At 64.2% G+C, this 56,775-nt stretch carries 53 protein-coding genes and 1 pseudogene (1 of these 54 only partly in view); 20 read left to right on the top strand and 34 right to left on the bottom strand.

Features of this window, described 5'->3' with window-relative positions:
- The 18 genes from urtE to RB623_RS25960 form a co-directional block, all read right to left on the bottom strand.
- Nucleotides 1-367, bottom strand: partial view of an urea ABC transporter ATP-binding subunit UrtE gene (gene urtE, locus RB623_RS26045; RefSeq protein WP_308060034.1) — the 5' portion only. The gene continues 329 nt to the left of window position 1, outside the view; the window shows 367 of its 696 coding nt (coding positions 1-367); it begins with the start codon at nt 365-367; its stop codon lies beyond the left edge, outside the window.
- Nucleotides 360-1,124, bottom strand: a complete 765-nt coding sequence (gene urtD / locus RB623_RS26040) for an urea ABC transporter ATP-binding protein UrtD (RefSeq protein ID WP_308060033.1) — start codon at nt 1,122-1,124, stop codon at nt 360-362. Before urtD ends, urtE begins: the two co-directional genes overlap by 8 nt.
- Nucleotides 1,121-2,260 (bottom strand): urea ABC transporter permease subunit UrtC, encoded by a 1,140-nt coding sequence (gene urtC, locus RB623_RS26035; RefSeq protein WP_308060032.1) that lies wholly within the window; start codon nt 2,258-2,260, stop codon nt 1,121-1,123. The genes urtD and urtC overlap by 4 nt, the downstream gene beginning before the upstream one ends.
- A 28-nt stretch (nt 2,261-2,288) precedes the next feature.
- Nucleotides 2,289-3,158 carry an urea ABC transporter permease subunit UrtB gene (gene urtB, locus RB623_RS26030; RefSeq protein WP_308060031.1) on the bottom strand — a complete coding sequence of 290 codons (870 nt, stop codon included), beginning with the start codon at nt 3,156-3,158 and terminating at the stop codon, nt 2,289-2,291.
- A 75-nt stretch (nt 3,159-3,233) separates the two neighbouring features.
- Nucleotides 3,234-4,481 carry a transporter substrate-binding domain-containing protein gene (locus tag RB623_RS26025; protein WP_308060030.1) on the bottom strand — a complete coding sequence of 416 codons (1,248 nt, stop codon included), beginning with the start codon at nt 4,479-4,481 and terminating at the stop codon, nt 3,234-3,236.
- Nucleotides 4,482-4,714: 233 nt separating this feature from the next.
- The gene (locus tag RB623_RS26020) at nt 4,715-5,263 is read right to left on the bottom strand and encodes an ANTAR domain-containing protein (protein WP_308060029.1); all 549 of its coding nucleotides are present in this window, start codon (nt 5,261-5,263) and stop codon (nt 4,715-4,717) included.
- A 140-nt stretch (nt 5,264-5,403) separates the two neighbouring features.
- Entirely contained in the window at nt 5,404-6,561 is a 1,158-nt protein-coding gene (locus RB623_RS26015; protein ID WP_308060028.1) for a transporter substrate-binding domain-containing protein, read from the bottom strand.
- Between the two features lie 110 nt (nt 6,562-6,671).
- A complete protein-coding gene (locus tag RB623_RS26010) occupies nt 6,672-7,688 on the bottom strand; it encodes an alpha/beta fold hydrolase (protein ID WP_308060027.1) in 1,017 nt (338 codons plus the stop codon).
- A 68-nt stretch (nt 7,689-7,756) separates the two neighbouring features.
- Nucleotides 7,757-9,073 (bottom strand): cytosine permease, encoded by a 1,317-nt coding sequence (locus tag RB623_RS26005; protein ID WP_308060026.1) that lies wholly within the window; start codon nt 9,071-9,073, stop codon nt 7,757-7,759.
- Nucleotides 9,074-9,507: 434 nt separating this feature from the next.
- Entirely contained in the window at nt 9,508-10,200 is a 693-nt protein-coding gene (locus tag RB623_RS26000; protein ID WP_308060025.1) for an ABC transporter ATP-binding protein, read from the bottom strand.
- Nucleotides 10,197-11,912 carry an ATP-binding cassette domain-containing protein gene (locus RB623_RS25995; RefSeq protein WP_308060024.1) on the bottom strand — a complete coding sequence of 572 codons (1,716 nt, stop codon included), beginning with the start codon at nt 11,910-11,912 and terminating at the stop codon, nt 10,197-10,199. Before RB623_RS25995 ends, RB623_RS26000 begins: the two co-directional genes overlap by 4 nt.
- A complete protein-coding gene (locus tag RB623_RS25990) occupies nt 11,899-12,768 on the bottom strand; it encodes a branched-chain amino acid ABC transporter permease (protein WP_308060023.1) in 870 nt (289 codons plus the stop codon). The genes RB623_RS25995 and RB623_RS25990 overlap by 14 nt, the downstream gene beginning before the upstream one ends.
- Nucleotides 12,769-12,820: 52 nt before the next feature.
- Nucleotides 12,821-14,005, bottom strand: a complete 1,185-nt coding sequence (locus RB623_RS25985) for an ABC transporter substrate-binding protein (RefSeq protein WP_308060022.1) — start codon at nt 14,003-14,005, stop codon at nt 12,821-12,823.
- A gap of 30 nt (nt 14,006-14,035) precedes the next feature.
- Nucleotides 14,036-15,151, bottom strand: a complete 1,116-nt coding sequence (locus tag RB623_RS25980) for a GTP-binding protein (protein WP_308060021.1) — start codon at nt 15,149-15,151, stop codon at nt 14,036-14,038.
- Nucleotides 15,138-16,802 carry an amidohydrolase gene (locus RB623_RS25975; RefSeq protein WP_308060020.1) on the bottom strand — a complete coding sequence of 555 codons (1,665 nt, stop codon included), beginning with the start codon at nt 16,800-16,802 and terminating at the stop codon, nt 15,138-15,140. Before RB623_RS25975 ends, RB623_RS25980 begins: the two co-directional genes overlap by 14 nt.
- A 67-nt stretch (nt 16,803-16,869) precedes the next feature.
- Nucleotides 16,870-17,643, bottom strand: coding sequence for an SDR family oxidoreductase (locus RB623_RS25970; RefSeq protein WP_308060019.1), 774 nt, complete (start codon nt 17,641-17,643; stop codon nt 16,870-16,872).
- A complete protein-coding gene (locus tag RB623_RS25965; RefSeq protein WP_308060018.1) occupies nt 17,640-18,440 on the bottom strand; it encodes an SDR family oxidoreductase in 801 nt (266 codons plus the stop codon). The genes RB623_RS25970 and RB623_RS25965 overlap by 4 nt, the downstream gene beginning before the upstream one ends.
- A 2-nt stretch (nt 18,441-18,442) precedes the next feature.
- A complete protein-coding gene (locus RB623_RS25960) occupies nt 18,443-19,831 on the bottom strand; it encodes a transaminase (RefSeq protein WP_308060017.1) in 1,389 nt (462 codons plus the stop codon).
- A 125-nt stretch (nt 19,832-19,956) separates the two neighbouring features.
- Between RB623_RS25960 and RB623_RS25955 the strand changes: the two genes are divergently transcribed.
- Nucleotides 19,957-20,715 carry an IclR family transcriptional regulator gene (locus tag RB623_RS25955; protein WP_308060016.1) on the top strand — a complete coding sequence of 253 codons (759 nt, stop codon included), beginning with the start codon at nt 19,957-19,959 and terminating at the stop codon, nt 20,713-20,715.
- 21 nt (nt 20,716-20,736) lie between these two features.
- Here the strand turns inward: RB623_RS25955 and RB623_RS25950 are convergent, their stop codons facing one another.
- Together RB623_RS25950 and RB623_RS25945 are read right to left on the bottom strand one after the other, a co-directional pair.
- Entirely contained in the window at nt 20,737-21,591 is an 855-nt protein-coding gene (locus RB623_RS25950) for a MurR/RpiR family transcriptional regulator (protein WP_308060015.1), read from the bottom strand.
- A gap of 67 nt (nt 21,592-21,658) precedes the next feature.
- Nucleotides 21,659-22,753, bottom strand: a complete 1,095-nt coding sequence (locus tag RB623_RS25945; RefSeq protein ID WP_308060014.1) for a spermidine/putrescine ABC transporter substrate-binding protein — start codon at nt 22,751-22,753, stop codon at nt 21,659-21,661.
- A 168-nt stretch (nt 22,754-22,921) separates the two neighbouring features.
- Between RB623_RS25945 and RB623_RS25940 the strand changes: the two genes are divergently transcribed.
- The 5 genes from RB623_RS25940 (at nt 22,922) to RB623_RS25920 (ending at nt 28,013) form a co-directional block, all read left to right on the top strand.
- Nucleotides 22,922-24,037 carry an ABC transporter ATP-binding protein gene (locus RB623_RS25940; RefSeq protein WP_308060013.1) on the top strand — a complete coding sequence of 372 codons (1,116 nt, stop codon included), beginning with the start codon at nt 22,922-22,924 and terminating at the stop codon, nt 24,035-24,037.
- Nucleotides 24,034-24,942 carry an ABC transporter permease gene (locus RB623_RS25935; protein WP_308060012.1) on the top strand — a complete coding sequence of 303 codons (909 nt, stop codon included), beginning with the start codon at nt 24,034-24,036 and terminating at the stop codon, nt 24,940-24,942. The genes RB623_RS25940 and RB623_RS25935 overlap by 4 nt, the downstream gene beginning before the upstream one ends.
- Nucleotides 24,943-24,951: 9 nt before the next feature.
- A complete protein-coding gene (locus RB623_RS25930) occupies nt 24,952-25,782 on the top strand; it encodes an ABC transporter permease (RefSeq protein ID WP_308060011.1) in 831 nt (276 codons plus the stop codon).
- A gap of 10 nt (nt 25,783-25,792) precedes the next feature.
- Complete coding sequence (locus tag RB623_RS25925; RefSeq protein ID WP_308060010.1) at nt 25,793-26,917, top strand: P1 family peptidase; 1,125 nt, start codon at nt 25,793-25,795, stop codon at nt 26,915-26,917.
- A 139-nt stretch (nt 26,918-27,056) separates the two neighbouring features.
- Nucleotides 27,057-28,013: a helix-turn-helix domain-containing protein gene (locus tag RB623_RS25920; protein ID WP_308060009.1), complete on the top strand. Its 957-nt coding sequence runs from the start codon at nt 27,057-27,059 to the stop codon at nt 28,011-28,013.
- Between the two features lie 45 nt (nt 28,014-28,058).
- On the opposite strand, the gene RB623_RS25915 is transcribed toward RB623_RS25920, so the two are convergent.
- The 8 genes from RB623_RS25915 to RB623_RS25880 form a co-directional block, all read right to left on the bottom strand.
- Nucleotides 28,059-29,036, bottom strand: coding sequence for a branched-chain amino acid ABC transporter permease (locus RB623_RS25915; protein ID WP_308060008.1), 978 nt, complete (start codon nt 29,034-29,036; stop codon nt 28,059-28,061).
- Between the two features lie 3 nt (nt 29,037-29,039).
- Nucleotides 29,040-29,933: a branched-chain amino acid ABC transporter permease gene (locus RB623_RS25910; RefSeq protein ID WP_308060007.1), complete on the bottom strand. Its 894-nt coding sequence runs from the start codon at nt 29,931-29,933 to the stop codon at nt 29,040-29,042.
- A 3-nt stretch (nt 29,934-29,936) separates the two neighbouring features.
- The gene (locus RB623_RS25905) at nt 29,937-30,698 is read right to left on the bottom strand and encodes an ABC transporter ATP-binding protein (RefSeq protein WP_374121745.1); all 762 of its coding nucleotides are present in this window, start codon (nt 30,696-30,698) and stop codon (nt 29,937-29,939) included.
- The gene (locus RB623_RS25900) at nt 30,640-31,377 is read right to left on the bottom strand and encodes an ABC transporter ATP-binding protein (protein WP_308060005.1); all 738 of its coding nucleotides are present in this window, start codon (nt 31,375-31,377) and stop codon (nt 30,640-30,642) included. The genes RB623_RS25905 and RB623_RS25900 overlap by 59 nt, the downstream gene beginning before the upstream one ends.
- Nucleotides 31,378-31,459: 82 nt before the next feature.
- Complete coding sequence (locus tag RB623_RS25895; RefSeq protein ID WP_308060004.1) at nt 31,460-32,653, bottom strand: amino acid ABC transporter substrate-binding protein; 1,194 nt, start codon at nt 32,651-32,653, stop codon at nt 31,460-31,462.
- A gap of 63 nt (nt 32,654-32,716) precedes the next feature.
- Nucleotides 32,717-33,106 (bottom strand): nuclear transport factor 2 family protein, encoded by a 390-nt coding sequence (locus RB623_RS25890; protein WP_308060003.1) that lies wholly within the window; start codon nt 33,104-33,106, stop codon nt 32,717-32,719.
- Nucleotides 33,107-33,121: 15 nt separating this feature from the next.
- A complete protein-coding gene (locus RB623_RS25885) occupies nt 33,122-33,916 on the bottom strand; it encodes a MoaF C-terminal domain-containing protein (protein WP_308060002.1) in 795 nt (264 codons plus the stop codon).
- A gap of 18 nt (nt 33,917-33,934) precedes the next feature.
- Nucleotides 33,935-34,723 (bottom strand): SDR family oxidoreductase, encoded by a 789-nt coding sequence (locus RB623_RS25880; protein ID WP_308060001.1) that lies wholly within the window; start codon nt 34,721-34,723, stop codon nt 33,935-33,937.
- Between the two features lie 203 nt (nt 34,724-34,926).
- On the opposite strand from RB623_RS25880, the gene RB623_RS25875 reads away from it, so the two are divergent.
- On the top strand, nt 34,927-36,429 hold the full coding sequence (locus RB623_RS25875) for an aldehyde dehydrogenase family protein (protein ID WP_308060000.1): 1,503 nt from the start codon (nt 34,927-34,929) through the stop codon (nt 36,427-36,429).
- Nucleotides 36,430-36,436: 7 nt separating this feature from the next.
- A complete protein-coding gene (locus RB623_RS25870; protein ID WP_308059999.1) occupies nt 36,437-38,020 on the top strand; it encodes a GMC family oxidoreductase N-terminal domain-containing protein in 1,584 nt (527 codons plus the stop codon).
- Nucleotides 38,021-38,037: 17 nt separating this feature from the next.
- On the opposite strand, the gene RB623_RS25865 is transcribed toward RB623_RS25870, so the two are convergent.
- The 4 genes from RB623_RS25865 to RB623_RS25850 form a co-directional block, all read right to left on the bottom strand.
- Nucleotides 38,038-39,525 (bottom strand): aldehyde dehydrogenase, encoded by a 1,488-nt coding sequence (locus RB623_RS25865; protein WP_308059998.1) that lies wholly within the window; start codon nt 39,523-39,525, stop codon nt 38,038-38,040.
- Nucleotides 39,512-41,038 (bottom strand): tripartite tricarboxylate transporter permease, encoded by a 1,527-nt coding sequence (locus RB623_RS25860; protein ID WP_308059997.1) that lies wholly within the window; start codon nt 41,036-41,038, stop codon nt 39,512-39,514. The genes RB623_RS25865 and RB623_RS25860 overlap by 14 nt, the downstream gene beginning before the upstream one ends.
- Nucleotides 41,035-41,619, bottom strand: a complete 585-nt coding sequence (locus RB623_RS25855) for a tripartite tricarboxylate transporter TctB family protein (protein ID WP_308059996.1) — start codon at nt 41,617-41,619, stop codon at nt 41,035-41,037. The genes RB623_RS25860 and RB623_RS25855 overlap by 4 nt, the downstream gene beginning before the upstream one ends.
- Nucleotides 41,620-41,999: 380 nt before the next feature.
- Complete coding sequence (locus RB623_RS25850) at nt 42,000-42,941, bottom strand: tripartite tricarboxylate transporter substrate binding protein (RefSeq protein WP_308059995.1); 942 nt, start codon at nt 42,939-42,941, stop codon at nt 42,000-42,002.
- A 165-nt stretch (nt 42,942-43,106) separates the two neighbouring features.
- Here RB623_RS25850 and RB623_RS25845 point away from each other — a divergent pair, with 165 nt between their 5' ends.
- Genes RB623_RS25845 through RB623_RS25830 form a run of 4 tightly spaced genes read left to right on the top strand, consistent with a single transcriptional unit; the run spans nt 43,107 to nt 47,188 of the window.
- Nucleotides 43,107-43,907, top strand: coding sequence for an IclR family transcriptional regulator (locus RB623_RS25845; protein ID WP_308059994.1), 801 nt, complete (start codon nt 43,107-43,109; stop codon nt 43,905-43,907).
- Nucleotides 43,904-45,151 (top strand): Tm-1-like ATP-binding domain-containing protein, encoded by a 1,248-nt coding sequence (locus RB623_RS25840; RefSeq protein WP_308059993.1) that lies wholly within the window; start codon nt 43,904-43,906, stop codon nt 45,149-45,151. The genes RB623_RS25845 and RB623_RS25840 overlap by 4 nt, the downstream gene beginning before the upstream one ends.
- The gene (locus RB623_RS25835) at nt 45,148-45,810 is read left to right on the top strand and encodes an HAD-IA family hydrolase (RefSeq protein WP_308059992.1); all 663 of its coding nucleotides are present in this window, start codon (nt 45,148-45,150) and stop codon (nt 45,808-45,810) included. The genes RB623_RS25840 and RB623_RS25835 overlap by 4 nt, the downstream gene beginning before the upstream one ends.
- 19 nt (nt 45,811-45,829) lie before the next feature.
- On the top strand, nt 45,830-47,188 hold the full coding sequence (locus RB623_RS25830) for an aminotransferase class III-fold pyridoxal phosphate-dependent enzyme (protein WP_308059991.1): 1,359 nt from the start codon (nt 45,830-45,832) through the stop codon (nt 47,186-47,188).
- Between the two features lie 6 nt (nt 47,189-47,194).
- On the opposite strand, the gene RB623_RS25825 is transcribed toward RB623_RS25830, so the two are convergent.
- Nucleotides 47,195-48,058: a helix-turn-helix domain-containing protein gene (locus tag RB623_RS25825; protein ID WP_308060058.1), complete on the bottom strand. Its 864-nt coding sequence runs from the start codon at nt 48,056-48,058 to the stop codon at nt 47,195-47,197.
- A 91-nt stretch (nt 48,059-48,149) separates the two neighbouring features.
- Between RB623_RS25825 and RB623_RS25820 the strand changes: the two genes are divergently transcribed.
- Together RB623_RS25820 and RB623_RS25815 are read left to right on the top strand one after the other, a co-directional pair.
- Nucleotides 48,150-49,694 (top strand): 4-hydroxyphenylacetate 3-hydroxylase N-terminal domain-containing protein, encoded by a 1,545-nt coding sequence (locus RB623_RS25820; RefSeq protein ID WP_308059990.1) that lies wholly within the window; start codon nt 48,150-48,152, stop codon nt 49,692-49,694.
- A gap of 10 nt (nt 49,695-49,704) precedes the next feature.
- Nucleotides 49,705-50,214, top strand: coding sequence for a flavin reductase (locus RB623_RS25815; protein ID WP_308059989.1), 510 nt, complete (start codon nt 49,705-49,707; stop codon nt 50,212-50,214).
- 35 nt (nt 50,215-50,249) lie between these two features.
- Here the strand turns inward: RB623_RS25815 and hpaR are convergent, their stop codons facing one another.
- Entirely contained in the window at nt 50,250-50,654 is a 405-nt protein-coding gene (hpaR, locus tag RB623_RS25810; RefSeq protein ID WP_308059988.1) for a homoprotocatechuate degradation operon regulator HpaR, read from the bottom strand.
- A gap of 441 nt (nt 50,655-51,095) precedes the next feature.
- On the opposite strand from hpaR, the gene RB623_RS25805 reads away from it, so the two are divergent.
- From RB623_RS25805 to RB623_RS25780, 6 genes and pseudogenes are all read left to right on the top strand, one after another.
- Nucleotides 51,096-51,482: a 5-carboxymethyl-2-hydroxymuconate Delta-isomerase gene (locus tag RB623_RS25805; RefSeq protein ID WP_308059987.1), complete on the top strand. Its 387-nt coding sequence runs from the start codon at nt 51,096-51,098 to the stop codon at nt 51,480-51,482.
- An 11-nt stretch (nt 51,483-51,493) separates the two neighbouring features.
- Nucleotides 51,494-53,011, top strand: a complete 1,518-nt coding sequence (gene hpaE / locus RB623_RS25800) for a 5-carboxymethyl-2-hydroxymuconate semialdehyde dehydrogenase (RefSeq protein ID WP_308059986.1) — start codon at nt 51,494-51,496, stop codon at nt 53,009-53,011.
- A 49-nt stretch (nt 53,012-53,060) separates the two neighbouring features.
- A complete protein-coding gene (hpaD, locus tag RB623_RS25795; protein ID WP_308059985.1) occupies nt 53,061-54,041 on the top strand; it encodes a 3,4-dihydroxyphenylacetate 2,3-dioxygenase in 981 nt (326 codons plus the stop codon).
- Entirely contained in the window at nt 54,038-54,925 is an 888-nt protein-coding gene (locus RB623_RS25790) for a fumarylacetoacetate hydrolase family protein (protein ID WP_308059984.1), read from the top strand. The genes hpaD and RB623_RS25790 overlap by 4 nt, the downstream gene beginning before the upstream one ends.
- A complete protein-coding gene (gene hpaH, locus RB623_RS25785; protein WP_308059983.1) occupies nt 54,922-55,722 on the top strand; it encodes a 2-oxo-hept-4-ene-1,7-dioate hydratase in 801 nt (266 codons plus the stop codon). The genes RB623_RS25790 and hpaH overlap by 4 nt, the downstream gene beginning before the upstream one ends.
- Before the next feature lie 100 nt (nt 55,723-55,822).
- Nucleotides 55,823-56,342: pseudogene (locus tag RB623_RS25780) on the top strand (transposase); the annotation flags it as partial.
- Nucleotides 56,343-56,775 lie beyond the last annotated feature (433 nt).

Here is a 56,775-nt window from a genome sequence, read left to right as displayed (position 1 = left end):
TGAGGATCGGGAATAGATCGAGCACCCATTCGGCGATGCGGCCGCCGCCGCCTCTGGTCGCGAATGTGCCGACCATCAGGTTCTCGCGCACCGTGAAGGCCGGCAGAATGCCTCTGCCCTGGGGCACGTAGCCGATGCCGGCCAGCGCGCGCTCGTGCGTCGGCTTGTCGACCAGTTCCTCGCCGTCGAGCCGTATCGACCCTGTGGTGCGGCTCATCAGGCCGAGGATGGTGCGCAGAAGTGTCGTCTTGCCGACGCCGTTGCGGCCGAGCACGCTGAAGAAATCGCCTCTATCGACCTTCATCGAAACCGACTGCAGCGCCCTGCTGCGGCCGTAAAAGCCGTCTACGCCCGCCAACTCAAGCATGGCCGATCCCTCCCGAGCCCAGATAGGCGTCGCGCACCTGTTGATTGGTCTCGATCTGAGCGATCGTGCCTTCGGCGAGCAGCTTGCCCTGGTGCATCACCGTGATCGTCTCGGCGATGTCGCGCACGAAGCCCATGTCGTGCTCGACCACCACCAGCGTGTGGCGGCCACGCAACCGGTCGAACAACTGCGCGGTCTTCTTGGTCTCCTGCGCGGTCATGCCGGCGGTCGGCTCGTCCATCAGGATAAGCGCCGGGTCTTGAGCCAGGATCAGCGCGATCTCAAGCCATTGCGTCTGGCCGTGCGAGAGGTGCGCTGCCTGTGTCTTGAGATCTGCCTGCAGGCCGACAAGTTCAGCCAGCCGCGAGATGTCCTCTGCGTCGATGTTGCGGCGGAATCTTATCAGGTTGGCCAACACGCCGGGCTGCTGCGAGTGACCGATATGCAGATTGTCCCACACGGAAAGCTCGCGGAACACGCTGGGCACCTGGAACTTGCGGCCGATGCCGGCGCGCGCGATGCGGTGCTCGGAAAGGTGATGGATCGGCCGTCCCTCGAAGCGGATCTCTCCGGCAGTGAGGCGCGTCTTGCCGCAGACGAGGTCAAGCGCGGTGGTCTTGCCGGCGCCGTTGGGGCCGATGAGGCAGCGCAGCTCGCCCTTCCTGACGCGCAGCGTCAACTCCGAGACGGCGAGGAAGCCGCTGAAGGAGACGCTTGCACGATCCATGATGAGCTGGTCTTCGGTAACCGGACTCATGACACGCCCTCGATCTCGCGGCCGCTCTTGATCGGTTCGGACCGCGGGGCTGTACTCTCGGCCACCGCACCAGGCGGCGTCCTTTCGAAGCGCGCGGCGATCTTCTCGAACGCGCCGGCAAGGCCCTTCGGCAGGAACAGCACGACCAGAACGAACAGCAGGCCCATGACGAGGGTCCACGTCTCCAGGAAGGTCTCGGATTCGGAGAGCGCACCCTGCACGCCGGTCACGACCAATGCGCCGAGCATAGCGCCGAGCAAGCTCTGGCGACCGCCGACTGCAACCCAGATGACTACGGAAAGGCTGAGCGGCACGCCGAGGAAGGTCGGCGAGGCGAACTCCATGACGATCGTGTAGAGCATGCCGGCCAGGCCGGCGATGCCGGCCGACACCGAGAAGACGAAGATCTTGTAGAGTGCCACGTCATAGCCGAAGAAGCGGACGCGGTCCTCCTGGTCGCGGATCGCCTGCAGGATCAGCCCGGTCTTGCTCTTGGTGATAAACAGCGCCAGGAACAGGGTGACGGCAAGGCAGCCGGCGACGAGATAGTAGCTCGACGAGCCGTAGGCATCGAAGGCGAAGCCGGCGACCTCGAATTGCGCAAGGTCGGTGATGCCGTTGAAGCCGCCGGTGAAGCGCTGCTGGTCGATGATGAGGAGTTGCACCACGACCATCGCGGCGAGGGTGATGATCGCGGCATAGACGCCGGTGACACGTCCCTTGAATACAAACCAGCCGAGCAGCGCGGCGAGCGCCACCGGAACGAGGATGCCGGCGGCGACGCCGAACGCGAGCGAGTGGAATGGTATCCAGAACCACGGCAGCTCGGTGACGTTGTTCCACACCATGAAGTCCGGCAGGCCGTCGGAGCCGGTATGCACGGGAATGGTCTTCAGCTTCAGCGCCATCGCCATGCAATAGGAGCCCAGCCCAAAGGTCATCGCCTGCCCGAGATTCAGGATGCCGGCGTAGCCCCACGACAGGCTGAGCGATACCGCGAGCATGCCGAACACGAGGTAGCGCGCGTATTTGTTGAGCAGGAACGCGTCGTCCAGAACCAGAGGAACCAAAAGGATCGCGATGCAGACCGCCGCGTAGATCGCGATCTGGGAGGTTGTCTTGCCGGGCACTTTCATTTCCCTTGGCTGTGCATTTGCGGCCGGCTCACGTCCTGACGCGGCCAGCGAACAGGCCCTGCGGCCGGAAGCGGATCAGAACGACGATGGCGAGCAGCACCAGCGCTTTTGCGATGGTATCGTTCGAGTAGAAGGCGATGTAGCCGGTGAGTTCACCGAGGATGCCGGAACTCGCCAGCGTGCCCATCAGGCTCTGCACACCGCCCAGCACCACCACCATGAACGCGTCGACCACGTAGGTCGTGCCCATCTCGGGCGAGACGCTCTTCAGCGGCGAGACAAGCGCGCCCGCAAGCCCGGCAATGCCCGCTCCATAGGCGAAGGTGAAGCGATAGATGCGGCCCGAATTGATGCCGAAACTTGAGGCGATGCTTCTGTTCTGCGCGATGGCGCGCAGCTTCAGCCCAAAATGCGTGTAGCGGTAGATGCACCAGGTGAGCGCGAACAGCGCGAGTGCCAGGAACAGAATGAAGAGGCGGTAGGCGGATTCGCTGGCCCCGAAGATCGTCACGCTGGTCGCCAGCGCGGGCGGCATCTCGACATAGCGCAGCTCGCCGCCGGCGATCAGCCGCACCGCCTGTTGCGCCATCACGCCGATTCCCCAGGTGGCAAGGATGGTGTCGAGCGGCCGTTCATATAGATGGCGGATGACGAGCGCCTCGATCAGCCAGCCGAACAGCGCGACAAGGATGAAGATCGGAACGAGACTGACAAGCAAAGATAGCCCAAACTGGGTCTGCAGGAACCAGGCAGCATAGGCGCCGAGCATCACGAACTCGCCATGGGCGAGGTTGATGACGCCGGTTACGCCGTAGATGATGGCCAGACCGAGAGCCACCAGCATCAGGATCGATGCGATGCTCAAGCCAGTCATGATCTGGGAAACGAAGATTTCCATTCCGGCAAGCTTCCAGTTCGAAGAGGGTGGTGGTGGCTGCAAGACGCCACCACCGTAGTCCGAAGGCGGACTTGGTCAGCTTTCCTGCAGGCCTGTGGCCGTGCAGAGCTGGTTCGGATAGGCCTTGTAGGGCGACGGCTCGAGCCAGTCGGCCGACTGCTTGAGGATCTCGAATTGTCCGTCGGCCTTGCATTGGCCGATCTTCGGCCACAGCCAGGTATGCAGGTTTTCCGGTTCGACCTTGATCTTGCCTTGCGGCGCGACCAGGCCTTCGCCCTTCACCGCCTCGCGGATGGTGTTCGGGTCGATGTCGCTCTCGGCGAGCTTCGCCACCGCCTGCTTGAACAGATAGACCTGGAAGTAGGACGGCTCGGACACGAAGTGGGTGACCTTGTCGGCTCCCCAGCGCTTCTTGTAGGCATCGACGAACTTGTGGTTCTCGGGCGAGTCCCAGACCATGAAGTAGGGCGCCGAGGTGAAATGACCGGCAGCCGCCGCGCCGCCCATGGCCGCGACTTCGTTCTCCGAGGTGGTGAGGCTCGCCATCGGCATGGTTTGCGGATCGAGGCCCGCGGCGTGATACTGCCGATGCAGCGCCACCACGGAATCGCCGACGACCGTCGAGAAGATGACGTTCGGCTTTTCCGACTTCAGCTTGTTGATGACGGAAGAGAATTCCGAATGGCCGAGCGGCACGTATTCTTCGGCCACCACCTCCGCGCCGAGTTCGGCCAGCAGCTTCTTGCAATAGTTGTTCTCTTCCTTCGGATAGATGTAGTTCGAGCCGATCAGGTACCAGCGCTTGCCGAACTTCTCGACCAGCCACGGCACGAAGTCGTCCTGCTGCTGGTTGGGCACCGCACCTGTGTAGATGACGTTTTTCGAACACTCGCGGCCCTCGTAGAGGGTCGGGTACCAGTAGAGGTTGTTCTGCTTCTCGAATACAGGCAGCACCGCCTTGCGGCTGGCCGAGGTGTATGAACCGAATACCGACACGCATTTGTCGGAAAGCACCAGCTTGCGCGCCTTCTCGGCGAAGGTCGCGGGGTCGGAGGCCGGGTCCTCGATCACCGGCACGATCTGCATGCCGTTGATGCCACCGGCTGCGTTGATCTCCTCGATCGCCAGGATTGTTGCCTTGTTGAGCGACTCTTCGATGATCGCGGTGGTGCCTGTCAGAGAGAACAGCACGCCGACCTTGATCTCGCCGTCGGCGGCGCGCGCCAGAGAATAGTTCTTGCTCCATATGTGTGGAAATCCGACCAGGGACATCGTGCCTAGCGCGGCCGTGCCCTTCAGGAAACTGCGACGGTGGTTCTTCATTTTTCTCCCCTGTTCCAAACAAAAAAGGCCTCGAAGCGCGCTGCCGGAAGGCAGTCGTTTCGAGGCCCTGATGCCGTTGTTTTACGCGGCTGCGGCGCCGCGTTGACGTTTCGGACGAAGACGTCCGACCGTTCGAGAAACAAAAAACCCCACGCTTCGCTTCCGCGAAAATCGTGAGGTCCCGTTACCCGTATGTTCGAGGCGGCTTCGTTGCCGCCAATACCCTTCGAGGCTTAGCCGAGAAGATCATATGAGTCAATTATCGCATTCGCCACCGCGCCGATCGTGACGCGCCGCTCCATCGCCTGCCGTCGCAGATAGTTGTACGCTTCTTCCTCGCTGACCTTCTTGACGCGGATCAGCAGCGACTTGGCGCGCTCCACGCTGCGCGTGGTGCGCAGGCTGTCGTCAAGCTTGTCGATGCGACTGCGCAGGCGCCGCTCGTAGAGGAAATGGCTGCGCGCGACCGCCAGGCTCGCCTGCGCGGCGCGGCCCGTCGAAGGATACGTCAGAACAGCGTGCGGCGCGCAATTGTGCAGCAGTGTCAGGTCCAACGCTCCCTTGCCATGATCGACCACGATCAGCGCCGCGGCCGGCTCGCCGGGAAGCCACGGCAGTCGCTGCGGCAGGTCGTCGGTCAATGCACAGAAGATCGCGTCGAACTGAGCCGGCACCTGCTGCGGCATCGGCCATTCGTGATGGACGCCGCAGCGCATCCTCTGCAGCTCGCGGATTAGTCGCTCGCCGTCGTCGTCGCGCTCCACGATGACCGCCACCTTCATGTCCCAGAACGTCCTCGCCGAGGTCTGGGACGATGACGGGGGCGACTTTTCCTGCCGTTCGCCGCGCTGTCCCTTTTCACGGACTCTCGTCATGGTGGTCGTCTCGAACGTCGGGTTGTGCACCCTCTGGCTGCCTGGTGTCACGCGAGTGCAAGGCTCCGTTGGCCAATGCTGCGACTGTAGCCGATCAGATAGGGATCGGCCGCCACGCAGGACGGTGATTCATAGACGAGATCGAACTGGCCCAGACTGTTAGCGCGGCCGACGCGAGTCCACAGGTCCGCGTGCCCCCAGATCGGGTTGATGGCGACGTTGCCCTGCGGTGCCTCGAATTCCGATCCCATGACAGAGGCGCGCAGGATCTCGGTGTCCATCGAGTTGGTTTCCTCCAGCGTCTTGGCGAACACGTTGACCTGGAAGTAGGACGCCTCGAGGCACATATTGGTTGGTTCGTCCTCGCCGTAGCGCTTCTTGTAGCGCCGCACGAAGGACGAATTGCGCTCGTTGCCAATGCCCTGGAAATAGGGCGCGGCGGTGATGTGGCCTTCGCCCACATCGAATCCCATAGCCCTGATCTCCGCCTCGGTGGTGGTCAGGCTGGCGATCGGCATGACCTTCGGGTCGAGGCCGAGATCGGCATAGGCCTGATAGAGGAATACCGTTCCGTCTCCGACAACGGTCGAGAAGATCACGTCCGGTTGCGCCTTCTTGACCTCGCGCATGACCGGCAGGAATTCGGAGCGCGTCGCGCCAAGCCGCACGTAGCTCTCGCCCACCACGCTGCCGCCACTGTTGCGGATCAGCTCGCGCATGATGCGGTTCGATTCACGTGGATAGATGTAGTCGGAGCCGACGAAGAAGACGCGCGGTCCATAGAGCTTCATCAGGACACGGCAGAGCTCCACGCTGTTCTGGTTTGGCGTCGCGCCCGTGTATATGACGTTCGGCGAGAACTCGAAGCCCTCGTAGAGCGTCGGGTACCACAGCAGCCCATTAAGCCGCTCCACCACCGGCAGCACCGCCTTGCGGCTCGACGAAGTGTAGCAGCCGAAAATGGTGCTGACGCCGTCTTCGACCATCAGCCGCTTGGCGAGCCGCCCGAAGGCGCGCGCTTCCGATCCCGGATCGTAGACGGTTGGCTCGATCGGCCGGCCGTTGACACCCCCAGAGTTGTTGATCTCATCGATGGCCGTGAGGGTTCCGCGCAGTTGCGTTTCCTCGATAACCGCCATGAAACCTGTGCGCGAAAAGAGCACACCGACGCGCCACGGCTCGGAGGTATTGCTTGATCTCGTCAAACCACGCTCCCTTTCTTCGTTCCCCCGGGGTCCGACCGCTTCTTGTTGTCGTTGGTCGTTTTTCCCCCGTCCGCGGCCCGCCGCCATCTTGCGGCGGGCCGGCATACCGGTCAACTCGCGAGCAGTTCCTTAAGCTTGCGGTCGAGGAACTTGACGTCCTCAACGCTGGTGCCAGGGCCGCCGGCGAAATGCCCCCAGATCGATTCGAAAGCGATGAACCTGGCATTCGGCATGTTGGCCACCTCGAACTCACTGTCTTCCGGCGGGAAATAGAGGTCGGTGCGGCCGGGCATCACATAGGCCTTGGCCTTGATCGCACGCAGCGCCTTCTTGAAATCGCCCTCGTAGAGATCATTGTCGGAGATGTCGCCGTTCTGCCAGGTCCACAGCATGGTGAGCAGGTTGTTGGCGTCCTTGGGCAGGAAGAAGCCCTCCCAGAAGGAGACGAGGAAGTCCTCGAGCGACGAATAGCCCAGTGTCTTCAGGTCGAGTTCCTGCCGGTAGAAGGCCTGCGAGAAACCCCATCCGGCATAGACCCGCGCCATGGCGCGCAGGCCCTTTTCAGGCTTGTTGTCGTACCAGCCGTTGTTCCATGCCGCGTCGGCGGTGAGCGCCGCCTTGACGCCTTCAAGGAAGACGAAGTTGTGGCGCGAGCATTTCGCCGACCCGCAGAACGGCGCGATGCGTTCCACCATGTCGGGATACATCGCCCCCCAATGGAAGGTCTGCAGCGCGCCCATCGACCAGCCGGTCACCAGCGGCAGCTTCTCGATGCCGAATTTTTCCGTCACCAGCCGATGCTGGGCGCGCACGTTGTCGTAGGCGGTCACCTGCGGGAAGCGCGACTTGTTGTAGGGCTCCGGCGTGTTGCTCGGCGACGACGAGAGGCCGTTGCCGAACATGTTGGGAATGATGACGAAGTATTTGGCCGGATCGAGCGCCATGCCATCGCCGACCAGCCACTCGTTGTCCATGTGCTGGCCGGAGTACCAGGTCGGATAGACGATGGCATTGTCCTTGCGCGCATTCAGCGTACCGAATGTCTTGTAGGCGAGTTTCGCATCACGCAGGGTCGCGCCACGCTGCAGGACGAAATCGCCCAGCGAATAGATTTCATGGTCGCTCATCGATACTTGGTCCTCTTGCTGTTTTTCGAGGAGGAGCGGGGCCGGGATGCCCCGCCCGCCCCAATGTCTCACGCGGTTGCCCGAGCCGGCGCCGGCAACTTGCAGAGCACCGCATAGGCGATGCCGCCGGCCAGCATGGCGCTGATCGCCGTCGAAAGATGCGGCGCATAGAATTCGACGACGAGTGCGACCGCCGAGCCGAACGCCCAGGCGATGAAGGCCGACGGCCTCCAGTCGCGGTCGATCTCCGAAGTCCTTCGGAATAGGTACTGGTCAACCAGGATGATCGCGCCGATCGGTGGCACCAGGATGCCGAGCAGCGACAGCCACTCGATGAAGAAGGCCCACACGTTGCCGGCGGCTACGACGATGCCGATCGCGCCAAGTACGATCGCCATCAGCCTCATGCGCGAGCCGAGGATCCGCGACCAGCCGGTAGCGGCGTTGTAGAGGCAATGCGCGCATACCGAGCCGAGGTTGAGATAGAGGAACAGGAAAGCGATCAGGCTGAGGAATGCGATCTGCTTGCCGTTCATGTAGCCGAACATATTGTCGGCGCCGAACGGGTTGGCGTTCGGCACGGCGAGCGCGGCCGTCATGATACCGCCGACCAGCATGGCGACGAGGTTGGCGAACGGGAACGCGCTGAAGGTAGCAATCAGCGACCCCTTCGTGTCCTTGGCCCATCGGTTGAAGTCGGCGGTCACCGTACCGGCGTCGATGAACAGCGCGATAACCACGGTCAGGCCCACGCCCATCGACATGGTTGCCGCGCCATTATTGCCGGGATAGGCGGCGATCGCGGCCCAGGTGGTGGTCGAGGCAGAGTCGAAGATGACCCATAGACCGAGCACCACGAACAGCGGCACGGAGACGAGGCCTATCAGGTGCAGCCCGCGTACGCCGATGAAGGTGATGCCGATGTAGAGCAGGCCGGCTACGACCGTCATGGCCACATAGTTGAGGTTGTAGGCCGAACTGATGAGCGCGCCGGTGATGCCGGTCTGCACGGCGTACCAGCCGAGAAGAAGCGTGGAGAGCAGTCCGGAGGCGAAGACGTAGCCCTTGCGGCCGAACACGATCGACGCGAGCAGGGCGAAGTTCATGCCGCGATTGGTGCCGAGAACTCCCAGTGCGCCGACATAGGCGAACATGATGAGGTTGCCGATGATCATCGCCCAAAGCGCATTGGTGAAGCCCATGCCGAGCACGAGGATCGAGCCGGTCATGGCCCCGGTGATGATCATTGGAAAGCCGATCCATACCGTTGTCACGGAGAACGTGGATCGCCTTGCCGCCATCGGTACAGGCTCGTGCTCATATTCTTCGCCGAGTGCGTGATCGACGCTTTCCAACGTTTCAATCTCTTTTGAAGACTTCGTCATCTAACCCTCCCCGGGGTTGACTGCGTTGCAAGTGAGGAGGCCCGTCGTAGTGATCGGACGTCCTTGTCCATTCTCGGGTGGGCAAAATCGTCGGATAGTGGGCGTGCAACGCCTCGGCCTGGCCGGTCCACGCTCGTCCTCCGTCCCCTCCCCGCGCCGGTTCCCGTCGGCGTCTCGGTCGGTATAGCTGAAATGACAAAGGCCTCCCGATGGCTCCGTGATTGGAGTCAAAGGGAGGCCCTTTTGCCTTGAACTGATCGGGTGGCCTCGTTGCCACCGCCTGCTTAACAGGAGAAGTAACCGTAGCCGCACCGGATGTCGCAGTCAACAAGCGACCATCCGAAAATGAGGGCCTGGCTCCGACACCCAACAGTGAGAGCGCCAGTGGCATACGCCCGCGTCGAGCCGGAACTTTCGCACCGCGCGCACGAGACCTACCCTCCGAGATAAAGTCGATGCAGTTCATCGGGTGCGCGACGCAGCGTCGAGCAGTCGCCGTCATAGACAACGCGGCCCCGCCGCATGACATAGGCGCGGTTGCCAATAGCGAGCGCCAGCGCGGCGAACTGTTCGACGAGCACGACCGCCAATCCCTTGTCAGCGAGCTTGCGCACCGCAGTCATCAGTCGTGTGACAACGACCGGCGCGAGCCCGGCCGACATCTCATCAATCATCAACACTTTCGGACGGCCAAGCAGCGCCCTGGCGATGACGAGCATCTGCTGCTCACCCCCCGACAAAAGCCCAGCACGGACCGCCTTGCGCTGCACCAACTCGGGAAAAAGCGCGTAGGCTGTCTCCAGCCTTTCATCGGCATGCAGGCCGACCCTCAAATTGTCTTCGGTGGAAAGCTGGCGGAACACGGTTCGGCCTTGCTCGACATGCAACAAACCGGCACGTGCGCGCACGCCGGGGCGTGCGCTTTGAATCTCCGCGCCGTCGATGGCGATCATTCCGCCTTCGACCGGGATGACGCCGGAGAGGCCCTCGAGCAAGGTCGTCTTGCCGGCACCGTTCGCGCCCAGGATCACGCTGATCTCGCCGCTCGCAGCGGAGAGACTTGCCTCGGTGATGATGGGGAGTCCGCCCCGGCTGACGGACAGCGACGATACGACAAGGCTGCTCATGCTGCCGCTTCCTCCGCTTCGACACCAAGATAGGCCGTCTTAACCACCGTCTCGGCGAGCACCTGAGCGGGCGGACCCGAAGCGATGACCTTGCCGAAGTCCAGGACGGCTATGTGCGAACACGCCGCCCGAACAAGATCCATGTCGTGTTCCACCAGCAGCACCGCCGATCCGAACAGTTTCGGAATCTCCGCGATGCGCTTTCCGAGGCGGAGGGTTTCCTCGTAGGACTGACCGGCGGCGGGCTCGTCGAGCAGCGCGACCGCCGGCCGCGAGGCGAGCACACCGGCGACATCCAGGAGGCGGCGCGTGCCGGCGTCGACCGACGCGACCGGCGTATCCGGATGAGGGCAGTCGAGCCACGCCAGGACGGCCGCGATATCGGCGTCCGAAAGCCCATCCGCCGCAAGCCTCAAGTACTGGCCGACGGTGAGTTCTGGCGCGATTCGGTTCGTCTGCCAGGAGCGACGGACCCCCAGGCGCGCGCGCCGATGCGCCTGAACGCCTTCGAGCAGCTTGCCTTCAAGGCTGATGCGACCGTAATAGAGCGGCAGGAAGCCGGTAACCGCATCGATGAAGGTCGACTTGCCGGCGCCGTTGGGGCCGATCAGTCCGACCACAGTGCCTGCGGGAACCGCCAGGCTCACCTTGTCGAGCGCGACCACGCTGCCGTAGCGCACGCCGAGATTTTCGATAGACAGTGCCGCGCCGGCGGCGTGCATGACCGGAGCCGGAAGCGAGGCGGGTTGCGGCGGCTTGCCATTGGGGCCGCGTGAAGGAACGAGCTTTCGCGCCAGTCGCCGGAACGTCTCGCTCATCGTCTCGCCGGTCGACAACGCCTGTGTGGCGCCAACCGCGAAGAGCACGTTGCCGATGTCCTGCGGCAGGCCCAGGCGGCGCAGGATCTCGGGAAACATCGTGACCAGCAGCCCACCGATGACGGCGCCTTCCGAGTAGTGCGCACCGGCCATTACCGCCACCGCGAAGAGCGAGAGCGATTGCATCATGCTGAAGTTTTCGGAGACCAGCGTGCCGAGATAGCCGGCGAGCAAGCCACCCGAAATGCCTGCGACGAACGCACTCAGCGCGAAGGCGGAGAGCTTTGCCGCCGCGATGCTGACGCCGTGCGCCGCCGCCGCCCGTTCGGAATGGCGCACGGTGAGCCAGGCGGCGCCAAGCCGCGAGCGGCTGACGAACTCCAGTGCAACCGCGATGGTGACGTAAAAACCCAGCACGAAGACGAAGTAGCCTTCGTCGCTGTCGAACAGTTCCGGCCGCGGCACGGCCTGGAACGACGTCTGACCGGGAAAGGTTATCGTTGCCAGGATCGTGTCGAAAGCGGTGGCGAAGGCAAGCGTAACGATGGCGAGGTTGATGCCACGCAAGCGCAGCGCCGGCAGGCCGATGGCAACACCAAACGGAACAGCGGCCAGCCCACCGAGGAGAACCCATACGGACAGCCCGCCCGGAGCGCCGACGATATTGAGATAGCCGACCGTCCAGGCGCCAACGCCGGCGAACGACATCTGGCAGAGGGCGATCATGCCGGTGCGGCCGACCACCAGGCCGAGGCTTTGTAGCGCCACGCCAGTGATCAGCACGGCCGTGCCGAGGAACACCCAATAGGACGATAGAAGCCCGATAAGGGCCCCGCCCAGCACGACCGCCGTGACGACGATCGCCAGCGAGGCGCGAACACTAGCGCGCATCATCCCAGCGGGCCTCCCGCTGCGACCAGAGGAGCACGGCGACCACGACGACGAACGGAATGGCCCCGCGATACTGGCTGACGCCGTCGAACGAACTCGCCAGCCCCTCGACCACACCCAGCATTATCCCGCCCGCGAGCGTGATCCAGAACGAGCGGAACAGCCCGACAAGCGCGGCGGCCAAGGCAGGCACAACCAACAGACTCAGGGTCATGAAGTTGGGCGAGCGCTGCGGCGCGATGATCATCAGCGCGAAAGTGGTGAACGTGCCGGTGACCGCCCAGACGAGGACCGAGAGGAGTTGCACCCGCACGCCGAGGAGTTCGGCCGCCATCGGGCGCTCCGACAGCGCGCGCAGGTGCAGGCCCGTGCGCGTTGCATTGAGGAAGCGGTCGGCGAGCACGGTGAACAGGACTGCGAGCCCGATGGTCAGGGCGGAAGCGATGGTCACCTCCACGCCGGCAAGGCGGAAGGCGGAGCCCGGAAACAGATCGGGCATGACGTGCGGATGCTGGCCACCCGTAAGACGCAAACCGATAGCGATCATGCCGACGAGGAGAGCAACTGTGACCGCCGCCTTGGTCGACGCGTTCGCCTCGGAAAACCAAGTGGTCATGACAAGGCCGACGAGCACGCCGACGATGGTTCCCGCGACGACACCGGCGAGGACCGAAGGCCACAACGGAAAGCCGGCTTCATAGAGGGCGATCAGCACGAAGGTGCCCGCCGTGCCGATCGCCGCTCCGGTGAAGTTGACGACAGCAACCAATCGGTAGGTGAACACCGCACACACGCCAAGCAGCGCATAGGTACCCCCCGCGGTCAGGCCAGCCACGGCGGAAGTCAGAAGTTCGTTCATCGGATCGTCCAGGTTGAAGGCGGCGGAAGCAATTCCGCCGCCTCAATGGTTCCTATTGGATAGCCGGCAGGACAACCCATTCCGGCGTCTGCACCGTCCAGGCGCCCTTTTCGAGCTTCATCACCTTGGTAGCCTGCATCGGGTTGTGCGTTGCGGCCTCACCGAAAACGTAAGGCGAACCGGCGAGCGGGTTGCTGATTGGCTTCATCTTCAGCAAGGCTTCGGCGACGCTCTCGCGTGTGACCTCGCCGTCGATACCCTTCAGCACCTCAAGGAAGATCTGCGCGGCGAGATAGCCGCCCTGCGAGAAGGCGGTGAGCGGCTGGCCGGCCTTGGTCATGTCGGCGGTCCACTGCTTGTTCGCCTCGGACCCCTGCTCGGTGTAGGGCTCCCATTCCGTGCCGACATAGATCGGTTGCTGCGTGTCAGCCAAGGCCTTGGCGACCTGCTCGGTGTAGCCCGGAGCGAGGAACAGCCAGTTGATGCCGGTGACCTTCTGGGCATCGACGGTCTTGATCAACTGCACGACCTGCGGCTCCACCTGGTTGGTGAGCACCGCGTCGCAGCCGGCATCGCGCGCCTTGATGACATAGGGCGTCAGGTCGCCCTGGAACGGCAAGGTGAGATCGAGCAGATGGACTTTCTGGCCGGTGAGCTTTTCCCAATTCTCGATGCCCTTCTTGTAGGCTTCCTGGGTACCGCCGATGATGATGAAGAACGCGCACAGCTTCTGCGTCTTCAGTTCGTTGGTGGCATAGTAGGCCACCGCCGTCGACAACGTGTATGGGCCGACGTTCACCGGCGCCACGGAGGGTGAGGAGAAGCACGCGGCGTCGACGCCGAGGCCTTGCACCGACAGTACGTTCTTGCGGGCATAGGTGGTGGCGTTCACGGCGCAGTCGAGCAGGCTTGCCGAACCGACCAGCGCCACGACTTCCTGGTTGTCGATCAGGTCGCGTGCGGCCTGGGCGGCGACGGCCGGGTCGGCCTTGTCGTCGGCGATCGTGTATTCGATCTTGCAGCCGTTGATACCGCCGGCGGCGTTCACGGCGTCGAAAGCCGCCTGGGTCGCCTTCGGAACCTCGCTGAAGTCAGCCGGCCCGGTGACCGTCGAGACGGCGCCGACCTTGATGACGCCGTCGGCGCACGTGGGGCCCGCGGCGGAAGCGGTTCCCGTAAGGGCGGCGAAGGCAAGCGATGCCAGCGCCGCCGTAGCCAGTGTGGATTTCCAATGCATCGTCAGATCCTCCCTTGATCGTTCCTGGTGTCAGGCCGCCGTGAGCCGTGCCGGCCCAGATGCTTCCGCGGCGTTGACGGCCGCGAATTTGATGAGCGTGCGCTCGATGGTCTGGCGTGGAATGTCGCGCACGATGAAGACAAGTCGCGTACGGCGATCGTCAGATGGCCAGGCCTCCAGTCGCACCGGCGGATGGAAGACGTGCTGCACGCCGTGGATGACGCATGGCCGCTCGGGCTCACCGGCGACATTGACGATGCCCTTCATGCGCAACAGATCCTCGCCCTTCAGCACGGCGATGTAGTCGAGCCATTGGGCAAACGCCGGCCAGTCGACCGGCTTGTCGATCACGAAACTGTAGGACTGGATGCCGTGATGGGCATGGGCGTGCTCATCGTGGTGATGGTGACGGCCGCCCCGGCCGCATTCCGGTCCACAGCCGCTATCGTGAGCGTGATGTGCGATCGCCGCCTCGGCGCGCGCGAGTGCCGCCGCCAGCCGTTCGGCGTGCGCTCCTTCGGACCCACCGCCCTCGAATGCGACGTCGCCTGAACCGATGTCGCCCTCGACGGCGAAGGCGATCTCAGCAGCCGGCGCGAGCTGCCGCAGCCGCCGTTCGATCGGCGCGATATCGGCCGGGTTGACGAGGTCGGTCTTGGTGACCAGCAGACGGTCGGCGACGGCGGCCTGCCGCGCCGCCTCAACATGGCGTTGAAGCGTCGCCAGGCCGTTCACCGCGTCCACCGTGACGACGACCTCGCCGAGGCGATAGCGCGCAGACAACTGCGGTTCGGCCATCAGCGTATGCAATATCGGGGCGGGATCGGCGAGCCCGGTTGTCTCGATCAGCACCCGCCTCACCGGCGGCAGCTCGCCCGCGGCCGAGCGCCGGTCGATGTCCTTCAGTGTTTCCACCAGATCGCCGCGCACCGTGCAGCACACGCAGCCATTGTCCAGCAGCGCAAAACGTTCCTCGCTCGCCTCGATCAGCAGGTGGTCTAGGCCTACCTCGCCGAACTCGTTGACGACGACGAGTGCCCCCTTCATGTCCGGTCGCCTGAGCAGCCGGTTCAGCACGGTCGTCTTGCCGCTGCCGAGGAAGCCCGTCAGAAGGGTGACGGGTACAGCGGCGTCAGGCTCGCTCATACACCACCCTCCCCTCAAAATAGGTTGTCGAGACCCTGGTGTCGGCGATCTCGTCAGACGGAGTCTCCAGCACGTCGCGGTCGAGGACGATGAAGTCGGCAGACTTGCCGATTTCGAGCGAGCCTACCGTGTCGGCCATGCCGATGGCGCGCGCCGAGTTGATCGTAAAGATCTCGAGGGCGGTCACGATGTCGATCGCCTGTTCGAGCCAGAGAGCGACGCCTGGAAACTCGCCGTCCGGGTTGCGGCGGGTGACCAGGCCCTCCATGCCGTTCCATGGATCCGGATTAGGCATTACCGGCCAGTCGGAGCCGCCGGCAAGCAGCGCGCCTGCCGCCAAGAGGTCCTGGTTCGGCCAGAAGCGCAGCGCCCTCGTCTCGCCCATCGTCTGCTTGTGGCCTTCGAGGAAGCTCGTCGGATACCAGAGGAAGGGCGAGAGATCGGCGGCAACGCCGAGTTCCGCGAAGCGGGGAATATCCTGCGGCGCGATGTAGCTCGCATGCGCGATGTGGTGGATGATCCCGGTCGGGCCGTTGAAGGAGCGCACCACGTCGATGGCGTCAAGCGCCTGGCTGACGGCGGCGTCGCCCGCGCAATGGATCTTTACGCCGAGGCCCAGCTTCTCGCATTTGCCCACCCAGCGCACGAGGTCCGGTACGGTGACGATGGTCGAGCCGCGGAAGCAGCAGCCCAGGACCGGGTCGGCGACATAAGGCTCGTGGAAGGCAGCCGTGCGCGCGCCGGGCACGCCGTCGAGAAACACCTTCACGTAGTTAGGTTTAGCATGCGCCGAACGATACCGGTCGCGCTGGGCAATCAATTCGTCGCCGGCGATGCCGAACATGAAGGACGGCTCGACCGCGGGCATAGCCGAAAGCGCCCAGGCGGTGAGTTCGCCGCGGTCGTCGAGGCCCTTCAGCGCTGCTAGGATCGGCTGCATGGCGGCGGCGTCGAGGAAAGCCGTGACGCCGAACGAGTTGAGCGTCGATATGGATTGCGCCATGGCAGCGCGGTCCATCTCCTCGGTGAAGTGACCAGACTGGGCGACGGCGCGCTCGACGATGCCGGCGGCGGACTCGATCATGACCCCGGTCGGCTGGCCGGTCGCCGGATCGCGACCGATCGAGCCCTTTTCGGGATCCTTGTTGGCGCCGCTGACGCCGGCGCGCCGCATCGCCTCCGAATTGACCCAGCGGTTGTGGTAGGTGTCGTCGCGCAGCATGACCGGACGGCCGCGCGTTGCGGCATCGAGCGCGGCCAGCGACTCGGCGGTGTTGAGCTTGCCGATCAGGTCGCTGCCCCACTGGCCGCCAATGATCCAGCCGCCCTCGGGCGTGTTGGCCGCTGCCGCCTCGATGCGCTCGAGCAACGTCGCGAAGCTCGATGTCGGACTGATGCGCAGCTCGAACAGCTCCGCCTGCCCGCCCATCATCATATGCGTGTGCACGTCGACGATGCCGGGCGTCACGGTGGCGCCCTTGAGATCGACGATACGGGTGTCCGGTCCAGTCAGCGGGCCGACCGCGGCGCCGTCGCCCACCGCAACGATGCGCCCGCTCTTCACCGCCAGCGCCGACACCACCGGCTGACGGCGGTCCATTGTGTAGATCCGCCCCCCGGTGACAACGAGGTCGGCGTTTCTGTTCGGCATCAGTCTTGTCCTCCCGTCGGCGAGCCAGGCCCGCCGGTCGATTCCCAAATGGTTCGGCGCCGGCGCATCAAACCGCCCTGTTCTGCACCGGCGCCCGCCCCCCTCCGTCTGCGACCAGAACCGCACCTGTCACGAAAGATGCTTCGTCGGAGGCAAGAAACAGGCAGCAAGCGGCGATCTCGGACGGATCGGCGACGCGGCGCAGCGCGATGCGCTTCTTCAGCGCGTCGAATTCCTGCTCCGTCGTAGAGCCGTTGGCGCGGGCCGCCGCCTCCATCTCGTGTTCGCTCATCGGAGTGCGCACCCAGCCCGGGGCAACGGCATTGGCCCGGATGCCGTCGGGACCATGAGCGTAAGCGAGGGAGCGGGTATAGGAGACAAGCGCAGCCTTGCTGGCCGAATAGGCGGCGTTCTGGCCGGCTGCATTGAATGCACCGACAGAGGCGATATTGACGACCGCGCCGCCGCGCCGCTTGAGCATTGGCAGAGCTGCCCGGCAGACGCTCATCGCACCGGTGACGTTCACCGCGAAGGTCATTTCCCAGTCCTCGTCGCTCACCGTCTCCGGCCGATCCTCGATCATCAGGCCGGCCGCATTGACGACGATGTCGAGCCGGTCGCCGCAAGCTTCGATCGCCCGCGCGATGTCTGCTGGGTCGGTGATATCGCCATGCACCGGCGCTGCTTCCGCTGCGGCCGCCGCCTGTTCGAGCTTGTCGCCGCCGAGCCCGAAGGCGATCACTTTTGCGCCGTGCCGGGCGAAGAGCTCGGCCGTCGCACGGCCCATCCCGGTCGCCGCGCCGGCGATCAGGGCCGTCTTTCCTTCGAGGCGCCGGCTCATGGCAGACCCCACTGGCGTTCCACGGCAAAGCCCGTCTCAGGCAGAGTCAAACCGCCGTCCACGACGATGGTCTGGCCCGTCGCGTATCTGGCCTGATCCGAGGCGAGATAGAGCATCGCGTAGGCGATATCGTCGGCCTCGCCGAGATGGCCAAGCGGCACATAAGCGCCGATCCTCTTGGCGGTCTCGGGCTCGCTCATCTTGCCCCGTCCGGGCTTGGCGATGAAGCCCGGCTCGACGCCATTGACAGTGATGCCATCGCGGGCCAGTTCGAACGCCGCGCCGCGGATGAAGGCGTTAACGCCCGCCTTGGCGGCCGAATAATGCGCCCCGCCGCCCATGGCGACCCGTGCTGACACCGACGAGGTTACCAGGATGCGCCCGAAACGGTTCCTGCGCATATGGGGCAGGGCGGCCTGCGTCAGCCAGAAGCAGGCTTCGAGGTTGAGCGACAGCGCCTCGCCAAGCTTCTGCTCGTCCATCTCCTCGATGGACGCCCAGGGACAGCCGCCGGCGTTGTGGACGACGATGTCGAGCCGCCCGGCAGCCTTCGCCGTCGCATCGACAAGGTCGTGCAGTTCGCCGCGGCTCGTGCCCGGCATTGGCGCGGCACGCACCTTCAGGCCACGGCCGTCGAGTTCCCTCGCCAGTTGCTCGGCGACGTCGAGCGTGCGGTTGGCGGCGGTAACATCGGCACCGGCCTCGGCGAAGCGCGCGACGATCGCCGCGCCGATGCCGCGCCCGCCGCCGGTCACCAGCGCAACCTTTCCCGTCAGGTCAAACGGACGCGCCGGCATGTTCAGGCCACTCCATTGTCGCGCAACAGCGCTACGAAGCGGCGGAAGACATCGGTGTGCACGTCGACATCGGCAGAGGTTGTCGCCGGGCACATCAGGAACATGGTGTGGAACGGCGTCACCAGTATGCCCTCGTTCATGTAGAAGGCATGGAGCAGCGTCTCGAGATCGCCGCGCCTCGCGGCGATCACCTCCGCGCCGTTCTTCGGCGGCTTCGGCATGAACATGATCTCGGCACGGGCGCCGATCTGCGTGACATGCCACGGCAGAGCGTTCGCCTCGATGATCGATCGGGCCGCGTCCGCCAGCCGCGAGGCCTGGGCGATCATCCGCTCGTAGCTGGCGGGCGTCAGGACTCGTTCCAGAACCGCGCGCATGGTGGCGATGGTCAGCGCATTGCCGGCCAAGGTGCCGCCGAAGCCGAGATGCGCCGACTGGCGCTCGCGCGGATTGACGTGCGGGACGATCTTCCAGAGACGCTTCGCGACCTCCTGGCTGGTCCCAAAAATGCCGGCCGGGATGCCGCCCGCGATCGCCTTGCCGGCAACGAATATGTCCGGCTCCAACCCGTGCAGTGCGGTGTAGCCACCTGGACCGCTGGAGATGGTGTGCGTCTCGTCGATGATCAGCAACGTGCCGGTGCGGCGGGTCGCCTCGCGCAAGGCTGTGTGAAAGCCTTCCGCCACCGGAATCATGCCGAAATTCGTCATCAGCGGCTCAGCGAGCACGCAGGCGACGTCTCCCGGTTCAAGCGCCTGCTCCATTGCGGCGGTATCGTTGAATTCGACGACTTTCGACACCGCCGCGTGATCGACGCCATTGGCATGTATCATGTTGCGCAGGCCGACCCTGCCGTCGCGGATCTCGACGTGCGCCTCCTCTACGCCGCCGTGATAGCAGCCGGAGAAGACCAGCACCTTGTCGCGGCCGGTGACCATGCGCGCGATGCGGATGGCCGCGCGATTGGCGTCGGTCGCCGAGGTCGTCAGCGTCCAGTACGGCATGCCGAAGCGGCGCGTGAGCTCCTGGCCGACCCACAGGCTGTCCTCGGTAGGCAGCATCATGGTCGTGCCGCTGCGCAACTGGCGTATCGCCGCCTGCGTCACCGTCTCCGGCGCGTGGCCGCACATGCCTCCGGTGTCGCCCAGCGCGAAATCGACATAGTTGTGGCCGTCAATGTCGCGGATGTGCGCTCCGCTCGCCTCGGCCGCATAGACGGGAAATCCACCCGCCCACCGGCGCATCCAATGTGACGGCCCGCCGTAGAGGAAATGCTTCTTGCCCAGCTTCCAGGCAGCCGCCGACATCGGGTGCGCGCGCAGAAAGCGTGCCTGCTCGGCGTCGAGCAGCTCGCTTATCGAGGCTGCATTCTTCCGGGCTGCGGCTACCAAATTCACTTTCCCCTTGTCGGTTCATTATTTGAACCGCTATTTTGCATACAGACTTGCAAGCGCCGACGCGGCTGTCAAGTTAATTCACGTGCGAAGTATCTTCGACAATGGGAAGCTGAGGATCGATGGGAACGGTCGAGAAAGCTGTTTCGCTACTGAAATTGTTCAGTGTCCCCGAACCAGAGATGGGCCTTTCGGACCTGGCCCGTAAAGCGAGTTTCGACAAGGCGACGACCCGGCGCTTGCTCATGGCGCTGACGCGGCACGGACTGGTCGAGCAGGACGCCGACACCAGGCGGTATCGGCTCGGCGCGGGCGTATCGCGGCTGGCGCGAATCCGCGATGCGCATTTTCCGTTCGTGAAAATCGCACTGCCGATCGTGCGGGATCTTGCGGCGCAAACCGGCGAGACCGTCCATCTCTCCGAGCACAGCGCAGATGCGTTGCTCACCGTGCATGTCGAGCTTTCCGCACGCGCCAACCGGGTCAATGTGGACGTTGGGCAGACGTTGCCGCTGCACGCGACGGCGTCCGGTCTTGCCTTCCTCGCGTTTTCGCGCAGCGAGGCGGTCGGTCGCTACGCCGACTCCGTGTTGGAAGCCTTCACCGCGCATACTGTAACGCGGCGCGAGCGCCTGATGGACACGATCCGGCTGGCCGCCTCGCGCGGTTACTCGGAAAGTGCACAGGGATATGAAGAGGGCGTCCATAGCGTTGCGGCGCCGATCCTTGCCCATGATGGCTATGCCATCGGAACCCTGGCGGTCGCGGCTCCGGTGTCCCGGGTCGATGGGGCGGCTGCGTCATTGCACGGTCAGGCGGTCGTGCGCGCCGCGCGGCTGATCTCCGGAAGGCTGAACGGGGAACCGCCGGCGCGCGGTTGACCGCAGCACGACTAGCGCTGCTCAGTCCTCGAAATCGCCGAAGACGTCCTGCAGTTGGGTCAAACGATCAACGCGCGCGTTGACGTTGTCGCCGAGTTCCACGATCACGTTGCTGATGACGAGGTCGAGCAGCGCCACTGTCGTGGCGGCGCCGTCCCAGAGTGGACCGTGCGCGCCCGGCATGATGAGGGCAACGTCGGAAACCTCGCGCGCCCATATGCATGCATCGTCGGAAACGAGAATCACCTTGACGCCCGCCGCCCGCGCCTGCTCGGCCAATGGCCGAGCCTTGCTAGCGAAGCGGCGCACATCGAACAGGAACAGGCACCGATCTTCGCGGCTTCCGTCGAGCAGCTCGGCATAGGTGCCGTTGAGACCATCGACGAACTGGACCTTGGGCCGCGCGTAGGAAAGCTGGCTGGCAAAATACTGCGCCACGCCGCGGACGTTCTGAAAGGCGGCGACGAAGACCTCCTCGCTGTTGACCAGAAAGGCAACCGTCTTGTGCCATTCGGGCGAGACGGTGAGTTCGTAGACCTGGCCGAGATCGTCAATCTGCTGCTGGATCAGCGCGGCAAGAAGCTTGCCCCCACGCGCATCGTCGCGCAGCCGCTCGAACTTGCCCTTGACCTGCCATGCGGTCCGGCTGGCGCTGGGCCGCATCTCGCGCTTCAGTTCGTCGAGACCGTCATATCCGAGGCGGCGCAGATACCGCCCGACCGTCATCTGGCTGACGCCGACGCTCTGGGCGATCGACTTCGCCGTCTCGAAGGGCAGTTCGGCCAGATTGCGCTCGATGTAGTTGGCGATCAGGATGTCGGATTTGGTCTGCCTGGCATCGGCAGACCGAAGCTTGGAAGCAATTCCCCGCGGCATCGACTGGCCGTCCTCCCTGCCTGGCACGCGGCCGCCGACGCTGCCGGCGGCCGCGTGCTGCGCCCTCTTACTGGGCGGTCTTCACGGTCGTCCAGACCCGGTCGACCTTGCGGATGTCGCCGCCGAGATCGACAAATATCTGGAGCTTGTCCATCACCTCCTGGGGCGGATTGATCTCCTTGGAGTTCTTGATGTTGTCCGGCGTCAGCGAGCGCGCCGGCACGTTCGGCGTCCCGTTGGTCTGCTGGGCGATGTTGAGCGCCGCCACCTCCGGCTGGGTGTAGAACTCCATGAACTTCTTGGCGTTGTCCTTGTTCGGCGCGGTCTTCAGCACGCAGATGTCTTCCTGGTACATGGTGGCGCCTTCCTCGGGGATGACGTAGCCGAGCTTCTTCGGCGCGCGCAGCACGTCGACCATGGCGCCGACGAAGAAATGACCGGCGGCCACATCGCCGGCCTCCACCATCGGCCGGCTCTCATAGGTGAACGCAGCCACGTAGGGCTTCATGTCGATCATGGTCTGAGCGGCCTGCTTCAACTCTTCCGGATCGGTCGAATTGACGGACTTGCCGTTGAGGATGAGCCCGACGCCGAGCACCTCGCGCATGTCGTCGAGGAGGTTGAACTTCAGGTTCTTGGCCTTGACGGTCTCGATGAGGTCATGCCAGCCGGTGATGTCCTTTCCGAGCACGTCGCGATTGTAGACTATGCCGACCGTGCCCCAGGCGTATGGCAGGCAGTATTCGCCCTTGGGATCGGATTTCGCCCGCAGGAACTGCGGGTCGATGTTCTTGAAGCCCTCGTACTGGTTGATGTCGGTCTTCTCGAGCAGGTCGAGCTTGGCCATGATGTCGTGCATATGCACCGACGGGAAGACGATGTCGTAGCCCGTCGCGCCCGCCTGTACCTTCGCCAGCATCTCCTCGTTGGAGGAGTAGGTGTCGAGGTTCACCTTCACGCCGGTGTCGGCCTCGAATTTCTTCAGCACTTCCGGATTTATGTATTCGCCCCAATTGTAGATGTTGAGCACCTCCTGCGCCGATGCTCCGGATGCCGGAACGAAGATCGCTGTGACGGCAAGAACAGCCGCGGCGCCTGCCCCGCGCAACCGGTCGAGGAGGCCCGACCGAATTCCCGTTTCAACCCGAGTTCCCGTCTGCATTTCTCACTCCCTTTTCTCGTGCCAATGCCGGCTGTTCTCCCCTGCCGACCGCGGTTCAGATCACCGGACGGCTCATTGACAATCACCGGCACATGATACCAAGATAACTTTATTGCACAACAGATATCACAATAACATTCCTGTCGTGCGGGCGGAGGAGGAAACCGGATGCAGCCAAGCATCGTTCGGCTGGAACGTGTGACGAAGACCTTCGCACTGCCGGAAGGCGGCATGATAACCGCCCTCAAGGCGATCGACCTCGACGTCCGGCGGAACGAATTCCTGACCCTCCTCGGGCCCTCCGGCTGCGGAAAGACCACGCTGCTGCACTCCATTTCCGGGTTCGTGCAACTCGACGGCGGCAAGGTCAGCATCGACGGCGAGGATGTGACCGAGCGGCCGCCGCACCGCAGGCCGGTCAACACCGTGTTCCAGAACTACGCACTGTTCCCGCATATGAACGTCGACAAGAACGTCGGCTACGCGCTGGACATCGCCGGAACCGACGGCAAGGAGCGTGGCCGGAGAGTCGGCGCGGCGCTCGAACTGGTCGGCTTGTCCGGTCTCGGCGGCCGCCTTCCCCGGCAGCTTTCCGGCGGCCAGCAGCAGCGCGTGGCTTTGGCCCGCGCCATAATCGCCAGGCCCAAGCTGCTGCTGCTGGACGAGCCCCTCTCGGCACTCGACCGCAACCTGCGCCAGGCCATGCAGATCGAACTCAAGGGCCTGCAGGCGGAACTCGGCATCTCCTTCATCTTCGTCACCCACGACCAGGAGGAGGCGCTCACCATGTCGGACCGGCTGGCAGTCCTGGAGAAAGGGGTGATCCAGCAGCTCGACACGCCCCGGAGCGTCTACAGCCGACCGGCGAACGCATTCGTCGCAAGTTTCATCGGCGCCAGCAACCTGTTCGAGGGAGCCGCCCGCAGCGACGGCACGGACATGCTGGTCGTCACTCCGAACGGCGAGCATATCCGCGCGGCCGGAAGCGGGACCGTCGCGAACGGGCAGCCAGTGACCGCGCTGATCCGGCCGGAACAATTCTCCTTGCACAATGGCGGCAACGGCCAACCTGCCGCGTTCATAGACGCCGACGTCGAGCAGATCGTCTTCACGGGCCTCAACTACCAGATCCACGGGCGGACGCCCGCAGGCCGCAAGGTGGTGGCGATCATCGCCGCGGTTCACCAGCGCGAAGTGGCGGAAATCGACGCGGCGAAAAAGGCGCGCCTCACCTACGACCCGGCCGGCGTTCAACTGATCGGGGCGAGCGGAGGCGAGCCGTGAGCGGAGCGACGCAGCGCCAGCGCCGCTACGCGCAGCTCGGCATCCTGCTCGGGCCGGTGTCGCTGTTCCTGGCGATCTTCTTCCTGTGTCCACTCGCCATCATGATGATCTATTCCGTGTTGACGCCGGGCCTCTATGGCGGCGCGGAATGGGCGTTCTATCCGGACAATTTCGGCCGCATCCTCGGCTTCGCCAACCCCGAGTTCGAGGTCTTCGACCCGGTCTACCTCTCGATCTTCCTGCGCTCCCTACGCATCGCGCTGACGACGGTCGCCATCACGCTCGTCGTCTGCTATCCGGCGGCGTTCCAGGTCAGCCGGCTGCCGGACCGCTGGAAGACATTCGCGCTGTTCCTCATCACGCTTCCCTTCTTCGCCAGCCTGATCGTGCGGCTGTTCGTCTGGGTGCTGATCCTGAAGAAGACCGGCTTCGCCAATATGGTTCTGCAGTCGTTGGGCATCATTTCCGAGCCCGCCGACCTGATCTACACCGAAGGCGCTATCATCCTCGGCATGGTCTACATCTTCATCCCGTTCATGTTCCTGCCGGTCTATGCGAGCGTGGAGAAACTCGACTGGTCGCTGGTGCGCGCCTCGCAGGATCTCGGCGCCAACGGCTTCCAGACCTTCTGGCGGGTGATCTTTCCGCTGACGCTGCCAGGCGTGATCGGCGGATCGATCATCGTGTTCATCCCGGCGCTCGGCAATTTCATCGTTCCGGCGGTGTTGGGCGGCGCCAAGGTCATGATGCTCGGCAACCTCATCGAGCAGCAGTTCCTGTCTGCCCGCAACTGGCCCTTCGGCGCCGCGCTCGCCATGCTGGTCATGGCGGCGGTGCTGTTCATCCTCTTCTTCTACATCCGCTTGGAAGGCCGGCGCGGCGACGATGCGCCAGCCCTTCGCTGAGGTCCGACCATGAGATGGCTCCGCAACATCGGCACGGGAACGCTTTCGGCCTACACCGCGCTGTTCTTCGCCTTCATCTACCTGCCGATCGCGTTGATCGTGATCTACTCCTTCAACGCCGATCCGGTGAACATGATGCGCTGGTCGGGCTTCACCTTCGACTGGTACAAGCAGATTTTCGGCCTGCGCAACGTCACGTCCGAGAATGCCCTGTACATCGAATCGACGGAGCAGCTGCTGAAGGCGGTGCGCAACAGCCTGACCGTCGCCGCCTTCACCACGACGATCGCCACCGTGCTCGGCACCGCGACCGCTCTGGCGCTCTACCGATTCAACTTCCTCGGCAAGAAATTCTATCGGGTGCTGCTCTTCGCGCCGATGCTGATGCCGGACATCGTGCTCGGCATCGCGCTGCTCATCTTCTTCATCAGCGTCGGCTTCTCGCTGGGCATCACGACGATCGTCATCGGCCAGTGCAGCTTCCTGACGTCCTACGTCTTCATCGTGGTGTCGGCGCGGCTCGCGGGAATGGACCGAACGCTCGAAAACGCCTCGGCGGATCTCGGCGCCAACGATTGGGTGACGTTCCGGCGCATCATCCTGCCGCAGGCGATGCCGGGTGTGATCGGCGGCGCGCTGCTCGCCTTCATCATCTCGATGGACGATCTGGTGATCACCTATTTCATCTCCGGCGTCGACACGCAGACGCTGCCGATCTTCATCTTCGGCATGCTGCGGCGCGGCATCAAACCCGAGATCAACGCGATCGCCGTCATGATGCTGCTGTTTTCCTTCGCCGTCGCTTCCGCCGGCCTCTATCTACGTTCGCGGCGCGGCTGAGGGGCGATCCATGCCCCCCGAAAGGACCACCACTCGGGCCCGCGACCTCGGGCTTCCCTTCAACGGGACGCCCGGCTCGTTCAATGCGATCACCGACGTCCCGGACACGGCCGTCGGCCTGAAGACAATCATCGAGAACGAGCCGCGCGCCGCCAGAAACATGCCGGTGCGGACCGGCGTGACGGCGATTGTTCCCGGAGCCGGCGCCGACGAACCGAGCCTGATCTGGGCCGGCATCCACCGTTTCAACGGCAACGGCGAAATGACGGGCAGCCACTGGATCGCAGACGGCGGCTATTTCGTGGGACCGGTGGTGCTCACCAACACGCATGCCGTCGGCATCGCGCATCATGCGGCAGTGAAATGGATGCTGCGGCGCTATCCCGGCACCTATGGCGGCACCGACCCCTTGTGGCTGATGCCGGTCGTCGCGGAGACCTATGACGGATTCCTCAACGACATCAACGGACAGCCGGTCATCGAGGACGACGTGCTGGAGGCGCTGGACGGCGCAAAAGGAGGCGCCGTTGTCGAAGGCAACACCGGCGGCGGCACGGGCATGATCTGCTACGAATTCAAGGGCGGCACCGGCACCGCCTCGCGCCTCGTCGAGGTGGGCGGCAAGACCTTCACCGTCGGCGCGCTGGTGCAGGCGAATTTCGGCATCCGCGACTGGCTTACCGTTCTCGGCACGCCCGTCGGCAGGCATCTCACCCACAATCGCCCGTTTGGCGGGACCGGGGAACGGGGATCGATCATCGGGGTGATCGGCACGGACCTGCCGCTCGCGCCGCATCAACTCAGCCGCATCGCGCGACGTGGCGCCCTTGGCATTGGACGGACCGGTACGGTGGGCGGCAACGGCTCCGGTGACATCTTTCTTGCCTTTTCGGTCGGCAATAGAACAGCCCTGCCCCACCGGGCGGACTCCTTCATCGGCATGGAGATTGTCAACGACGAGCGCCTGGATCCCGTCTATGAGGCGGTGGTGCAGAGCGTCGAGGAAGCGGTGATCAATGCGATGGTCGCCGCCACGCCGATGGGCGGCACGCAATGGGACCGTGCGCTGGTGAGCGCGATCGATCACCGAGCCTTGATCGAGATCGTCGGTCGAAGCCGCGGCCTTCAAGGGTGAAATCATCCATCCGAATTGACAACACGCGCGAGATCATTAGCGTGTTAACTTTATGGCGACCGGGATCGGCGGGCGATCTGTCCGCCGTTGTGCTACAATCCGCGGAGACGGAAGCACAAGCCGCCAGGGAGGAAAGCGCATGCTTGCTGCCGCTGAAAGCCATGTCAGCATAGCCGACGGCGAAGCCTTTCATTCGACGTCGCGGATGCTGTTCGGACCGATTTCCCAGCGCTTCACGCGCGGACCCGCGCCTTCCGTTCCGAAGCTCGTCTCGGTACGGCTGGGCGCCTGCCGGCTCTCGGAAATCAAGGCGAACGCGCACATCGTGGTCAACGACCGCGCATTCTGGCGCAGCTTCGATCCGGACGCGATCAAGATCCTGATTCAGCGCAGCGGCCGCAGCCGTTTCGAGCAGCAGTCGGTTGCCGTTGATCTCGGCCCACGCGCCGCGCTCATCTACGATCCTGTGCGAACCTATTCGCTGCAGAACATCAGCGACGTCGACCAGTTGATCCTGCAGGTACCGCGCTCGACCTTCGAAGACGAAGTTCTGACCAGGCTCGCGGCGCCGATCTCGCTGCCGGCCGACGACGATAGCCTGACGCGCATCGTCTCCGGCCTTATGGAAATGGCGATCACCGAGACGCGGCTGCTCGACGAGGCCGGCTGCCGCCGCGTGGGCGACAGCCTCGTCCAGCTCGTCAACGGGCTCATCCGCGGCAAGCCGATGGCGCCGGAATTCCGCCGCTCGCCACTGGAGGCTCTGCGTGAGCGCATCGTCGGCTATATCGACGCTAATCTTCCGCGTAGCAGCCTTTCGACCGAAGACATCGCGCAGCACATGGGCTGCTCGCGGCGCTACCTGCACAGGGCTTTCGAGGGCGAAGGCACCACGTTGGAGCGCTTCATCTGGGACCGACGGCTGGAGCGCAGCAAGGCTGCGCTAACCTCGCCGGGTCGGCGAGCGATCTCCATTTCCGAGATCGCCTTTGCGTGCGGCTTCAATTCGAGCGCCCATTTTTCGCGCGCTTTCAAAAGCCGCTATGGCGTTTCGCCGCGCAAGTTGTGTGAGAGGCTGCGCGGCGCCTTGCACTGAATCTTCAGGCCCCGGCGGGCCAGAGCCGACATTCCAAACCAGGTTCTATCGAGAATACGGCTTGAGGATGCCCAACTTGAGCCGCGACAGGCCGTTCGGCAGAAACAGCATCGCCAAGATGATGGCGAGGCCGGCGATGATCGGATGGTAATCCGGCACCCAGATCCGCGCGAAGTCGAAGATCACGTACATGACGAATGCGCCGATGATTGGACCGAGCACCGTTCCGGTTCCACCGACTACCGTCATCATCAACGGCAAGAGCATCCAGTCGAGGTTGAGGACCGAATCCGGCCCGACGTGGAAGATATAATAGGTGTAAAGACTACCGCAAATCCCGGCAATGAAGGCACCGCCGGCGAAGGCAAGAACCTTGGTCCGCAGAACATTCACTCCGTTGCTGGAGGCTGCCATCTCGTCGTCGCGCACAGCGATCAGCGCCAGACCGTAGCGCGACTTGATCAGCAGGTGAATACCGATAGCGAGGGCGACGGTCAGGCCAAGGCCAGTCCAATAGTGTGGGAGCAGGGTGTCGAAAGTGCCCGAAGGCGCAACGAGACCGAATGCGCCGCCCGTGAAGTCGCCGCCATTGATCAGCAGCACGCGAACAATCTCGCCGAAGCCTAGGGTGCCGAGCGCGAAATAGTCACCTCTCAGCTTGGAGAGCAGCGGCAGGCCGATCAGCGCCGCCGCGACGGCCGCGACGAGACCCGAGAGCACCATGGTCACCGGATCGAAATAGTAGATGCGCGGATGGGTCTCGTAGAGTGAACCCCACAGATAATTGCCGGTCCAAAGAATCGCCGTCGTGTAGGCGCCGAGTGCGAAAAAGGCGTGCTGGCCAAGGCTGATCTGCCCGGCATAGCCGGCGACGAGGTTCCAGCCCTGCGCCATGATGGCGTAGATGAAGACGAAGAACAGCAGGCTGAAATAGTAATGGTCGATGGCGCCAGGGACAAAGGGCAGGAGCGCCAATGCAAGGACGAGGGCCGCAGCGATCAGGGCGCCTGCTTTGCTGGACATCGGTCAGGCCTTCTTGTACGGCCTGCTGAACAGACCCTCGGGCTTCAGCATGAGCACCAGCAGGAAGACGCCGTAGCCGAAGGCGTTGGTCCAGCCGCCGCTGATGAAATACTGCACGTAGGCTTCGATCAGGCCGAGGATGATACCGCCGGCAAGCGCGCCCGCGACGTTGCCTATGCCGCCGATCGCCAGCGCCACCAGCGCCTTCAGGCTGAACACGAAGCCAGCGAAGGGATTGAAGGGAAAGGTCGTGGCGACGGCGACACCCGCGGCGCCCGCCAGCGCCAGACCGATCGAAAAGGCGATGGCGTTGACGCGATGCGGACTGATGCCGAGAAGGGCCGCCGACGTCATGTCCTCCGACGCCGCGCGCACCGCCTTGCCGACGAGCGTCTTTTTCAGGAACAACATCACCAAAGCCGTGCCTGCGATCGCGATGAGAAATCCGATGGAGCGGGTGAACGACATGCGGATGCCGAACGCACCGATGCCGCTGGCGGTGTAGCTGGTGACGACGCCCGCGGTATTGCCGCCCCAGATCACGGTCATCAGGTTCTGGACGAGGAACATCAATCCCACGGCTATCAGCAGCGAGACGTTGCGATCCTCCATGGCGGCCGCACGGCGGAACAGCCCCTGATAGATCAGCCAGCCGACGCCTGCCCCCACCGTGATCACGATTGGAAGTGACAGGAACGGGTCTATGCCCAACCCCTGGAAAAGTGCCCGCACGAAATAGGCGGCGAGGATGATCATGGCGCCCTGGGCTAGAAAGATCAGCCGCATTGTGCCGAAGATGAGGCTCAGGCCAACAGCCGCGACCCCGTACATGGCGCCGCCTAGGATGCCGTTGACGGTCAGTTGCAGCAAGACCTGGAGGGACGGTATCTCGGTCATCGACTACTCCAGCACGCCCATGTAGGCCTTCTGAATTTCCGGATTGGCTAGTAGGTCCCTGCCGGTGCCCTGCATCGCCACCTCGCCCGTTTTCAGCACGAAACCATAGTCGGCCACCTTGAGCGCCTGGTGGATGTTCTGCTCGACCAGCAGAATGGTGACGCCCTGGGAGTGCAGGGTCTGGATGAGCGTGAACATCTGCCGCACGACCAGCGGACTGAGCCCCAGCGACGGCTCGTCAAGGATGAGCAGCGCCGGATCCGACATGACGGCGCGCGCGATCGCCAGCATTTGCTGCTCGCCGCCGCTGAGCGAGCCGGCCTTCTGATGTGCGCGCTCCTTGAGACGCGGAAACAGTGCATAGGCCTTGTCGATGCCCTCCCTGAGTCGCGGCCGCGCCTTCGGCTGGAATGCGCCGAGTTCGAGATTCTCCAGCACGGTCATGTGACGGAAAAGCCCACGTCCCTCCGGCACATGCGCGATGCCCAGCCGCGCGATGTCTTCGGGGGGGCGGCCGACCAGCGAGTTGTCGGATAGTTTGATCTCGCCTTCCTGAGCCCGGACAATGCCCGAAATCGCGCGCAACAACGTGGACTTGCCGGCGCCGTTGGCGCCGACGATCGCCACGATCGTGCCCTGATCGACATGGATCGAGACGCCCCAGAGCGCCCGGACGTCCCCGTAGGCGACAGAGAGGTTGCTCACCTCAAGAAGACGGTTCGCCAAGGTAGGCCTCGATGACTTTGCGGTTGGTGGCCACTTCATGCGGCGTTCCGTCGGCGATCTTTTCCCCGTGATCGAGCACGACCACGCGACTGCACACTTTCATGATGGCGTCGACCTTGTGCTCCACCCACAGGATGGCGATGCCCATGTCGTTGCGGGTGCGGCGGATCACGTCGACCATCTGCTTGATCTCCGTGGCATTGAGGCCCGCCATCGGCTCGTCGAGCAAGAGCAGCGCGGGTCGCGAAGCTACGGCACGAGCGATCTCGAGAAGACGTCGGTCCGAGAGCGTCAAATGCGCGGTGCGGACGTCGCGCCTGGCCGAGAGTCCGACCAGGTCGAGCGCCTCGGTCGCCGCCTGCGATGCATTGGCAACGCGGCCGCCGGACCCGTAGACCGCTCCGACTAGGACGTTCTCGTGGGCGGTCATCGTCGGGAAAACGCGCACAAGCTGGAACGTACGGGCGATTCCGAGCCGGCAAATGCGGTGCGGCTGCGCGCCGGTGATATCGCTGTCGCGGAACCAGACTTTGCCCCGGCTGGGGGCGTAGATCGCGGTGATCACGTTGAACAGCGTTGACTTGCCGGCGCCGTTCGGGCCGATCAGGCCGACCAGCTCGCCACGGTCGATCGCGAGATCGATGTTGGCGAGCACGACCAGCCCGCCGAAGCTCTTTTGCACGTTCTCGAGGCGCAAAACCGTCTCGTCTGCATGCATATGCCGTTCCTGCCGCCCGAATTCCTGCTAAATCCATACGAAGGGTCGCGTCCGGTCGCCGACGAGACGCGATCCGCCCCGCCTAGCGCTTGTCCCAAGCAGGCGCGGGCTTGTAGGTCCAGTCGCCGTCCGGGAAGATCAGTTGGTGCTTGCCCTGCCACCACTGGGTGGCGACGCTCGGGATCAGGGCAAAGCCCGTCTCGTCAAATTTCAGGTCGCCGACGACGGTGTCCTTGAACTCCTGACCGAAGATGGCGTCATGGATCTTGCCGGCGTCGGTGGAACCGGCCTTTTCGATGGCGCGAGCTAGCACCTGCGCGTTGGCATAGAACGCGCCGACCGTGACTGAGTCCTTGCCATACTCCTTCTCGTACCGTTCGCCGAGTTCCTTCGACCCGGTGTAGGGATAGTGCGACGACCAGAAGCCGTCCGTCAGAATGTAGTCGGAGTCTGCGCCCAGCGCATCGTGGAACTCGCCGGTCCAGGTGCCCTTCCATCCGTGGAAATAGGGTACGCTGAAGCCCAACTCCTTCATCTGGCGCATCAGGGTGATGGTGTCGGCGGGCGAGCCGAAGACCAGCATCGCATCGACATTGGCGCCCTTCAGCTTGGTGACCAGCGCGGAGTAGTCGGTCGCGCCGACCGTCCATGGATCGTTGACGGCGAACTTGTAGCCGTACTTTTCCGCAGCCCCGACGAAGGCGCCGCCGAAGCCCTTGCCATCAGGCGTGTCCTCCGAGACCAGGGCCGGATTCTTGGGACGCTGATCCTCTGGCAGTTTTTCCCAGATCTGGAAGGGCACTTCCGCGCCGGGGCCAGGATGGAAGAAGAACAGCGCCGAGTACTTCGCCTTGAGCGGCTGCCACTCGAAAGGGAAGGCCGTGGTGATCATATAGAACTTCTTGTACTTCTCGGCGACGATGGCGCCGGCAACGTTCATTGGTCCCGAATGCGTGGACAGAAGGGCGTCGACCTTCTGTACCTTGATCAGGTTCTCGAGTGCGGCGGCGACCTTGCCTTCGGAACTTTCGTCATCCGCGATCACCAGGCGGACCGGAAGCTTCTTGTCGCCGACCTGAAGGCCGCCCGCCGCGTTGACGTCGGCGACAGCCTGTTCATAGGCCCACCTCTGCTCCTTGCCGTCGCCGGCGAGCGGTCCGGTGAGCGAGATCGGCGCGCCGATGACGATCTCGTTCTCCGCCGCCTGCGCGACGGCGGCCGTCAGCACGGTCGACAGGGCAAGTCCTGCGATCATTCCCTTGAAGTCGAATCTCATGGTCATCCTCCCTGATTGGCCGGGCATGCGAGCGCCTCGCCGGCCCCTATGCACAACGCACGCTCAGCGTGTCGCGTCCGCGACCAGCTTCGTGTCCGTGAACTGCTCGAAACGCACGACCTTGCCGCCGTCCATGTCCCACACATGGACCACGCGCGCCGACATGCGCTTGCCGTTCTTCCTGAAAATGCCCGAATAGGTGCCGATGCCGACGATCGTGGCGTCGCCGTCCACCAGTCTTTCGAGCATGAAGGTGTATCCGTCCCATTCCTCGCCGATGCGGCGGAAAACCCCATCGACGATGGCGTCAGCCCCAACATAGGTGCCAGCATAGGGGAACCCCGCCATCTCCGTCCATGCCGTCCGATCCGTGATGGGCGCCATCATGGCCGCCAGATCCTTGCGGTCGGACCCCTGATAATGCGCCTTGATCGCTTCGTAATTCGCGCTCATCGTCACCTCCTCCAATCAGACCGGCGCCCGGCCGGACGCATAGGCGACGGACGACTTCTTCTCGATGAACGCGCCGGCAGGCATGTTCTCGATCTTTCCCGCGCTGGTGACACCGAGGAACTTGCCGGTCGAGCGCATCGTCTCCCAGTTGTAGAAGAACAGGGACGCGACCGGGATGATGAACTCCCGGAACCCGAAGACATACTGATTCTCGGCAAACTTCCAAGTCGTCGCCAGATCGACGTCGCCGTGGCCGCGCTGCACGCCGACAAGGTTCTGCCACGCATAGCGCTCGGAACTCAGATAGACATGCTCGTAGACATGGTTCGGGCTGTATTCGTAATGCGCCGTCAGTCCGATCAGGTCGCGCGTCGGCGCAGGCTCGCCGCCTTCGGCCACGACGGAGGCGTCACCCAGGGTGCCAGCCGACCAGACCTGCGCAACCCGCGGCTCGCCCGGTGCCTCGGAGGCATCGCGGACACGCTCACGTACCGACAACACGCGGCGGGTGCGCGTATTGACGATGAAAGCCTCATCCTCGGTCGGTCGCGCAGCGAACGTCATGTTGATGAAGAAGACGTCGGGCGCGACCTCCAGTGCTTCGTACCAATCGGCCCCGGCCGTTCCACCCTCGCTCCAGGCGACCGTATCCGGCGAGGTAAAGGCCAGGTCGATTGCTCGCCCCGATTTCAGGGTGATCTTGAAGGTCCGTCCAGCGAGTGCCTTCGTGGTGGCCAACCTGTTGGTGGCTATGCCGGCGGCGAAGTCATCGAAATGCTTCCAGTCGGCGGGACGGTTCTGATCGTTCACTGTATTCTCCTCCGAAATTCAATCGACAAACGCAAGCGTCGGCAGGTCGACCACCGTAGCGCCACCGTCGACCGTCAGAATGGAGCCGTTCATCATGGCCGCCTCGGACGAAGCGGCGAAGCAGATCACGTTTGAAACCTCTTCCGGCGTGGCAGGTCGGCCGAGCGGTACGTCCTTCGTCACCAGCCTGTAAGCTTCGTCGATGGAAGCCAGTCCGTGCTTGTCGACGATCACCTGCATTTGCTCGTCGGCCATCGTCGTCGCCACCCAGCCCGGACAGATGATGTTGGTGCGCACGCCGCGGCGGCCATAGTCACGCGCCAGCGACTTGCCCAGACCGATCAAGCCATGCTTCATGGTAACGTAGCCTGCCGCCTGCGGACCGGCGAACAGGCCGGCGATCGAGGCGACCATCACGATGTTGCCACGGCGCGAGATCAGGTCTGGCAGGCACTCACGGGCACAGACGAAGGCGGTATCGAGATTGGCGCGCGTTGCCATCTGCCATGTCTCGTCGCTCATCGAAACGGTTGGGCCGACGCCATGCCCGCCAGCATTGGCGACAAGAATGTCGATCTGGCCGAACCTGCCGTGCGCCGCCGCGAGCGCGGCTCGCACGGCAGCAGGATCGGCCGCATCGCCTTGGACGACGAGACCTCCAATTCCGCTGGCCACGGCTTCGAGTGGCTCGCGCCGCCTCCCCATCAGGACGACGTTTCCGCCTTCCGATCCGATGCGGCGGGCGACGGCGGCTCCAATGCCGGTGCCGCCGCCGGTGATGAATGCGGTCTTGCCCTTGAATCTCACGCTTGCCTCTGCCGCTTGCCCCTGCACTTCGGTCCGCCGCGGTCGGTGTCGACTACTCGCGAATAGTGCGGCGACCGCGCGACGGCGTCTTGTCCGAACGGGAACTTTGTTTTGACTGAGCGCGCACTCGCAGTCGGCGCTGCTTGAACGGGGCGGACGCCGCCAATACCCCTGATCATTCGGAGAATGTCCGGGAGAGACTTGTGGACGAGAGATTGGTTCCGCCGATCAGCGCCGAAGCGGCGGTGTTCCTGGCGCGCAGGCAGCGGCCCTTCGTCAACGGCAAGTTCATCGATGCCCCCACCGACGTCACCTTGGCGGTCGACGATTCGGCGACCGGCCAGATCGTCGCGCGCGTCCCGGAAAGCGGTGCGGAGGTCGTGGATCAGGCCGTGAAAGCGGCACGTGCCGCACTCGACGGGCCTTGGGGCGCAATGCCCGCGGTCGAGCGCGAAAGGCTGCTGCTCAAGCTCGCGGACGCGGTGGAATCCGACATCGACCTGCTCAGCGAGATCGAGAGCATCGAGAACGGCAAGTCGATCGGCGTCGCGAGGATGCTGTCGGCGGGAGGTTCGGCAAACTGGCTGCGCTATTATGCAGGTTGGGCGACCAAGATCGAAGGCGCCACGCTCGACGTCGCCATTCCCGTGCCGCCGGGCGCCAAGCATCACGCCATGACCATCAAGGAACCGGTGGGCGTGGTTGGGGCGATCGTCCCCTGGAACTTCCCGCTGCTTATCGGCGTGTGGAAGATCGCTCCGGCGCTCGCTGCTGGCTGCACCATCGTGCTGAAGCCGCCGCAGGAGACGCCGCTCGGGCTGCTGCGGCTGGCGGAACTGGTAGAGAAGGTTGGCTTTCCGCCGGGCGTGGTGAACATCGTCACCGGCAGCGGCGCAGTGACCGGCGAAGCGCTGATCCGGCATCCGGGCATCGACAAGCTGACCTTCACCGGCTCGACCGAGATCGGCAAGCGCGTCGGACACGCGGCGGTCGACCGCATCGCGCGCTTCACGCTGGAGCTCGGCTCGAAATCGCCGATGATCCTGCTCGCAGACATGGAGGAAGGGATCGAACCTCTGATCGCCGGCCTCGGCATGTTCTTCAACCAGGGGCAAGTCTGCACTTCGGCGGCGCGCATCCTGATCGAGAAGTCGATCTACGATCGTACGCTGACCCGCCTGGCCGAGATCGCCGATGGCATGGCGCTCGGCGCCGGACGTGACGAGGCAGCGCAAATCAATCCGGTCGTCTCGGCCAAACACAAGCGCAGCGTGCTCGGCTATCTCGACCGTGCGCTGTCGGCCGGCGGAGAACGACTGAGCGGCGCCCGGCCCGTGCCGGATCAGGGCCATTACATCGCGCCGACCATCCTGCACAACGTGAAGCTCGACTCCGAGATCGTCCGCGAGGAAGTGTTCGGACCGGTCGTCGCGGCGATGCCGGTCGCCGACCTTGACGAGGCGATCCGGCTCGCCAACGACACACGCTACGGCTTGTCGGCCTCGGTCTGGACGCGCGACCTCGGCAAGGCGATGACGGCCGTGCGTGGATTGAAAGCCGGCACGGTATGGGTGAACTCGCATAACACGCTCGACCCCGCCGCGCCGTTCGGCGGCTTCAAGCAGTCGGGCATCGGTCGCGAGCACGGCAAGGCCGCGCTCGAAGGCTATCTCGAGGTCAAGACGGCCATCATGCGATACGCCTAGAGAACCAATGCAGACATACGACTATATCGTCGCCGGGGCGGGGTCGGCCGGCTGCACCATAGCCAACCGCCTCGTCAATGCCGGCAAACGCGTGCTGCTGATCGAAGCCGGCCCGCGCGACAACGACAAATTCATCCACATGCCGGCGACCTTCGCCCGAGTGCTCCGCACGAACCGGAGTTGGATTTACCAATCGGAGCCGGAAGCGGCCGTGGGCGGGCGGCGGCTGCCCGTTCCGCAGGGGCGGACGCTGGGCGGCGGCTCCTCGGTCAACGCCATGCTCTACATCCGCGGCCAACGCGAGGACTATGACGGCTGGCGCGACCTCGGCTGCCCTGGCTGGAGCTGGGACGACGTGCTACCGGCGTATAAACGCCTGGAGCGCAATGAGCGCCTCGCCGGTGCCTGGCACGGCAGCGAAGGCCCTTTGCCCGTTTCCGACGCGCGCTACCGCCACCCGCTGTCGCTTGCCTATGTGCGCGCCGCGCAGCAGGCAGGCTATCGCTACAACGACGACTTCAACGGGGAGCGGCAGGAAGGCGTCGGCTTCTACCAGACGACAACGCTTGGCGGCGTCCGCCAGTCCGCCGCGACAGTCTTCCTGAAGCCGCTCGCCGGCAACCCAAACCTCACCGTCGTCACCGATGCGCATGTCGGCGCCGTCACGCTGGAAAACGGCTCGGCGGCCGGCCTCTCCTACACGACCGCAGACGGCCGGACCGTGCAGGCCTCCGCAAAGGAAGAAGTGATACTGGCCGCCGGCGCGCTGGCGACACCGAAGATCATGATGCTTTCGGGTCTCGGGCCGGCAGTGCACCTCGCCTCACTCGGGATTCCGGTGATCCGCGACATGCCGGGCGTCGGCAGGGACCTGCAAGACCATGTCGCGACGCCGGTCTACGCGGCGACGCGCGACCCGATCTCGCTGCTCGGGCAGGACCGCGGGCTTCAGGCGCTACGGCATGGGCTCGAATACGTGCTCTTCCGCAGCGGGCTGCTCGCCTCCAATGTGGTAGAGAGCGGCGGCTTCTTCGACACCGACAGCGACGGACGGCCGGATATCCAGTTCCATGTCTTGCCGGTGATGATCGAGAACGCGGTCCACGGCTCGGTCGAGCAGCATGGCATGGAGCTGAACCCATGCGTCTTGAGACCGAAATCGCGCGGAAAAGTCGAGCTGCGCTCACGCGACCCGAAGGATCCGATCCGCTTCACCACGGGTTTTCTCTCCGAGCCCGAAGACCTGAATCTGCTCGTCGAAGGCGTGAAGGTTGCTCGGAGGATCTTGCGTCAGCCGGCGCTGCGGGCAGTCGTGAAGGAGGAACTGGCGCCGGGTGGGAGTGCCGATCTGCCGGACGACAAGATCGTCGAACACATCATGAAGACGGCGAAGACTGTCTACCACCCCTGCGGCACCAGCCGCATGGGCTCGAACGAGGCGGCGGTGGTCGACCCGCAACTGCGCGTGCGCGGCGTGCCCCGTTTGAGAATCTGCGACGCCTCGATCATGCCGCGGCTGACCAGCGGCAACACCAACGCGCCGACGATCATGATCGCGGACCGTTGCGCGGATTTCGTGCTCGGGAGGTAGCGCGACGCCGGCTCTCCTCACCCTAGCGATATCCACGCCGTCTTCAGCTCGAGATATTTGTCGAGGGCGTGAAGCGATTTGTCGCGCCCGAAGCCCGACTGCTTGACCCCACCGAGCGGTACGGTGATGTCGGAGCCGCCGTAGGTGTTGACGTGCACCACGCCGGCATTGATCGTCCGCACCATGCGATGCGCGGTCGCAAGGTTCGACGTCCACACCGCCGAAGCCAGGCCGTAGACGGTGGCGTTGGCGAGCCTGATCGCCTCCTCCTCCGTGTCGAAGCGCATCACCGCCAGCACCGGGCCGAACACTTCCTCCCGCGCCAGCGTCATCTCCGGCGTGACGTTCTCGAACACCGTCGGCGCCATATAGTAGCCGCCGCTCTCCTCGCGGATGCGCGCGCCGCCGGTCAGCCGCCTTGCACCCTCCTCCTCCGCCTTGGCGACGAAGCCCAGATCCTTCTCCAACTGGTCGGCGCTCGCGATCGCGCCGACGTCGCTCGTCACGTCGAGCGGGTCGCCGACCTTCAATCTCGCGGTCGCGTCCAGCAGGTCGGCCATGAACCGATCATAGATCGACGACTGCACCAAGAGCCGCGAGCCGGCTACGCAGACCTGGCCAGAGTTGCGAAAGATGCCGTTGGCCGACACCTTGGCGGCCTGCTTCAGGTTCGGCGCGTCGGCAAAGACGATGTTGGGCGACTTGCCGCCAAGCTCCAGGTAGACTCGCTTCAGATTGGAGCGCGCCGCGTATTCCAGCAGGCGGCGGCCGACCGGGCCCGAGCCGGTGAAGGCGATGGCGTCGACGTTCATGTGACGCCCCAGCGCCTCGCCGGCCACGGAACCCTTGCCGGTGACGACGTTGAGCACACCGTCCGGCAACCCCGCCTCCGACGCAAGTTCGGCGAGCCTCAGCAGCGCGAGCGAGGCGATCTCCGGCGGCTTCACCACGACCGAATTACCAGCGGCCAGCGCCGGCGCGATCTTCCAGGCCCCAATCATCATCGGGAAATTCCACGGAACGATGACGCCGACGACACCGAGCGGCTCCTTGTGGACGAGGCCGAGAATGTTTGGGGGCGTCGGGGCAATCTCGCCAAACACCTTGTCTACCGCCTCGCCGTAGTAGCGGAACGTGCTGGCCGCCGAGATCGGCTCGGCCCTGTAGGCCATGCCGATCTCGGTGCCGTTGTCGCGCACGCCGAGCACTGCAAGCTCCAGCGCCTTCGCCTCGATGAGCGCGGCGAGCCTCATCAGCACCTTCTTGCGTTCCGCCGGCGCGGCGCGCGACCACACGCCCTTGTCGAAGGCCGTGCGGGCGGCCACGACCGCGCGATCGATGTCGGCCGCGCCGCCATCGGCAATCGTGGTGAACTTCTGGCCGTCGATCGGCGAACTGACGTCGAGCACTTGACCGTTCGCGGCGGGTTCGACCCGGCCGGCGATGAACAGGCCCTGCGAAGGGACGGTAAGCGCGCGTAGCGCGTCAATATCAGTTTGTTGCATCTCTGAGAGCCTTGGCCTTGTCGGTGTTGGTTGCGGCGGCGCGCCCTCGCCATTGCGACACGGCGAACAGCGCGACACCCGTCAGCGCCAGCGCGAGCAGCCCGGCCGAAACAGGCCGCGTCAGGAAGATGGTCGGGTCGCCGTTGGAAAGGCTGAGCGACTGCATGACGCGCATCTCGAACATCGGCCCCAGCACCAGGCCGATTACCAGCGGAAAGCCCGGAATGCCGTTGCGGATGAAGAAGCGGCCGACCAGTGCGAAAATCACGGTGATCAGCGCGTCGGTGAGCCGGTAGTTCTGCGTGTAGGTTCCGATCAGCGCCAAGACCAGGATAACGGCGCCGATCATGCGCGGGCTGATGCGGGTGAGCCTTTCTACGTATTTCGTCGCGAACAGCAGGAAACACAAGACAAAGACGTTTAGCAGCAGCAGCGAGATGTAGAGACCAGTGATGAAGTCTGGGTGTTCGACGAACAACTGCGGCCCGGGAATGATGTTGTGGATCATGAAGACGGCCAGCACCATCGCCATCAGCGGATCGACCGGCACGCCGAGCGACAGCAGCGGCACCAGCACCGTGGAGGTGCAGGCGCTGATCGAGGATTCGGCGGCGACAAGGCCTTCCGGCGCGCCCTTGCCGAACTGCTCCGGCGTCTTGGAGAAGCGGCGCGCCAGCGAATAGGACAGGAATTGCGCGCCGAACTCGCCGACCCCCGGCAACAGGCCCATGACCACGCCAAGCCCGCACGAGCGCGCCAGCGTCTTGGGATAGCGGAAGGCTTCGATCAGCCCGCGGAACCGGTTGCGGTACACCAGATCGCCAGAGCCGGCGCGGTGCGACTTGGTCTCCAGAAGGACGAAAGCCTGCGACATCGCGAACATGCCGATGACCACCGGCACCATGGGGATTCCGCCCAAAAGCCATTGCTGTCCAAAGGTATAGCGCTGGGTGTTGAACAGCGACTCGAAGCCGACCGTGCCGAGGAACATGCCAAGCCCGAGCGACACCAGCGCCGCGAGCACCTGTTTCTGGTGCGCCAGAATGACCGAGACCAGCGCCACCACCGCAATCATCGCGTATTCGGGCGCGCCAAACCGAGCAGCCACCTTGGCGAGGTATGGCGCCAGGAAGATCAGCGCCAGCACGGAGACCGTGCCGCCAATGAAGGAGGACGAATAGGCGAGCGACAGCGCGCGATGCGCCTCGCCGCGGCGCGCCATCGGGTAGCCGTCATAGGTGGTGAGCACATGCACCGGGTCGCCCGGCACGCGGATCAGGATCGCGGGAATGGAGCCGCCGTACCAGGAGCCGCCATAGGTGCCGAGCAAAAGCGTGATGCCGGCCAGCGGCTCGAGTTGCAGGCTGAACGGCAAGAGGATGGCCATGGCGCCGGCCGGCTCTAGGCCGGGCAGCGCTCCGACGACAATGCCGCAGAGCGCGCCGAATATGAGCGCCAGTACGACCTGCCAGGTCGCGACGTTCTCGAAGCCGGCGATGATCGCGTCGATCACAGCACGCCTCCGAGCGAATTGCCGATCCAAGACGGGAACAGCTTGAGAAGCGGCGACAGCGGGAACCAGAGACCGATGCCCAAGCGAAAGATCAGCACGATCGCTATCGCGACGACGAAGCTCACGAACACCCAGCGCCTGCCGCGCAGGCCCGATCGCCAGACGATGAACTGCATGAAAACAACCGTGGCGATGGTGAACCCGACCCACGCCACCGCCAGCAGATAGACGCAGAAGTAAATGCTGTGTTCGATCGCGAAACCCATGCCGCCGAAGGCCCACAACGCGTTGGCGCGGAAGGCGGCGGGGTCCGGCGCGCCGCGCCATGCCTTGACAAAGGGCCAGACGATGGCCGCGCCGGCGAGCGCCGCCATGCCGAGGCTGAACACCGGCCAGTTGATCGGCGCGAGATACCAGCCCTTGCCAACCGGCTGGGCGCGGGTGGCGAGTGGCGCCAACGCCAACAGGACGAGCACGACGGCGAGTATCACGGTCGCCGCCACCCCTTCGGCCTCGGCGGGAATGGCCTCTTCGTCGTCGAAGAGATCCGGGTCGCTGGAATGAGGATGGATCTGCGTCATGCCGTCTCCCGGAAAGACCGTTCGAACGAAGGATCGCACACGCCACCGCCCTCTGGCCTGTCGGCCATCTCCCCCTCAAGTGCAGGGCTAGGAAGGCGGGCAGGTAGACCTGCTCTGCCGTCATCCTCGGACTTGTCCCAAGTATCTGCTGGGGCTGGCGGGTCTTGGCGGACACTGAGCCTACTGCAATGACGATGTCGTTTGTGGCCGATCGCCTTGAGGCAGCAGATCCTCGGGACAAGCCCGAGGATGGCGGTGTTGAAGGGTCTAGGTCGACCAAGCACGTCAGCCGATCTCCCCTTCTGAGGGAGAGATGGGCGGCAGGCTAGAGGGAGGCGCGGAGACGAGGCCATCACCTCTTCCTCAAGCCACGCACGCCCTCACTTCGCGTCGAGGGCCTTCACCAGCGCCTCGGAGTCGGCGTAGTCCTGGTCGATGCGCTTGGCGGCGTCGGCGGCGTTCATCCAGTAGACCCCCGCGCCGGTCGCCTTCGCCACCTCCTGCGCCTTGTCGGACTTCATCGCCTTCTCGGCGATGGCCGCCAATCTGTCCTTGACCTCCTGCGGCGTACCCTTCGGCACGAACAGGCCGTTCCAGAGCGTGATGTTCATGCCGGGAACCTGCTCGGACAGCAGCTTGGCGTCCGGCTTGATCGACAGCGGCGTCTCCGTATAAGCGGCGATGACCTTGACGTCGTCGAGGCAGGACAGCACCGTCGCCATGGTGGTGTTCATGACGTCGACGTCGCCGTTTTTCAACGTACCGCAGTCCAGCCCGTCGAAGGCGGCGTCCGAACCGAAAGAGAAACCGAGCTGCTTGGCGGCCGCGAAGGTCGCCATGGTCGGAACTAGATCGTAGCCGAAATGCCCGAGCTTCACCGGGTTCGACTTCGCGTACTCCGCGAGTTCGGCCATGTTGTTGTAGGGCGCGTCCTTCAGCGCCACCAGCGCGAACGGATAGGTGAGGAAGATGCCGACCGGCTCGAAGCTGTCGCGAGTGTAGGTCGCGTTGCCACGAATGATGTGCATGGTCGGCACGTCGATGACCAGTGAGCCGACCGTATATCCGTCCGGGTCGGACTGCGCGACCGCTGTCGCGCCTTCCACCGCGCCGCCGCCGGGACGGTTGACGACCTTGGCCGGCACGCCGGTCTCGATGGTCATCTCCTCGGCGATGATGCGGGTCAGCTGATCCTCCAGATCGCCGGGAGGCCAGGGCACAATGAAGGTGACGGGACGCTCCGGATATTCGGCGAAGGCTTGTGCAGCGAGCGGTAGTGTCAGTGCGGCGGCGGCCAACAGGGTGCCGAGCAGTCTGCGCATGATTCTCCTCCTTGATCTGTCGCAGCGAACTCCACCCTGCCGCGAACCTCTATCGAACTGCCGGCGTGTTGATTTCGTTATTCGCAACGGCGGTTCGGATAGAGACTTGCAAATTAGCTTTTGAGCTGTCAAGCTAATTCGCACGTTAAGTAGTTTGGGAGGTAGATGGTGAGCACGGTGGCGAAAGCCGTCTCGCTGCTGGAAACGCTCGGCGCCGACATTTCGGAGCTCGGTCTCGCCGAACTCGCCGGGCGTGTCGGGTTCGACAAGACCACGACGCGGCGCCTGCTCATATCGTTGATCGAATGCGGGCTGGTCGAGCAGGACGAGCGCAGCCGGTGCTACCGGCTAGGCGCTGGCATATCCCGCCTCGCGCTGCTGCGGGAGGCCCAATTCCCCTTCCTGCGCACGGCAACACCCACAGTCGAACGGCTGGCGCAGGAAACCGGCGAGACCGTGCATCTGTCTGAATATTCCAGCCGAGGGCTGGTGTCCGTCCATGTGGTAGAATCCACCAAGGCAAACCGCGTCAGCGTTCCCGTCGGGATGATTTTGCCCTTGCACGCGACGGCTTCCGGCATCGCTCTCCTCGCCTTCGCCCGGAAGAAGCTGCGCGACGCCGTGGCGGAAGGTCCGTTCCCGGCGTTCACGCGCCATACCGTGAGCGCGCCGGAGGAACTCTCCAAACTGATCGAAGCGGCGCGTGCCCGAGGCTACTCGACCAGCACGCAGGGCTTCGAGGAAGGCGTCTTCAGCGTCGCTGCGCCCATTCTCGGCGTTGATGGCATTGCGATCGGTGCCCTTGCCATCGCGACCCCACAGGTGCGCATACGCAAGGGCGACATCGAGCGGCATGGCGCGGCAGTCGCTGCAGGCGCAAGCGAGATCGGCGAACACCTGTTCGGACTGCTGCCGAGCAGCGCGCATGCGGCCGCGCAACCACAAAGAGCCAGAGCCCGAATTTGAGCGACAACCCACGCATTCTGGTCATCGGCACCGGCGACACCAAGTCCGACGAGTTGCTCTACATGCGCGACTCGATCAGGGCCGCCGGCGGCGAGCCTGTGATGATGGACGTGAGCATCCTGGGCGATCCACCGTATGCGCCTCACCACGACAAGCACGCCATTGCCAGAGCGGCTGGAACGACCGTCAAGGCCATCGCCGAAAGCGGCGACGAGAACACGGCGATGACGGGGATGGCGTGCGGCGCGGCGCGGGTCACCCGCAGGCTCTTCGACAAGGGCGACATTGACGGGGTGATCGCGCTGGGCGGTACCATGGGCACCGATCTGGCGCTCGATGTGGCGCTGGCGCTGCCGCTCGGCGTGCCTAAGTTCGTGGTTTCAACGATCGCCTATTCGCACCTCATCCCGCCGGAGCGCATCGCCACCGACCTGATGATGATTCTTTGGGCCGGCGGGCTCTACGGCCTGAACAGCACCTGCAAGGCGGTGCTCGCGCAGGCCTGTGGCGCCGTGGTCGGCGCGGCGCGTTCGAGCAGGAGACCGGAGCTGACGCGGCCGGTCGTCGGTATGAGTTCTCTCGGCAAAAGTTGCCTTACATACATGGTCGCACTTAAGCCGGAACTCGAGAGACGCGGCTATGAGGTCGTGGTCTTCCACACCACCGGCATGGGCGGGCGCTCGCTGGAGGCGATCGCGGCGCAGGGCGGCTTCGCGGCGGTAATGGATTTCAGCCTGCAGGAACTCGCCAACCATCTGACCGGCTCGGTGGTGAATTCCGGCAAAGACCGGCTTGAGAACGCGGGCCGCGCCGGCATACCGCAAATCGTCGCGCCCGGAGCGATCGACATGGTCGATTTCCCGACCTGGCAGCCAGTGCCGGAACGCTTCGCGGAGCGCCCCTATCATGCGCACAATCGGCTCCTCGCGTCGGTGACCTCGGACGCCGACACGCGGCGCGCAATTGCGCGGGCCATCGGAGCGAAGCTGGCGACGGCGAGCGGTCCCCTGGCCTTCATCCTGCCGACCGGCGGTATCCAGCAATGGGACCAGGAGGGCGAGCCGCTCCATGAGCCGGAAGCCACCGGCGCCTTTGTCGACGAAATGCGCCGGAACGTGCCGGCCAATGCCGAACTGCACGAGATCGATGCTCACATCAACGATAGGGCGTTCGTGGCAAAAACACTGGAGATATTCGACCGCTGGGTGGCCGCGGGTGTCGTGCCGAAAGGAGTAGCGGCGTGAACGGGTCGCAGCCACGGGCGCTGGTGCTGGATTTTGGCGGCGTCGTGACCAAGACGCTGTTCGAAACACACGCACTCACCGAGCAGGCGCTTGGCCTGGTGCCCGGCACGCTGACCTGGCGCGGTCCCTTCGACGTCGCCTCCGACCCACTTTGGCGCTCGATGCAGGCCGACGCGATCAGCGAGCGCGACTATTGGAAAGCGCGCACCCGCGAGGTCGGGCAATTGGTCGGCGAGGACTGGAGCGAGATGCGGACCTTCGTGCAACGAGCACGCGGCGCCGATCCGGAGGCGGTCGTGCGGCCGGAAGCCGACCGCTCCATCCGGATTGCGCGCGATGCCGGCATCCGCCTCGCCATTCTCTCCAACGAACTCGACCTGTTCTATGGCACGGAGTTCCGCACCCGCCTGCCTCTTCTCCGCCTGTTCGAGACGATCGTCGACGCGACCTACACAAAGATCCTGAAGCCCGATCCGCGCGCATATCACGCTGTGTGCGCGGAACTCGGCTTGCCGGCCAGCGCCTGCGTCTTTGTCGACGACCAGAAACGCAATGTCGACGGTGCGATCAGGGCAGGAATGCCGACCGTGCACTTCGATGTTGCCAATCCGGCGAAATCCTATGCTGACGCGCTGACGCGCGTCGGCATCCACCTCTGAAATAAACCCGGAGCCCGCCATGCGCGACCGAAACTTCCTGATGGAAAACAACGGCAAGCCAATCTGGCATCCGATGGCGCATCCGGCGGAAATGCGCGCCAACCCGCCGAAAGTGATCGTAAAGGGCGAAGGCGTTTCGGTAACCGACATCGATGGGCGCACGGTGATCGATGCGGTCGGCGGGTTGTGGAACGTAAATCTCGGCTACAGCTGCGATCCCATCAAGAAGGCGATCGCCGCGCAGCTCGACGCGCTACCTTACTATTCAGCCTTCCGCGGCACCAGCAACGAACCGGCCATCGAACTCGCCTACGAGCTGTCGCAATGGTTCGCGCCGGAAGGCATGGTGCGCACGTTCTTCACCTCAGGCGGATCCGACTCCGTCGATACGGCCATGATGCTGGCACGCCAGTACTGGAAGATTCGCGGCCTGTCGGACCGCGTGAAGTTCATCGCGCTGAAGAGGGGCTATCACGGCACGCATTTCGGCGGCGCCTCGCTTACCGGCAGCATCAACTTCCGCCGCGCCTACGAGCCGCTGCTGCCTGGCGTGTTCCATGTTCCCGCGCCGTCCACCTACCGCAACCCGTTCGACGAAACCGACCCGGCACGGCTCGCCCGGCTCTGCGCCAAAGCGCTGGAGGAGGAGATCGCCTTTCAGGGTCCAGACACAGTCGCCGCATTCATCATGGAGCCGGTGCTCGGCGCAGGCGGCATCATCGTTCCGCCGCCGACCTTCATGCGCCAGGTGCGCGACATCTGCGACAGACATGGGATCCTGCTGATCGCCGACGAGGTGGTCACCGCCTTCGGCCGCACCGGTGAATGGTCCGGCTCGCGGCTATGGGGCGTCAAGCCGGACATGATGACGATCGCCAAGGCGATCACCTCCGGCTACTTTCCGCTCGGAGCGACGCTGGTCAACGAGAAGATCGCAGAGGTCTTCGAGGCCGATACGACCGGTCTGGGAGCAATCGGTCACGGTTACACCTATTCCGCCCATCCGGTCGGCTGCGCCGCTGGAATCGCCGCCTTGGCCGAAACCAGGCGGCTCGCCGTCAACCGGAATGCAGCGGCGCGCGGTGTCGAGTTCGGCAAGGCGCTGGAGGCGCTGAAGGTGAAGCATGCGCTGGTGGGCGACGTGCGCTACAAGGGTCTGATGGCAGCGCTCGAGGTGGTCTCGGACCGCGATACGAAAACACCTGCCGACAAGAAGACGATGGCCAGGCTTGCTGATGGTGCCTACGAGGCGGGCGTGATGCTGCGGGTTTCCGGCAACAACATCATCCTGTCGCCGCCGCTCGTGGTGACGGCTACCGAAATCGCCAAGATCGCTGAAGCACTGGACGCGGGACTGACGGCGGCGGCCACCGCTTAGGTCTGTTCATGCACTCCGCTGTTGCCGCCAATCGCTCGGCGGCATGCCAACGACATGACTGAAGAAGCGTGAGAAGTAGGCAGGGTCGTTGAACCCGGTTTCGTAGGCGATGTCCTCCACCGTTCGGATGGTGAAGAGCAGCAGGCGTTTGGCCTCGACCAGACGCCGTTCGTTCACCGCCTGGCGTACACCCATGCCAAACACATCGCGCGCGGCTTTGTCGAGCAGGTGGCGAGTCGTTCCAAGCTCCGCGACATAGCGGTCGACCGGCCAGTCATCGCGGAAGTGACGGTCGATCTGCCCGCGCAGTCGACCAGCCAGCGCCGTACCGGCCGGCAAGGCAAGACGGGTCATGCCGACCGTCAGCCGCGCGATGCCGGACAGCGCCACGGCAATCAGCGGCGGAAGGATCTTGTCGCTGCCGGGCAAAGCGTCGGCGTATTCGGACTGGATGGCCTCAATGGTCGCACGCAGCTTGCGCCACGGCAGCGTTTCTTCGGTGGCGGTGACCAGCACCGGCGTTTCGAGCGACAACAGGCTATGGTCGGCGAGGGCCGCCAGCGCGACATCGGCGATCGACACGACAATTGCGTCGGAGCCGGGCTCGATGGTGAAGCCGTGCACCACGTTGCTCGGCACGAAGCTCACGGTAGGTATCGAAAAACTCCATGAACGGTCCTCGATCCGATAGGTTCCGCTGCCGCTCGTCCACAAGGTAATCTGCGCCAGTCGGGAATGCTTGTGCGCCGCGACCTTGCCCCAGTGAACCGGCTGACGAGCAAGGACCGTCTCGACATGGACAAAACCGACATCGAGCGGCCGGGCGGGTTCGCCGTATACAAAGAAGTCGGGAATCTCGGTCCGGCGCATATGCCTGAAAAAGTCCAAGCGGTTTGTATTTTCGTCCATAAACGATTGTGGGCCGCGAGGCTACTCTCGGCAGAATCTACGGAGCCAGACGATGCGATCAGAAGACTTTCGCGCCGACAGAACCAGGCCGTTCACCGGCGCCGAATATCTCGAAAGCCTGCGGGATGGCCGTGAGGTCTTCATCAATGGCGAGCGGGTCTCGGACGTGACTTCGCACCCGGCCATGCGCAACTCCGCACGCTCGCTGGCACGCCTCTATGATGCGCTTCACGATCCCGCTCAGCAGGAAGTGCTGACTGTCCCGACGGACACGGGCTCGGGCGGCTACACGCACAAATATTTCCGCGTCGCGCGGTCCGCAGCCGAGCTCGTCGCGCAGCAAGGCGCGATCGCCCACTGGGCGCGCAAGACCTATGGCTGGATGGGCCGCACCGCCGACTACAAGGCGGCGCTGATGAACACGCTCGGCGCCAATGCGGAGTGGTACGGACCTTTCCGGGAGAACGCGCTCGCCTGGCACAAGCGTGCTCAGGAAGCCGCCCTGTTCATGAACCACGCGATCGTCAACCCGCCGATCGACCGCCACAAGCCGGCCGAGCAGGTGAAGGACGTGTTCGTACACATCACCAGGGAGAACGATGCGGGCATCTGGGTCTCGGGCGCCAAGGTCGTTGCAACGTCATCGGCACTGACCCACTATAATTTCCTCGCGCAGAGCTCGGCGACGGTCACCGAGGACCCGTCACTATCGGTGATGTTCATAGTGCCGATGAACGCGCCCGGCATAAAGATGTTCTGCCGCGTCTCCTACGAGCAGACGGCGAACACCGTCGGCCACCCGTTCGACTATCCGCTCTCGTCGCGCTTCGACGAGAACGATGCCATCCTGGTGCTCGACGACGTCTTCATCCCCTGGGAGGACGTTCTGGTGCTGCGCGACGCGCAAAAAATACTGTCGTTCCATCCGGCGTCGGGTTTCATGCACGGCTACTGTTTTCAGGGCTGTACCCGCTTTTCGGTAAAGCTCGACTTTCTAGCGGGGTTGCTTGCAAAGGGGCTGAGAGCAACTGGCGGCGACACCTTTCGAGGCAACCAGGCGGCACTTGGCGAAGTCATCGCGCTGCGCCACATGTTCTGGAGCTTTTCAAACGCCATGGCGCACAATCCGATCCCCTGGGCGGGTGGCGCGGTGCTGCCAAACCTGGAGGCGGCGCTTGCTTACCGCACCTTCATGTCGGAAGCCTATCCGCGCGTCATCGAGACGGTACGCAAGGTGATCGCCTCGGGGCTGATCTACCTGCCATCCTCCGCCAGGGACTTCGACAATCCGGAAATCGACCGCTACCTCGCACAGTATGTGCGCGGATCGAACGATATGGGCCATGTCGAGCGCATCAAGATCATGAAGCTGCTCTGGGACGCAACCGGCACCGAGTTCGGCGGACGGCATGCGCTCTACGAACTGAACTATGCCGGCGCGCAGGAAGAGGTTCGGCTGCAGGTGCTGAAAGGTGCCGAGCGCGGCGGGCGGCTCAAGGAAATGGAAGGCCTGGTCGACGCCTGCATGGCCGACTATGACGAGAAGGGCTGGACCGGCGATACGTGGCTGCCGCCACTTGCCGGCCCCGCCGGGTGAGACCGGTGCAATGGAGGCGCAGGTCTCGCAGTTGGATTTCCGCAACGCGATGGCGCGGGTCTGCGCGCCGGTCAACATCGTCACCACCGACGGGCCGGCTGGCCGTGGCGGCTTCACCGCCACCGCCATGTGCAGCGTTTCCGACAACCCGCCCACGCTGCTTGTCTGCATGAACGAACGCTCGGCGCAGACGGCCTTGTTCCTCGCCAATCGCCGCTTCTGCGTCAACGTGCTGACGCAGCAGCACATGCATCTGGCAGCCAAATTTGCCGGCGCCATCCGCGACATGACCGAGCGCTACCAGGCGGCAAGCTGGCAGATCATGCCTTCCGGCGTGCCCGCGCTGACCGACGCCATCGTCTCCTTCGACTGCGAGACCGACAACGTACATCGCGTCGGCAGCCATAACGTCATGTTCGGCCGTGTCGTCGATATCCGCCATGGCAGCGGCGAGGCGGCGCTGCTCTATGTCGACCGCTGCTACAGGCAACCGACCGCGCTTGGGAGCTTTGGCGGATAACAATTTCAACCCTTCTTGAGGGGGAGACGGGTCTGCTACTCCTCCCCCGCCTCCAAATGGATCAGGCTCTCGAGAAGGTCGAGCAGCCTTTCGTGCTGCTCGACGCCGTAGCGGCGCTCGATAGCGTCGTAAATGGCGATACGTTCTGGCGCCAGTTCTTCTATCAGCGCCAGCCCCGTAGAACTGATCGCCAGCTTGGCGCGACGCCCGTCGCCCTTGACCTTGTTTCGGGTGATGAACTTGCGCTCCTCCATGGCGCGAATGATCCGCGTCAGGCTCGGCGGCAAAATGGAGGCGCGCGCGGCAAGCTCGGTTGCTTCGAGCGGGCCCGCTTCGGCCAGCACACGCAGCACCCGCCACTGCTGTTCGGTGATGTCGTGGCGGGCAAGCATCGGTCGGAACCGCGCCATCACGACTTCGCGCGCGCGCAGGAGAGCCATCGGCAGTGAACGGCGTGTGCTGGGGGGTAACAAGATTGCCTCGGTGTAGGAGGCCGCCTGGTGTCCGCGCGGCCTAAAGACCTGAATACCCCCCGCTATATCCTCGATTTTTCCGCAGTCGGCAATCCTTCGGTCCAAGGGAGCAGGCTGCGAAGTCGGGTCAATGCTGGTCTATCGAGCTGCTCACCGGCTCGCTTCGCTCGCTACTGCTCCCCGTCGGGAGAGGAAGTCGCGAAAGTCCGCGCCCTTTCCGCTCCCCCAGCTGGGAAAGTTGGCTGCGAACCAGGGAGACACCGATGAATCTCGTCGTATGAGGCGCGCTGTTGTCATGCCCGCAGGTCCGAGTGATGCCCCGCCGCGCAAGGAACCGTGCTTGACATGAATGCAGCATGGTGTAATTCACGTGTTAACTAAAGTCCGTGGCGAGCAGGGGAGCAAGCCGTGCCCCATATGTCCATCGAATACTCCGCCAATGTCGATGGCGCGATCGACATGACCGATTTCTGCAGGGTCTTGGTGCGCGAGATTCTCTCCACCGGCCTGTTCGAAACGGGCGCGGTGCGGGTGCGGGCATTTCGCGCGGAGGCCTACGCCGTGGCAGATCTTCTGCCTGAAAACGGCTTCATCGACATGAGCTTCCGGATCGGCCGCGGCCGCACGGCCGAGGAGAAGAAGCGGACCGGCGAGGCGATCTTCGCGGCCGCTTCCGATTACCTCGCGAAGCTGTTCGCAACGCCTCACTTCGCGCTCTCGCTCGAGATCCGGGAGATCGATCCGGAACTGAGCTGGAAGAAGAACGCCATTCATCCGCGCCTGCGCGGCAAGTAGAAGGAGCGGTCATGTCCGCGCTTGAACAGAACCTGAAGAAGGCGGAGGCCTATCTCGAGCGCTTCCGCCGCGACGGCGTACTGAATCACATCGCCGGCGAGGCTGTTCCGGCCGGGGACGGCGCCACCTTCGAGAGCATCTCGCCGATCGACTTGAAGCCGCTGGCCAAGGTCGCGCATGGCAAGGTGGCGGACATCGATCGCGCCGCGAAGGCGGCCAAAGCCGCTTTCCACGGCTGGGCGGCGATGCCGGGCGACACACGCAAGAAGCTGCTGCACAAAATAGCCGACGCAATCGTTGTACGCGCCGAGGAGATCGCCTTCGTCGAATGCATGGACACCGGTCAGTCGCTACGCTTCATGTCCAAGGCGGCGCTGCGGGGCGCGGAGAATTTCCGCTTCTTCGCCGATCGCGCGTCCGAAGCCCGCGACGGCAAGGCACTGCACGCTCCTGGGCAGCTCAACATCACCACGCGCAAGCCGATCGGACCGGTCGGCATCATCACCCCGTGGAACACACCCTTCATGCTGTCGACCTGGAAGATCGCGCCCGCGCTCGCCGCCGGCTGCACCGTGGTCCACAAGCCTGCCGAACTGTCGCCGCTGACGGCGCGCCTGCTGGTCGAGATCGCCGAGGAAGCCGGCCTGCCCAAGGGCGTGTGGAACGTTGTCAACGGATTTGGCGAGGACGCCGGCAAGGCGCTGACCGAGCATCCCGACATCAAGGCGATCGGCTTCGTCGGCGAGAGCGCGACGGGCTCACTGATAATGAAGCAAGGAGCGGCGACGCTGAAGCGCGTCCATTTCGAGCTGGGCGGCAAGAATCCGGTGATCGTCTTCGCCGACGCCGACCTCGACCGCGCAGCGGACGCGGCGGTCTTCATGGTCTATTCGCTGAACGGCGAGCGCTGCACTTCGTCCTCGCGACTTCTGGTCGAGGCGTCGGTGCATGATGCTTTCGTGGCCAAGGTCGTGGAGAAGGCAAAGCGCATCAAGATCGGCCATCCGCTCGATCCCGATACGGTCATCGGGCCCCTGATCAATCCCGAGCATCAGGCTAAGGTGCTCTCCTACATCGAACTCGGCAGGAAGGAAGGCGCCGGCATCGTGGCCGGCGGCGCCGCCGTGGACGGCCCCGGAGGCGGCACCTATGTGCAGCCGACGCTCTTCACAGGCGTCTCCAACCGCATGCGCATCGCACAGGAGGAGATCTTCGGACCGGTGCTCGTCGCGGTGCCGTTCAACGACGAGGCAGAGGCGCTGGAACTCGCCAACGACACGCGCTACGGTCTGGCCGGCTACCTGTGGACGTCCGACGTGACGCGCGCGCTGCGCTTCTCCGACGCACTCGAGGCGGGCATGATCTGGGTGAATTCCGAGAATGTCCGGCACCTGCCGACGCCGTTCGGCGGCGTCAAGAATTCCGGCATCGGCCGCGACGGCGGTGACTGGTCGTTCGATTTCTATATGGAAACGAAGAACATCTCCTTCGCGACCTCATCACACGCCATAGCGAAGCTCGGCGGCTGACCGCCATGCCGGGCGCTCTCGACGCCCGGAAGACAATTGGGAGAAACAGATGCCGTTGCCGCCGCACAATCTCTATCCGGCCTTCAACATCCTCAGGCTGAGCCATGTGGAACTCGGCGTGACCGACCTGGCGAAGAGCCGGGCCTTCTACGTCGACCTGCTCGGCCTGCAGGTCACCGACGAAACGGACGAAGTGATCTATCTGCGAGCGATGGAGGAGCGCGGGCACCATTCTGTGGTCTTGCGCCGCAAGCCGGAAGCGAAGGTCGACGTTCTGGGTTTCAAGGTTTTCGCAGAAGAGGATCTCGACCGCGCTGTAACCTTCTTCCGCGAAAGGGACATCGAAAGCCGATGGATCGAGCGTCCCTACCAGGGCCGTACCTTGCTGGCGCGCGACCTGCACGGCGCGCCGCTGGAACTCTATCACAAGATGGATCGGCTGCCGCACATCCACCAGAAGTACGCCCTCTATCGAGGCGTAAGGCCGCTCAGGATCGACCATTTCAACTGCTTTTCGCCGAACGTGGACGAGTCGGCCCGCTTCTACGCGGAAATGGGATTCCGTGTCACCGAGTACACGGAGGACGAGGATACGAAGCGACTGTGGGCGGCTTGGCTCCACCGCAAGGGCGGCGTTCACGACATCGCCTTCACGAACGGCCGCGGCCCGCGCTTGCATCACGTCGCCTTCTGGGTGCCCACGCCCCTTAACGTCATCGACCTGCTCGACCTGATGGCGACGACCGGGCATATCGGCGCGATTGAGCGTGGCCCCGGGCGGCACGGCATCTCCAACGCCTTCTTCCTCTACATCCGCGATCCCGACGGCCACCGGATCGAGATCTACTGCTCTGACTATCAGACGGTCGATCCGGATCACGAGCCGATCAAGTGGGATCTGAAAGACCCGCAACGGCAGACGCTGTGGGGTGCGCCGGCGCCAAGGAGCTGGTTCGAGGAAGGCAGCGTCTTCGCCGGTGCGGAAGTTCGCGACTCCGACCTCAAGGCCCAGCCGATCGTCGCGCCATGACAGGCACCGCTTTCCCCCGCCTCGTCACTTTCACCGCCGGGGGCCGGAGGCGCTATGGCGCGGTCATGGACGACGGCGTCGTCGATCTTTCCGCCCGCCATGGCGCGGAATGGCCGACGCTACGCGAGGCAATCGAAGCGCAGGCGCTGCGCCACCTCGCCGAGGAGGCCGAAGGCCTACCGAGAGATTTCGGGCTCGACGAGATCGCCTACGAGATTCCCGTTCCCGCCCCGGAAAAGATCGTCTGCGTGGGCGTGAACTATCCCGACCGCAACGAGGAGTACAAGGATGGCCAGGCGGCTCCTTCGAACCCTTCGCTCTTCGTGCGCTTCCCGCGCTCCTTCGTCGGGCATGGCCAGCCGCTGGTGAGGCCGCCGGAATCGCCGCAACTCGACTATGAGGGCGAGGTCGTCATCGTTGTCGGCCGGCGTGGCCGCCGTATCGCCGAGCGCGACGCGCTCGGCCACGTCGCCGCGCTGTCACTATGCAACGAGGGCACGATCCGCGACTGGGTGCGACATGCGAAGTTCAATGTCACGCAGGGCAAAAACTTCGACCATACCGGTTCGATCGGCCCGTGGCTGGTGCCGTTCACAAGCGAAGCGCAGATCGCCGACATCGAACTCACCACGCGCGTCAACGGCGAGGTGCGGCAGAAAGACCGCACCGGCCGCATGATCTTCTCCTTCCGCAAGATCATCGCCTATGTCTCGACCTTCACGACGCTGGTGCCGGGGGATGTCATCGTGACCGGTACGCCGACCGGCGCCGGCGCACGCTTCGATCCGCCCATCTGGCTAAAGCCGGGCGACATCGTCGAGGTGCAGGCCGAAGGCATCGGCACGCTGTGCAACGGTGTTATCGACGAGGAGATCGCCCGATGATGCGCGACGACGAAGTGGAAGACGCCGCGGCGCGGCTCTTCCAGGCGGAACGCGAACGTCGCCAGATCCGGCTGCTCAGCCTCGACTTCCCGGATGCCACATTGGACGACGCCTATAGGGTGCAGGCCGCCCTCGTCCGCCGCAAGATCGCGTCCGGCCTGACGCCCACGGGCTGGAAGATCGGCCTCACCTCGAAGGCCATGCAGTCTGCGCTCAATATCGACATCCCCGATTCCGGCGTGCTGTTCGACGACATGTTCTTCGACGAGGGCGGACACATCGTTCCCGACCGCTTTATCCAGCCGCGCATCGAGGCCGAGATCGCCTTCGTCATGAAGGCGCCGCTCAGCGGCGGCCGCGTCACCGTCGATGACGTGCTCGACGCGACCGACTATGTGACACCCTCGCTCGAGATCCTCGACACGCGCATCGAACGCGTCAACGCCGGGACCGGGAAGGCGCGCACCATCTTCGACACCGTTTCCGACAACGCTGCCAATGCGGGCCTGGTGCTTTCCTCAGTGAGGATGGCACCACGCGACGTGGACATGCGGTGGATGGGCGCCATCGTCATGCGCAACGGCGAGGTCGAGGAAACCGGATTGGGCGCCGGCGTGCTCAACCATCCGGCCGCGGGCATCGCCTGGCTTGCCCAACGGCTGCACCAGTACGACATGCGGATCGCTGAGGGCGACGTAGTGCTCTCCGGCTCTTTCGTCCGCCCGGTAGAGGCCCGCCCCGGCGACGCCATTGTCGCCGATTTCGGCTCTCACGGGATGGTCCGCATCGCCTTCTGAATGGTTCTATTGGGCACATCGCGGTCTTGCCGGCCATGTCCTGCCACGAGCAATTCCTCCATCTGAGATTAGAGTCCGGCCTTGATTGAAGGACGGACCGATGAAGCGAAAGCGATTTACTGAGGAGCAGATCATCGCGGTTTTACGCGAGCACGAGGCTGGGGCGAAGGCGGGCGATGTGGCCCGCAAGCACGGGATTTCCGAGGCGACGCTGTATAACTGGAAGGCCAAGTATGGCGGCATGAAGGTGTCTGACGCCAAGCGGCTGCGGGCGTTGGAGGAGGAGAATGGCAGGCTGAAGAAGCTGCTCGCCGACCAGATGCTGGAGGCTTCGGCGCTGTCTGAGCTTCTGTCAAAAAATGGTAGGGCCCGTCGCCAAGCGCGAAGCCGTCGCGCATCTTCAGGCCGCGAAGGGCCTGTCGGAGCGGCGGGCCTGTTTGATTGTCGGCGCCGAGCGCACGATGATCCGCTACCGGTCGCGGCGGCCTTCGGACAGGGAACTGCACGACCGGTTGCGTGATCTTACCAACACGCGCCGCTATCGGCGGCTGTTCGTCCTGCTCAGGCGCGAGGGCGAGCCGTCGGGGATCAACCGCATCTACCGGCTCTACCGCGAAGAGAGCCGCCCAGGCTCTAATTGCGGCTGGTGGGCCCGGAGGGATTTCGGAAAGTGAGCTATAACAAAGCTTTACGACCTAGTGGGACCGTGGGCACTTCCAGCCACTTCCAATGCTTTTCCAGGCTTTTGTCCCACCGTCAGCCCTCCAAACGACCAGCGGTCGACGCTTAGGAGCATCAACCGCCGGACCAGCGCCAAGCCAGCGCGGGCCTGCACGAATTTGGTGTATGGCACGCAGGGACTATCAGCGGCGCTACAACGTCGCTGGCTCGCGGCTGGCTGGAATTTCACCGTGAGTTGAGTGAGAACTGCCCAGATCGTGTCCCTGGGAGTGGTGTAGCTGACGGCGTTGGTCGCCGCGCTCTCCGGCGTTGGGCCGGGACGATCAGCGCGCCATGGCTGGCAGGCTGATGAGCGGATCATCGCTCATTTGG

Origin of the sequence: Mesorhizobium sp. LHD-90, from assembly GCF_030929505.1 — a bacterium.
Taxonomy (GTDB): domain Bacteria; phylum Pseudomonadota; class Alphaproteobacteria; order Rhizobiales; family Rhizobiaceae; genus Kumtagia.
This window is presented reverse-complemented; position numbering and strand designations above follow the sequence as displayed.

What these genes read in the sequence shown, in the direction of transcription:
- urtD (WP_308060033.1), bottom strand. Translation starts at nt 1,124, where the DNA reads ATGAGTCCGGTTACCGAAGACCAGCTCATCATGGATCGTGCAAGCGTC.
- urtC (WP_308060032.1), bottom strand. Translation starts at nt 2,260, where the DNA reads ATGAAAGTGCCCGGCAAGACAACCTCCCAGATCGCGATCTACGCGGCG.
- urtB (WP_308060031.1), bottom strand. Translation starts at nt 3,158, where the DNA reads ATGGAAATCTTCGTTTCCCAGATCATGACTGGCTTGAGCATCGCATCG.
- RB623_RS26025 (WP_308060030.1), bottom strand. Translation starts at nt 4,481, where the DNA reads ATGAAGAACCACCGTCGCAGTTTCCTGAAGGGCACGGCCGCGCTAGGC.
- RB623_RS26020 (WP_308060029.1), bottom strand. Translation starts at nt 5,263, where the DNA reads ATGAAGGTGGCGGTCATCGTGGAGCGCGACGACGACGGCGAGCGACTA.
- RB623_RS26010 (WP_308060027.1), bottom strand. Translation starts at nt 7,688, where the DNA reads ATGAGCGACCATGAAATCTATTCGCTGGGCGATTTCGTCCTGCAGCGT.
- RB623_RS26005 (WP_308060026.1), bottom strand. Translation starts at nt 9,073, where the DNA reads ATGACGAAGTCTTCAAAAGAGATTGAAACGTTGGAAAGCGTCGATCAC.
- RB623_RS26000 (WP_308060025.1), bottom strand. Translation starts at nt 10,200, where the DNA reads ATGAGCAGCCTTGTCGTATCGTCGCTGTCCGTCAGCCGGGGCGGACTC.
- RB623_RS25995 (WP_308060024.1), bottom strand. Translation starts at nt 11,912, where the DNA reads ATGATGCGCGCTAGTGTTCGCGCCTCGCTGGCGATCGTCGTCACGGCG.
- RB623_RS25990 (WP_308060023.1), bottom strand. Translation starts at nt 12,768, where the DNA reads ATGAACGAACTTCTGACTTCCGCCGTGGCTGGCCTGACCGCGGGGGGT.
- RB623_RS25985 (WP_308060022.1), bottom strand. Translation starts at nt 14,005, where the DNA reads ATGCATTGGAAATCCACACTGGCTACGGCGGCGCTGGCATCGCTTGCC.
- RB623_RS25980 (WP_308060021.1), bottom strand. Translation starts at nt 15,151, where the DNA reads ATGAGCGAGCCTGACGCCGCTGTACCCGTCACCCTTCTGACGGGCTTC.
- RB623_RS25975 (WP_308060020.1), bottom strand. Translation starts at nt 16,802, where the DNA reads ATGCCGAACAGAAACGCCGACCTCGTTGTCACCGGGGGGCGGATCTAC.
- RB623_RS25970 (WP_308060019.1), bottom strand. Translation starts at nt 17,643, where the DNA reads ATGAGCCGGCGCCTCGAAGGAAAGACGGCCCTGATCGCCGGCGCGGCG.
- RB623_RS25965 (WP_308060018.1), bottom strand. Translation starts at nt 18,440, where the DNA reads ATGCCGGCGCGTCCGTTTGACCTGACGGGAAAGGTTGCGCTGGTGACC.
- RB623_RS25955 (WP_308060016.1), top strand. Translation starts at nt 19,957, where the DNA reads ATGGGAACGGTCGAGAAAGCTGTTTCGCTACTGAAATTGTTCAGTGTC.
- RB623_RS25950 (WP_308060015.1), bottom strand. Translation starts at nt 21,591, where the DNA reads ATGCCGCGGGGAATTGCTTCCAAGCTTCGGTCTGCCGATGCCAGGCAG.
- RB623_RS25945 (WP_308060014.1), bottom strand. Translation starts at nt 22,753, where the DNA reads ATGCAGACGGGAACTCGGGTTGAAACGGGAATTCGGTCGGGCCTCCTC.
- RB623_RS25940 (WP_308060013.1), top strand. Translation starts at nt 22,922, where the DNA reads ATGCAGCCAAGCATCGTTCGGCTGGAACGTGTGACGAAGACCTTCGCA.
- RB623_RS25930 (WP_308060011.1), top strand. Translation starts at nt 24,952, where the DNA reads ATGAGATGGCTCCGCAACATCGGCACGGGAACGCTTTCGGCCTACACC.
- RB623_RS25925 (WP_308060010.1), top strand. Translation starts at nt 25,793, where the DNA reads ATGCCCCCCGAAAGGACCACCACTCGGGCCCGCGACCTCGGGCTTCCC.
- RB623_RS25920 (WP_308060009.1), top strand. Translation starts at nt 27,057, where the DNA reads ATGCTTGCTGCCGCTGAAAGCCATGTCAGCATAGCCGACGGCGAAGCC.
- RB623_RS25915 (WP_308060008.1), bottom strand. Translation starts at nt 29,036, where the DNA reads ATGTCCAGCAAAGCAGGCGCCCTGATCGCTGCGGCCCTCGTCCTTGCA.
- RB623_RS25910 (WP_308060007.1), bottom strand. Translation starts at nt 29,933, where the DNA reads ATGACCGAGATACCGTCCCTCCAGGTCTTGCTGCAACTGACCGTCAAC.
- RB623_RS25905 (WP_374121745.1), bottom strand. Translation starts at nt 30,698, where the DNA reads ATGAAGTGGCCACCAACCGCAAAGTCATCGAGGCCTACCTTGGCGAAC.
- RB623_RS25900 (WP_308060005.1), bottom strand. Translation starts at nt 31,377, where the DNA reads ATGCATGCAGACGAGACGGTTTTGCGCCTCGAGAACGTGCAAAAGAGC.
- RB623_RS25895 (WP_308060004.1), bottom strand. Translation starts at nt 32,653, where the DNA reads ATGAGATTCGACTTCAAGGGAATGATCGCAGGACTTGCCCTGTCGACC.
- RB623_RS25890 (WP_308060003.1), bottom strand. Translation starts at nt 33,106, where the DNA reads ATGAGCGCGAATTACGAAGCGATCAAGGCGCATTATCAGGGGTCCGAC.
- RB623_RS25870 (WP_308059999.1), top strand. Translation starts at nt 36,437, where the DNA reads ATGCAGACATACGACTATATCGTCGCCGGGGCGGGGTCGGCCGGCTGC.
- RB623_RS25865 (WP_308059998.1), bottom strand. Translation starts at nt 39,525, where the DNA reads ATGCAACAAACTGATATTGACGCGCTACGCGCGCTTACCGTCCCTTCG.
- RB623_RS25855 (WP_308059996.1), bottom strand. Translation starts at nt 41,619, where the DNA reads ATGACGCAGATCCATCCTCATTCCAGCGACCCGGATCTCTTCGACGAC.
- RB623_RS25850 (WP_308059995.1), bottom strand. Translation starts at nt 42,941, where the DNA reads ATGCGCAGACTGCTCGGCACCCTGTTGGCCGCCGCCGCACTGACACTA.
- RB623_RS25845 (WP_308059994.1), top strand. Translation starts at nt 43,107, where the DNA reads ATGGTGAGCACGGTGGCGAAAGCCGTCTCGCTGCTGGAAACGCTCGGC.
- RB623_RS25830 (WP_308059991.1), top strand. Translation starts at nt 45,830, where the DNA reads ATGCGCGACCGAAACTTCCTGATGGAAAACAACGGCAAGCCAATCTGG.
- RB623_RS25825 (WP_308060058.1), bottom strand. Translation starts at nt 48,058, where the DNA reads ATGCGCCGGACCGAGATTCCCGACTTCTTTGTATACGGCGAACCCGCC.
- RB623_RS25820 (WP_308059990.1), top strand. Translation starts at nt 48,150, where the DNA reads ATGCGATCAGAAGACTTTCGCGCCGACAGAACCAGGCCGTTCACCGGC.
- RB623_RS25815 (WP_308059989.1), top strand. Translation starts at nt 49,705, where the DNA reads ATGGAGGCGCAGGTCTCGCAGTTGGATTTCCGCAACGCGATGGCGCGG.
- hpaR (WP_308059988.1), bottom strand. Translation starts at nt 50,654, where the DNA reads ATGGCTCTCCTGCGCGCGCGCGAAGTCGTGATGGCGCGGTTCCGACCG.
- hpaE (WP_308059986.1), top strand. Translation starts at nt 51,494, where the DNA reads ATGTCCGCGCTTGAACAGAACCTGAAGAAGGCGGAGGCCTATCTCGAG.
- hpaD (WP_308059985.1), top strand. Translation starts at nt 53,061, where the DNA reads ATGCCGTTGCCGCCGCACAATCTCTATCCGGCCTTCAACATCCTCAGG.
- RB623_RS25790 (WP_308059984.1), top strand. Translation starts at nt 54,038, where the DNA reads ATGACAGGCACCGCTTTCCCCCGCCTCGTCACTTTCACCGCCGGGGGC.
- hpaH (WP_308059983.1), top strand. Translation starts at nt 54,922, where the DNA reads ATGATGCGCGACGACGAAGTGGAAGACGCCGCGGCGCGGCTCTTCCAG.